44 protein-coding genes (1 of these 44 running past the window's edge) are annotated in these 57,671 nt (G+C 71.4%); 20 read left to right on the forward strand and 24 right to left on the reverse strand.

Annotated features, from left to right (window positions below; translation table 11 throughout):
- Positions 1-387 (forward strand): transposase (locus tag ABZX11_RS24785; protein WP_354916818.1); only part of this gene is annotated, 387 nt, incomplete at its 5' end.
- Here ABZX11_RS24785 and ABZX11_RS24790 read toward each other — a convergent pair.
- Entirely contained in the window at positions 373-693 is a 321-nt protein-coding gene (locus ABZX11_RS24790) for an NlpC/P60 family protein (protein ID WP_354916821.1), read from the reverse strand. The genes ABZX11_RS24785 and ABZX11_RS24790 overlap by 15 nt on opposite strands.
- 332 nt (positions 694-1,025) lie before the next feature.
- Between ABZX11_RS24790 and ABZX11_RS24795 the strand changes: the two genes are divergently transcribed.
- The 3 genes from ABZX11_RS24795 to ABZX11_RS24805 all read left to right on the forward strand — a co-directional run bounded on the left by ABZX11_RS24795 (position 1,026) and on the right by ABZX11_RS24805 (position 5,143).
- Complete coding sequence (locus ABZX11_RS24795) at positions 1,026-2,354, forward strand: DUF5919 domain-containing protein (protein ID WP_354916824.1); 1,329 nt, start codon at positions 1,026-1,028, stop codon at positions 2,352-2,354.
- Positions 2,355-2,510: 156 nt separating this feature from the next.
- Positions 2,511-3,863, forward strand: a complete 1,353-nt coding sequence (locus ABZX11_RS24800; protein ID WP_354916827.1) for a hypothetical protein — start codon at positions 2,511-2,513, stop codon at positions 3,861-3,863.
- 347 nt (positions 3,864-4,210) lie between these two features.
- Positions 4,211-5,143 (forward strand): hypothetical protein, encoded by a 933-nt coding sequence (locus ABZX11_RS24805; RefSeq protein ID WP_354916830.1) that lies wholly within the window; start codon positions 4,211-4,213, stop codon positions 5,141-5,143.
- Between the two features lie 33 nt (positions 5,144-5,176).
- Here the strand turns inward: ABZX11_RS24805 and ABZX11_RS24810 are convergent, their stop codons facing one another.
- On the reverse strand, positions 5,177-5,710 hold the full coding sequence (locus tag ABZX11_RS24810) for a DDE-type integrase/transposase/recombinase (RefSeq protein ID WP_354916833.1): 534 nt from the start codon (positions 5,708-5,710) through the stop codon (positions 5,177-5,179).
- Positions 5,711-5,849: 139 nt separating this feature from the next.
- On the opposite strand from ABZX11_RS24810, the gene ABZX11_RS24815 reads away from it, so the two are divergent.
- The gene (locus tag ABZX11_RS24815; protein ID WP_354916836.1) at positions 5,850-6,281 is read left to right on the forward strand and encodes a hypothetical protein; all 432 of its coding nucleotides are present in this window, start codon (positions 5,850-5,852) and stop codon (positions 6,279-6,281) included.
- On the opposite strand, the gene ABZX11_RS24820 is transcribed toward ABZX11_RS24815, so the two are convergent.
- Positions 6,266-9,097, reverse strand: a complete 2,832-nt coding sequence (locus ABZX11_RS24820; RefSeq protein ID WP_354916839.1) for a CHAT domain-containing protein — start codon at positions 9,095-9,097, stop codon at positions 6,266-6,268. The two genes, ABZX11_RS24815 and ABZX11_RS24820, sit on opposite strands and share 16 nt — an antisense overlap.
- Before the next feature lie 443 nt (positions 9,098-9,540).
- On the opposite strand from ABZX11_RS24820, the gene ABZX11_RS24825 reads away from it, so the two are divergent.
- The 4 genes from ABZX11_RS24825 to ABZX11_RS24840 all read left to right on the forward strand — a co-directional run bounded on the left by ABZX11_RS24825 (position 9,541) and on the right by ABZX11_RS24840 (position 12,394).
- A complete protein-coding gene (locus tag ABZX11_RS24825; protein WP_354916842.1) occupies positions 9,541-9,810 on the forward strand; it encodes a hypothetical protein in 270 nt (89 codons plus the stop codon).
- 387 nt (positions 9,811-10,197) lie between these two features.
- Entirely contained in the window at positions 10,198-10,485 is a 288-nt protein-coding gene (locus tag ABZX11_RS24830; protein WP_354916845.1) for a hypothetical protein, read from the forward strand.
- A complete protein-coding gene (locus tag ABZX11_RS24835) occupies positions 10,482-11,801 on the forward strand; it encodes a WXG100 family type VII secretion target (RefSeq protein ID WP_354916848.1) in 1,320 nt (439 codons plus the stop codon). The genes ABZX11_RS24830 and ABZX11_RS24835 overlap by 4 nt, the downstream gene beginning before the upstream one ends.
- Entirely contained in the window at positions 11,798-12,394 is a 597-nt protein-coding gene (locus ABZX11_RS24840; protein WP_354916851.1) for a hypothetical protein, read from the forward strand. The genes ABZX11_RS24835 and ABZX11_RS24840 overlap by 4 nt, the downstream gene beginning before the upstream one ends.
- A 9-nt stretch (positions 12,395-12,403) precedes the next feature.
- Here the strand turns inward: ABZX11_RS24840 and ABZX11_RS24845 are convergent, their stop codons facing one another.
- A complete protein-coding gene (locus tag ABZX11_RS24845) occupies positions 12,404-16,489 on the reverse strand; it encodes an FtsK/SpoIIIE domain-containing protein (RefSeq protein ID WP_354916854.1) in 4,086 nt (1,361 codons plus the stop codon).
- Positions 16,490-16,662: 173 nt separating this feature from the next.
- Between ABZX11_RS24845 and ABZX11_RS24850 the strand changes: the two genes are divergently transcribed.
- Entirely contained in the window at positions 16,663-18,081 is a 1,419-nt protein-coding gene (locus ABZX11_RS24850) for a protein kinase (RefSeq protein ID WP_354916857.1), read from the forward strand.
- A gap of 40 nt (positions 18,082-18,121) precedes the next feature.
- Here the strand turns inward: ABZX11_RS24850 and ABZX11_RS24855 are convergent, their stop codons facing one another.
- The 4 genes from ABZX11_RS24855 to ABZX11_RS24870 are packed head-to-tail and all read right to left on the reverse strand — an operon-like array spanning position 18,122 to position 25,034.
- Positions 18,122-20,266 (reverse strand): transglutaminase domain-containing protein, encoded by a 2,145-nt coding sequence (locus tag ABZX11_RS24855; RefSeq protein WP_354916860.1) that lies wholly within the window; start codon positions 20,264-20,266, stop codon positions 18,122-18,124.
- Positions 20,263-21,417: a DUF58 domain-containing protein gene (locus tag ABZX11_RS24860; protein WP_354916863.1), complete on the reverse strand. Its 1,155-nt coding sequence runs from the start codon at positions 21,415-21,417 to the stop codon at positions 20,263-20,265. Before ABZX11_RS24860 ends, ABZX11_RS24855 begins: the two co-directional genes overlap by 4 nt.
- 3 nt (positions 21,418-21,420) lie before the next feature.
- Positions 21,421-22,386 (reverse strand): MoxR family ATPase, encoded by a 966-nt coding sequence (locus ABZX11_RS24865; protein WP_354916866.1) that lies wholly within the window; start codon positions 22,384-22,386, stop codon positions 21,421-21,423.
- Positions 22,387-22,415: 29 nt separating this feature from the next.
- Positions 22,416-25,034: a fibronectin type III domain-containing protein gene (locus tag ABZX11_RS24870; protein ID WP_354916869.1), complete on the reverse strand. Its 2,619-nt coding sequence runs from the start codon at positions 25,032-25,034 to the stop codon at positions 22,416-22,418.
- Positions 25,035-25,373: 339 nt separating this feature from the next.
- Between ABZX11_RS24870 and ABZX11_RS24875 the strand changes: the two genes are divergently transcribed.
- Complete coding sequence (locus ABZX11_RS24875; RefSeq protein WP_354916872.1) at positions 25,374-28,160, forward strand: hypothetical protein; 2,787 nt, start codon at positions 25,374-25,376, stop codon at positions 28,158-28,160.
- Positions 28,161-28,432: 272 nt separating this feature from the next.
- On the opposite strand, the gene ABZX11_RS24880 is transcribed toward ABZX11_RS24875, so the two are convergent.
- Positions 28,433-31,837, reverse strand: a complete 3,405-nt coding sequence (locus ABZX11_RS24880; RefSeq protein WP_354916874.1) for a hypothetical protein — start codon at positions 31,835-31,837, stop codon at positions 28,433-28,435.
- Positions 31,838-32,100: 263 nt separating this feature from the next.
- A complete protein-coding gene (locus ABZX11_RS24885; protein WP_354916877.1) occupies positions 32,101-33,027 on the reverse strand; it encodes a hypothetical protein in 927 nt (308 codons plus the stop codon).
- 137 nt (positions 33,028-33,164) lie between these two features.
- Here ABZX11_RS24885 and ABZX11_RS24890 point away from each other — a divergent pair, with 137 nt between their 5' ends.
- The 7 genes from ABZX11_RS24890 to ABZX11_RS24920 all read left to right on the forward strand — a co-directional run bounded on the left by ABZX11_RS24890 (position 33,165) and on the right by ABZX11_RS24920 (position 42,330).
- Positions 33,165-33,896, forward strand: a complete 732-nt coding sequence (locus ABZX11_RS24890) for a hypothetical protein (protein WP_354916880.1) — start codon at positions 33,165-33,167, stop codon at positions 33,894-33,896.
- 99 nt (positions 33,897-33,995) lie between these two features.
- A complete protein-coding gene (locus ABZX11_RS24895; protein WP_354916883.1) occupies positions 33,996-34,454 on the forward strand; it encodes a hypothetical protein in 459 nt (152 codons plus the stop codon).
- Positions 34,451-36,184 (forward strand): hypothetical protein, encoded by a 1,734-nt coding sequence (locus ABZX11_RS24900; RefSeq protein WP_354916886.1) that lies wholly within the window; start codon positions 34,451-34,453, stop codon positions 36,182-36,184. The genes ABZX11_RS24895 and ABZX11_RS24900 overlap by 4 nt, the downstream gene beginning before the upstream one ends.
- A 1-nt stretch (position 36,185) precedes the next feature.
- Complete coding sequence (locus ABZX11_RS24905) at positions 36,186-36,341, forward strand: hypothetical protein (RefSeq protein WP_354916889.1); 156 nt, start codon at positions 36,186-36,188, stop codon at positions 36,339-36,341.
- 37 nt (positions 36,342-36,378) lie between these two features.
- On the forward strand, positions 36,379-36,864 hold the full coding sequence (locus ABZX11_RS24910; RefSeq protein WP_354916891.1) for a hypothetical protein: 486 nt from the start codon (positions 36,379-36,381) through the stop codon (positions 36,862-36,864).
- A gap of 13 nt (positions 36,865-36,877) precedes the next feature.
- Entirely contained in the window at positions 36,878-38,422 is a 1,545-nt protein-coding gene (locus ABZX11_RS24915; RefSeq protein ID WP_354916893.1) for an AAA family ATPase, read from the forward strand.
- Between the two features lie 11 nt (positions 38,423-38,433).
- Positions 38,434-42,330, forward strand: coding sequence for a CHAT domain-containing protein (locus ABZX11_RS24920; RefSeq protein ID WP_354916896.1), 3,897 nt, complete (start codon positions 38,434-38,436; stop codon positions 42,328-42,330).
- Here ABZX11_RS24920 and ABZX11_RS24925 read toward each other — a convergent pair.
- From ABZX11_RS24925 to ABZX11_RS24935, 3 genes are all read right to left on the reverse strand, one after another.
- Positions 42,311-43,468 carry a TIR domain-containing protein gene (locus tag ABZX11_RS24925; RefSeq protein ID WP_354916899.1) on the reverse strand — a complete coding sequence of 386 codons (1,158 nt, stop codon included), beginning with the start codon at positions 43,466-43,468 and terminating at the stop codon, positions 42,311-42,313. The two genes, ABZX11_RS24920 and ABZX11_RS24925, sit on opposite strands and share 20 nt — an antisense overlap.
- 14 nt (positions 43,469-43,482) lie before the next feature.
- Complete coding sequence (locus tag ABZX11_RS24930) at positions 43,483-43,839, reverse strand: hypothetical protein (RefSeq protein ID WP_354916902.1); 357 nt, start codon at positions 43,837-43,839, stop codon at positions 43,483-43,485.
- An 86-nt stretch (positions 43,840-43,925) separates the two neighbouring features.
- The gene (locus ABZX11_RS24935; RefSeq protein ID WP_354916905.1) at positions 43,926-44,063 is read right to left on the reverse strand and encodes a hypothetical protein; all 138 of its coding nucleotides are present in this window, start codon (positions 44,061-44,063) and stop codon (positions 43,926-43,928) included.
- Between the two features lie 693 nt (positions 44,064-44,756).
- On the opposite strand from ABZX11_RS24935, the gene ABZX11_RS24940 reads away from it, so the two are divergent.
- Positions 44,757-45,194 (forward strand): VOC family protein, encoded by a 438-nt coding sequence (locus ABZX11_RS24940; RefSeq protein WP_176175532.1) that lies wholly within the window; start codon positions 44,757-44,759, stop codon positions 45,192-45,194.
- Here ABZX11_RS24940 and ABZX11_RS24945 read toward each other — a convergent pair.
- The 4 genes from ABZX11_RS24945 to ABZX11_RS24960 form a co-directional block, all read right to left on the reverse strand.
- Entirely contained in the window at positions 45,181-45,723 is a 543-nt protein-coding gene (locus ABZX11_RS24945; RefSeq protein ID WP_354916908.1) for a hypothetical protein, read from the reverse strand. The two genes, ABZX11_RS24940 and ABZX11_RS24945, sit on opposite strands and share 14 nt — an antisense overlap.
- Complete coding sequence (locus ABZX11_RS24950; protein WP_354916911.1) at positions 45,720-46,745, reverse strand: TIGR01777 family oxidoreductase; 1,026 nt, start codon at positions 46,743-46,745, stop codon at positions 45,720-45,722. Before ABZX11_RS24950 ends, ABZX11_RS24945 begins: the two co-directional genes overlap by 4 nt.
- 134 nt (positions 46,746-46,879) lie before the next feature.
- On the reverse strand, positions 46,880-49,330 hold the full coding sequence (locus ABZX11_RS24955) for a hypothetical protein (protein ID WP_354916914.1): 2,451 nt from the start codon (positions 49,328-49,330) through the stop codon (positions 46,880-46,882).
- Positions 49,331-49,361: 31 nt separating this feature from the next.
- Positions 49,362-51,053, reverse strand: coding sequence for a hypothetical protein (locus ABZX11_RS24960; protein ID WP_354916917.1), 1,692 nt, complete (start codon positions 51,051-51,053; stop codon positions 49,362-49,364).
- A gap of 209 nt (positions 51,054-51,262) precedes the next feature.
- On the opposite strand from ABZX11_RS24960, the gene ABZX11_RS24965 reads away from it, so the two are divergent.
- A complete protein-coding gene (locus ABZX11_RS24965; protein ID WP_354916920.1) occupies positions 51,263-52,027 on the forward strand; it encodes a DUF1206 domain-containing protein in 765 nt (254 codons plus the stop codon).
- A 4-nt stretch (positions 52,028-52,031) separates the two neighbouring features.
- Here the strand turns inward: ABZX11_RS24965 and ABZX11_RS24970 are convergent, their stop codons facing one another.
- The 7 genes from ABZX11_RS24970 to ABZX11_RS25000 form a co-directional block, all read right to left on the reverse strand.
- Entirely contained in the window at positions 52,032-52,688 is a 657-nt protein-coding gene (locus tag ABZX11_RS24970; protein ID WP_354916923.1) for a response regulator transcription factor, read from the reverse strand.
- Entirely contained in the window at positions 52,685-53,950 is a 1,266-nt protein-coding gene (locus tag ABZX11_RS24975; RefSeq protein ID WP_354916926.1) for a histidine kinase, read from the reverse strand. The genes ABZX11_RS24970 and ABZX11_RS24975 overlap by 4 nt, the downstream gene beginning before the upstream one ends.
- 26 nt (positions 53,951-53,976) lie before the next feature.
- On the reverse strand, positions 53,977-54,792 hold the full coding sequence (locus tag ABZX11_RS24980) for an ABC transporter permease (protein WP_176175525.1): 816 nt from the start codon (positions 54,790-54,792) through the stop codon (positions 53,977-53,979).
- Positions 54,789-55,721 carry an ATP-binding cassette domain-containing protein gene (locus ABZX11_RS24985; RefSeq protein ID WP_176175524.1) on the reverse strand — a complete coding sequence of 311 codons (933 nt, stop codon included), beginning with the start codon at positions 55,719-55,721 and terminating at the stop codon, positions 54,789-54,791. Before ABZX11_RS24985 ends, ABZX11_RS24980 begins: the two co-directional genes overlap by 4 nt.
- A 152-nt stretch (positions 55,722-55,873) precedes the next feature.
- Complete coding sequence (locus tag ABZX11_RS24990) at positions 55,874-56,224, reverse strand: UBP-type zinc finger domain-containing protein (RefSeq protein WP_176175523.1); 351 nt, start codon at positions 56,222-56,224, stop codon at positions 55,874-55,876.
- Between the two features lie 62 nt (positions 56,225-56,286).
- Positions 56,287-57,012, reverse strand: coding sequence for an ABC transporter permease (locus tag ABZX11_RS24995; RefSeq protein ID WP_354916931.1), 726 nt, complete (start codon positions 57,010-57,012; stop codon positions 56,287-56,289).
- A protein-coding gene (locus ABZX11_RS25000; protein ID WP_354916934.1) for an ABC transporter ATP-binding protein crosses the window boundary here: on the reverse strand, positions 57,009-57,671 show its 3' portion. 63 nt of this gene lie beyond the right edge of the window; only the last 663 of its 726 coding nucleotides appear in the window; the start codon falls outside the window, past its right edge; the stop codon is at positions 57,009-57,011. Before ABZX11_RS25000 ends, ABZX11_RS24995 begins: the two co-directional genes overlap by 4 nt.

The raw sequence follows: 57,671 nt of genomic DNA on the forward strand, positions 1-57,671 counted from the left end.
ATGTTCCCGCATCTGATGCGGCATCTGCGCATCCGCCGGGCCGGGCGTGGTCGGGCCCGCACCCGGCCCGATCGGGTTCGCGGCGATAAGGCCTACTCCTCGCGAGCGATCCGCGGGCATCTGCGCGCCCGCGGCATCGTCGCGGTGATACCGGAGCCTGCTGATCAGGCCGGGCACCGCAAACGCCGCGGTTCCTGCGGCGGTCGTCCACCTGCTTTCGATGCGTTGGACTACCGCGGTCGCAATGTTGTCGAGCGGCGGTTCAACCTGCTCAAGCAGTGGCGGGGTTTGGCTACTCGTTATGACAAGTTGGCCATCGTCTACCGATCAGCGGTGGTCCTGCATGCCGTGGCCACCTGGACCAAAGCATTGTCAGACACTCCCTAGGTGCCACCCCGCGGGAGCCTGATCTGGCCTCACGTCGCCAATCCGCACGCCGGTCTGGTCGCAGCGAAATTGCGGCCCGACCGAGTCGACGCGAATGACGACTCCCCTGTATGGGACGTTGATCATGTGCGTGCCGGAGATCGCGATGCCGACGTGCGTGATCGTGCGTCGACTGCTGCCGAAGAACACCAGATCACCCGGACGCAGCGGCATGCCCGATGGGAGCTGCGGGCCTGCGTCGAGCTGCGTTTGAGCAGTCCGCGGAAGGGCGACCCGGCACTCCAGGGGAACGACGTTGTCCGGCATCACTCGACACCGTCCGACACATCAAGATCGCCACTCTTAACCAGCGGGTTCGGCGTTCGAGTCCCTGATGGCGCACCCACTGAATCGAAGCCACCTGCGGGATCTCGTCAATCACGAGGATCCTGCCGGTGGGCTTTGGTCTGTGGTGGGACCTCCGTCTCGGATGACCGTGCCCTCAGCGCCGCACCAGTTCGCCTGGAGCACGTCCGCGGCGAAGCCACCGAATCCTTGGTCGGGATCCACGAACGCGGATACCGTTCTCGGTACGGCCTCAGGTCGGCGGCGCCCCGCCCGTCCTGACCGGTACTCCGGATGAGAACGGCAGGTCGATCGTGGCAGACGAGCAGGGGAAGATCAGGCGGGCCCTGACGAGGCTCATCAACGACGACAACCTCGATCTCTACCTGCTGGGCTTCGTCGCGCTGGCCTTCACCGTCCTCGGCGCGACCGGCATCTCCGACGTGAAGACGCTGTCGTCGGTGGTCCTGGCGCTGTTGGCGCTGCTGGCCTTCTCACAGATACGATCGCGACGTCTCGTCGAGCAGATCAGGAGATCGCACCAAGCCGATCCGACCGCGCTGTTCAAGGCCAGGTTTCCGGCCGATCTCATTCCCCGCCGCGCCGGTGCGTTCGACATCCTGCTCGTCGGCCATTCGATGACCAGGACCGTCCAGGGCATGCGCAGCGACATGCTGGCCATGCTGGAAGCCGGCGGCCGCATCCGGGTGCTGGTGCTGGATCCGACCGATGAGGTCCTGATCGCCACGGCCGATCGCCGGATCTCGCAGTCGATCGGCAGTGGCCGCCTACGCCAGCGGATCATGACGACTCTCGACGACCTGACGACGTTGCGCACGAGGACCACCGGGCGACTGGAAGTCCGGGTCTCATCACGGATCTCGTCCGCGGGATTCAATTGCCTCGACGTTTCCGGGCCACGGGGAATCGTGTGCGTGCAGCACTACGAATATCGCCCGGCCGGCGAGGCCGCTCCGGTGTTCGTCCTGGAGCCGAAAGACGCTCCCTGGTACCAGCATTTCGCGGCCGAGGCGGAACGCCTGTGGGAAGCCGGAACCCCGTGGCCGCTCTCGCCCGACCAGCAACTCGCCCGTACCCGCCGCCCGATCTTCAGCGAGACCTTCGGTCCCGAGCTGGAACAAGCGATCGACGACGCTTCCGATCTCCTCGTCACCGGCATGGCGCGCAATACCTTCGTCAACAACCACTACGCCAAACTCGAGAAAATCCTCAAGGCCGGCAAAGCCATCAGGTTCCTGCTCATCGACCCCGAATCGACAGCGATCGACGCCGCCGCGGCTCGTTACTACGCTGAGCGGTCACCCGCCAGCGCCCGGGAACGGGTGCGGCACACACTGCGGCTCTTGGCCGAACTGAAGACCGCAACCGACGGCGATCTGGACATCCGCCTGGTGTCGCACCCGCTGGCGGTCGGCATCATCGCCACGGACAGCCGCCCGGAGCACCTCGGCCCCCGGTCCGCGGTCTTCGCCGAGTACTACACGTACCAGGCAGCAGGAGAACCGAAGTTCGTGCTGCAGCCCGGGAACTCACCCGGGTACCGGACCTTCCTCGACGAAGCCGAAGCGCTGTGGAACGACGGCGTGCCCCATCCCGTGGTAAACAGGCCCCCGGGCCGCTGACAACGGGACAATTCTGCGCCTCCACGTCGCGCGAACGACATACTCGCCAAAAGATCGCCCGATTGACTATTGACCCCTGGTGTGTAACGGGGTTGGTCCGTTCCGCGACACCGAGGCATGGCTGCCGAGGATGCCCCCGGGACGCAGGACGTTCGTGTGATCAGCGTGTACGCCACCCGGTGGCGGCGGGATTGGCAACGTGGGGACGATGGCCGGGGACATCTGGATCTCGGTCGCCTGGAGGAGTTCTACAACCTGTTCCAGGAGCAGTTGCCCCGGGTGCTGACCCGGGTGGTGCACGAGCCCGACCAGGTGGCGTTTCCGCCGTTGGCGCGGGAAACGCAGGCCACCTCCCAGATGGCCGACCTGCCGGTGACCAGAGCGGAATTGTGGCTTTTCGCCCTTCCCTCCGACCAGGTCGTTGCCGCGCTCGACCTCGACTTCCGGGGTCCCGCTCTGGGTGTCGACGCGACTCGGACGATCAACGTGCTCGAGCACGGCGCGTACGGGAGCGTCTCGATCGCCGGCACCTCCATCGAGGAGCTCATCGCGGACCTGGCCAGGAGCGCTGACGCCGAAGAAATCGACACCAGCACTTTGCTTCCCCCGGAACGGCATCAGATCGTTTTCACCGAAGGGATCGGCGACGTGGTGACGCCCGGCGGGCCAGCGGACCGCGGAGACACCGTCCGGGAAGCGATCGCCCTGGTTCTGTACCGGTCGGACCCGCCGTTTCGGGAGGAGTTCATGCCGGTCCGCTTCCCGACCGGCCTCAACACCGAGCCGGCGATCGGCGCCGTGACCCCGTACGTCAGCCTGCTGTCGGGGCATCCGGAGTACGTCGAGAACAGCGTGTTCCTCACCGTGGTCCAGGCGGTGGGCACGTCGGCGCGCTTTCGGCAGATCTGGCACCGGGCCCACGGCCGGGTGCAGGACTTCCGGGCCATCCAGGCCAAGGACGTCGGCGTGGAAACCAGGGACACCATGGAGTTCCTCGCCGATGAGCTGGGCAACCTGGAGTTGGAACTCAGTTTCAGCGTCGAGGCCTCCGCCGACCTCGGCCTGCTGATCCCGCTGCTGCGGATCGAAAGCTTCCACAAGGATCTCTACGCGGCGATGGAGCTGCGCGAGCGGGCCGAGACCGTGAGCCGGATGTTCACCCGGCTGGACGCCAGCATCCGATCGGAGCTCACCGCGATCGAGATCCGCGAGCGACATGCGGACGAGGAACGCCGGCTGCGCAGGAACGCCGCTGCGAGCGTGCTGAGTTTCATCGCCGTGCCGCTCGGCTTCCTGCTGGCGTTCTTCGGGATCAGCGGCAAGGAGGTTCACGTCGAATGGTCGATCTTCGACCTGGGCCACTACCTGGTCGTCTACCTCGCCGCAGCCGTGCTGGCCATCACCCCGCTGGCCGCATTCGTCTTCCTCAACGGCCGCGCCTGGTTGAAGAACCGCATCGTGAAGCGCACCCGCGATCGCCGGGTAGCCAGAGAGCTTGTTTCTCGGTAGGCGCGCGATCCACTCAACCGCTGAGGGTGGTTGCGCGCCGCGCTGCTCCTGCCCGGTAGCGCCCCCGCCTAGCGCGATGGCAACCAGCCTCCACAGAGGACCACGAACACCCTCGCGCCGGTCGCCGACGCGCTCGGCAAGGACCAGGTCGTCACGCTGCGGTTCAACAGGTACAGACCGGCCGCACCGGGCTCGTTCCGCGACCACCCGAAGCACTCGATTTCCGAGGAACCGGCGTCCTCGTGTTGTCACTCTTCTGTCCATTGAACGACCTTGGTCCGGACGGCGCAAAGAGATATGTTGCCCTCGGACGGCGAAGGACTGCCGTCCGTACCATTGGAGACGCCTTGGAATCTGAGGAACTCTCGACGCGAGCCGTCGGTCTGGTGGCCGAATACCTGGCCAATGCGGTGGCCAGAATTCCCGGCAGCCCACAAGAGCGGCTGTATCTGTTGCTTGCCGAACACATGCATCGGTCTCCCGACGGGTTCGCGATCTTCGGGGAACTGGAAAGCGCACCCGGCGCTGCGGGAAAACGGCGCGTCGCCGCGGCGAAGCTCATCGAGTTGGTCGACCAGGATCGTCGGTTCGCCGCCGAGCTGAGGCGCGCGGTTCGCGAGATCCTGCCTTCGGCGGCGGATCCCCTGGTGCACAACACCATCGGGGGAAACAACACCGGAGCGGCGGTGCAAGCCGCCTCGATCACCGGTTCCACGATCGGCCACGGTATCGACCAAAGTCACCACGTCAACCGGAGTCGTCGGACGCGCGTCAGTTTCGGCGGGATCGTGCTGATCATCGTTCTGGCGCTGGGCCTGGGCGCGACCGCGGTCGTCGTGGCGGTCACCGTGATCAGCAAGGACCTCGGCGCAGCCGGGAACCCGGGGCCGGGCACCGGATCGGGATCCGGGCCGATACCCGGCGAAGGGGTGGCGCCGCCCAGTGGCGATCCGGCGGCAGGCAACGGCTGCGGCCGCGCCGAGCGACCGGTGCTGTCGCTGTCCCCTGACCGGGGTCCGGCCAGCACGAAGATCACCGTCAGCGGGGTCGGTTTCATCCCGAGCGGGCACGTCAACATCGAGTTCCACGCGAGTCAGATGGGCGAGGCGACCACCGACTGCCACGGCGTGTTCAGCGTGACCCTTCCCATTCCGCAGAAGAACTTCTACCGGCATTTCGCCGGCCAGAGTTTCGACGTCCACGCCACCGAGTGGACGTCCGGCGGGCAGTACCAGGGCAACGGTGACTTCAACGGCGCACAGTTCTACTTGACCGGCTAGGTTTTGCTGCTGAGGTCGCCGAGGACGACACCGTCAAGCAGGCGGTAGAACTCCTCGGCGTCGATGCGATGCGAACGCTCGACCCTTGCCGTTGAGCCGCGGTGTGGCGGGCCTGACGTAGACATCCCCGATGCCTTGGTCGAGCAGGTGCCAGTGAAATGCGGACTGGCACTCCGCGCCGTTGTCGGTCTGGATCTTCTCGACCTGGAACGGAAGTCGGGACAGCACGTAGTCGAGGAACTGGACCGCGGTCTTCTGATCAGAGCGGGGATAGATCCGCAAGATCCGCAGGCTGGTGCAGTCGTCGATCGCGGTGTACTGGTAGTACCGCTTTTTCCGGCCGGCGTCGGCGGTGACCGGCTCGACGAACTTGACGTCGATCTGCAGCTGGTAGCCGGGGCGCTGCGAACTGCCGGTCCGAACCGCCGCCGCTGCGGTGTTCACGGGCGGGTACCGGGACATCACGTTCAGCGCGCAACCGGGCGTGACCGCCCTCGTGGGCGGGCTGGCCCTGTTGGCCGGCCGGCCCGCCGGCGCTCCGGCCGTCATCCCGGTCTCCGCGGTCATCGCCGCACTCGTGGCCTTCGCGTGCGTCGGCTGGCGGGCTCAGCACCGCCGCTGACTGCGGATTTCGAAGCAGGCGTAACAACTCCCGTGACCGGCGCGACATTGGTCGTCGATGCCGCCTCGGGAAGGGTTCGATGGGATGATGTGGTTCGGCCGCAAGACCCGGTCGCGGCTGCCCGCCGACATGGTCCGCCGCCTCGGGATGCTGGGCCGGTTCGAGTTCGACGCCCGGGGTTCGGGTGTCGACGCGGGTGAGATCTTCCCGACCTGCATCCAGCCCTTCATCGCGTTCGCCGAACAGGACCTGGACGGGTTCGTCGCCGAGCTTCGGGCCAGTGTCGCCGGGGACGGCAGCGGGTTCGCCACCTACGGTGCGTCCTGCCTCGTCGTCGAGCTGGCCGGGACGGACGTCCGCACGCCGGACGCCCTCGCCCTGCTGGACGCCGCGATCGAGGTCAAGCGGGCCCGGCACCTGCCGCAGGCCATGCTGAAGGGCTACGAACTGTTCCGGTGGAACGAAGTCCACGGAATCGGGACCTGGCCCGGCGGCTCCGCTCAGCCACCGGAGTAGGCGAAGGCGGCCCAGTAAAACGGGTGCGCGAACGGATGAGGTTCCGGGAGGTCGGCGTTCGCCGGCCACAGGTCCGGTGCGAATGCCGCCAGTTCCTCGGCGGTCGCGCCGCGGAGCCATCGCTGCGCCCTCGTCAGCGCGATGGCGGGGTGCACTCCCCCGCGGCGCCACTCGTGGTGGAACCGCACCATCAGATGGGCAGTGGCGAGGTCGCTCACCGGCCACGACGCCGCGATCACGCCGGCGAACCCCAGTTGCAGCAACGCTGACGGCAAGCCGATCGTTTCGTTGGGCAGGTCCTGCCCGATCAGGTGCATGTCGCACGCCGAGACGATGGCCAGTCTCCGCGGCGCGAACGGGAACCGGTCGCGCAGTTCACCGATCGTGACCTGCCGATCGGCGAACGCGAGCCGGCTCCGCAGGATCGCGTGCGGTTCGGCGTGCCCGTGGCACGCGATGTGCCAGACGTCGTGGTCGCGGGCCGCGGGGGCGAACCGCGCCCAGGTGGCGCCGGATTGCCGGGTGCACTGCTGGGGCCAAAGCTCCGCCACGGCGGCCACCTCTTCAGCCGCATGCGGCAGCAACGCCAGTTCCGGAGCCTCGGGGACGTCGGCGGCGAGGAGCTTCGCCGGTTTGCCCGCCATCGCGGCGTGGCGGGTGCCGCACCAACGCAAGGTTCGCGCGTTCGGCGCGTACCTGAGCGGTGACACCGGGATGGAGTGCGGCGGCGTCGCGTGCAGGGGCAGCAGGGTCATCACGCCGACGGGTACCAGGGTGACGATCGAACCGTGCGCGTAGAAGGCGAGCAGCTCGCGCAACCCGGACGCCCACAGCCATTCGAGGTCTTGCCGGAGACGCTTGGCGTGCCTTCGGAAGTTCCCGGACCGGTCGTCGAGCCGGTTCTCGATCACACCCCGGGCCAGGTTGGGCAGCCACACGCACTGCGGGTCGTGGTGAGCCGCGATGACCAGCGCGTAGCCGCTCGCCCGGGCCGCCGCGACGTACACGACCGCGCCGTCGCCGGTGGCGGCGGTGATATCGGCGTACTCGACCGTGGGCTGGGCCGGGTCGGCTCCGATGACGTCGGCGATTTCCCGGGTGACGGCGCGGAAGAGCGTCCATGTGCGGTGGCTGTCCCCTGCTTGCCCACGCTCGCGGGAATCCAGCTCGGCGAGGACCTGCCGGTAACGGCGGAGGAGGTCATCACGACCGGCCTCCTGCAGTGCCTTGGCCACTGCCGGGTCGTCGCGTTCGATCAGCGTGCTGAGGGCCACCGCGCGCCCGGTCTCCAGGGCCACGGCGGCGTCACGGAATCGGCCGGCCAGCGCCAGCCAGTACCCCGCCTCTTCGGTGTGCTCCCGGAGCGCCCCGAGGATCCGCGTCTTCGCTTCCGCGAGGTACCGGATCCGCACGGCCTCGGGGATGAGGGACACCAGGTGGTGGTAAGCCTCCGCGGCGGGTTCGACCTCCTGGGTAACGAGCGCCCAGCGGACCCACGCCGTCGCCAGGCGCATCCGGGCGGCGACCGGTGCCTGCCGGCTTCTCCGCACCGCCGTTCGCCAGGCGTGCGACCGGCTGCCGAGGTCACCTCGCCCGGTCAGAACCGCCAACGCGGACTCGGCCTCCTGCACGACCGGATCGGCGGCCGCGCCGACGTGTCCGCACAACGCACGGGCTTCCCGGAGCAGCGGAACGGCTTCGGCCGCCGGGGTGTCCTGGTGCAACGCCTTCTCCACGAGCAGCCGAGCGAGCGGAAGGTCGGCCGGGGTCCGCTCCGCCCGGGCCGCCAACCGGCCGTTGCGGCAATCCGCGATCCCGGCGTCCAGCCGGGTGGGATCGAGCTGCACCAGTGTCCAGCCACGCAAGGCGTGGAGGTGCGACAAGATCTCGAGACGGGCGCGGCCGGGCGCGGTCAACGCGGCCGAGGCCTCGGTGTGGGCCTCCTCGAAACGGCCCACCATGAGGTGAGCCCTGGCCTTCAGCAGACGTGCGAGCGGCGAGGCGCCCGCCAGACGGTCGGCCGCGGCGAACAGCGGCCCGGGATCGTCGTGGGTTTCGGCCACCGTGAGGGTGGCATCGGCCAGCACGCTCGCCGCCCGGTCCGCATCGCGCGTGCTGCCGCCCGCGGTGACCAGCGCCGCCATGTCGTCGAGCGCCGCAACCAGGTTCTCCGGTCGCACCCCGCTTTTCGCGGCGGCGATGGAATCGGTCGCGACCCGCAGCCGGGCGCGGACCTCGGGCGGTGCTTCCCGATCGATCCCGGCTTCGGTGACCACCGGCGGCGGCACCCACTCGGGCGCCGCAGGACGACTCGCACCGTGCATCGCGGCCCGGAGCCGCATCGCTTCCAGATAACGGTTTTCCAGGTCCACGGTCAGGTAGTCCGAACTGCGCAGCAGGCCGCCGATCTCCGTCATCGCGTCGGTGACGTCGACCTCGCCGGGATGGCCCACCGAGCGTGAGTCACCGAGGAAGATGAGGCAGGTGTGGAAGAACAGCCGCGCGTCGCCTCGTTCCCGGCTGTGCTCCATGTCCTCCTTGGACAAATCCCGGACGTCTTCGAAGAAGGCAAGCACCTCTTCCGCGGCCGCCGTCAGTTCGCCGGCCGCGACGGCCAGCCAGACCAGCTGAAATCGTGTCGAAGCCAGGCTCCAGCCGGCCCCTTCGGCCCGCATCTTGGCCGCCGTGGCACGCAGATCCGCCCGTACCGCCTCGGCACTGGGCAAATCTCCCCTGCGCAAGGCCGACTCGTAACGCCAGGCGATCAGTTCCAGAGTCGCGAGCTCGCGCACGTAGCCGGTTGCGGAGCCTGCCAAGTGGCGCAGCTCGTACCCGCGGGATTCGTGCTCCCAGGGTTCGGCGAAGACCGGGTCGGCCGGACGGCGACAGTTCGGGCATTCGAAAGGCCACCGGCGCGGCACCTCGTCCCCGCTCTGATGACAGTCGTCAGTGTGACAACGCCACCCGACGACGCGCGCTTCGATTGGAGCTTGGTAACCGAATGACGTCCGCAGTGGCTTTCTTGCCCACATCAGACACCTCGGCCAAGGGAATTCACTTCAGGCATTCGCACTTCCTCGAGGAGTCGAAGCGGTGCGGTCGATAGTAGCCCGATGGTTGCCGTTCGGTGCCCGTAAATGCGCTGTTCGGGTGAAGCTGCACGCCGGTTTCTCACGGTCGTAACAACGATCGGACGCCGTCGACTCTAGCGGGCACAACGCTCGCCTGAGTTCACCAGTCCGTCACCGGAAGGGGCAATATGGGAACGGCTTTCGCCTTCGGTTACCTCATCGGAATGCTCGTGTCGGTCGGCGTCGGCCGATCCCGCGCCGGAATCAGTCAGCGAGGACGGTTGTCGCTGTTCACGATATTCGGCAGCCTGCCGTGGTTCATGACGCAGATGGCCTCGATGCTGGCCTGGCCGGCGTTCCTGTGCCTGTGGCTGGCCCGAGGACGCCCCGACAGCCCGTGGCGAGCCGTGACCACGGTCGATGGCAGCGTGCTGGTCCGCCGCCGGGGCAATCAGTAGGAAGTCACCTGGAACCACCTCGGCGCCCGGGGCGGCCGAGCCCGCACGAACTGCCACAAAGCGGAAGAACAAGTCGCAGGCTGTGCCCACCCTGCAAAAGCAACACCACCGGGGATCACGACCGAAAAATCTTGGTGGAGTTACCCCGTCGCCACGCTGCAAACGACACTCATCCTTGCCGGACAAGGTAACCACGGCAACCCCCTGCACCTGACCGGCGACATCCGCCTGCGGCTGAAACGCGGCGGCAGCACCGTCCGGCGTCAGAAAGGTGATCGTCGGCCACCCGGTTCGCGCGAACGCGTAACGAGGGCACCGGCGCGGACGACCTCCTGGCATGTCCTCCAGGTGTGCAGCTCCACGCCCCTCGTGCGCCCGGGTCTCGCGATGACCGGGTTTTCGGTCGATCCCACGGCGGTGGGACGGCTGGCCGCAGCGGTGCGCGAAATCCACGGTGAACTCGAATCGGTCGCCGAAGCGGAACCGCTCGATGCCGCGGAGACCGGACACCCCCGGCTGGCCGATGCGGTGCACGACTTCGTCGGCAAGTGGGGCGACGGCCGTCGTGAGCTGGGCGGGAAGTTCGGCGACTTCGGTGACCGGCTCGACCAGGCGGTCGGTGCGTACACCGGCACGGAAAGCGAAGTTGCGCAGACCCTTGGCGGACCACGGTGAACTTCGAGGCACTCGGGTGGGATCCGGCTCCGGGCGATCCCGCCCACGTGCGCAGCACGGCCAGGGGTTTCCTGGACATCGCCGAGCGCGCCGGCACCGCACGCGACGAACTCCGGGCGATCGAGCAGGGCGGTGACCGCGCTGCCTGGTCGGGAAAAGGGGCGCAGGCGTTCGGACGATCGGTCAACGAACTGTGCTCCGACCTGAGCCGGCTCGCCGAGTCCTACCGTGAGGCCGGCGACGCGCTGGTGACGTACGCGAACGAGCTCGAGGAGAACCAGCTCGACGCCCAGCAAGCCGAGCGCTCGGCCGAGGCCGCGGCCGCCGACGCCCTGCTGTTCAACAAGAAGCTCGCTGACGCCCAGCGGCGGTCGGCCGAGGCCGCCGGGCAGGCGGCCTCGGCACAGGCGCGGCTGGTCTTCACCCGCCAGCGGCTGGTGGTGAGCCAGCTCGCCGCAGACGCCGTCGGGACCGCCGACGCCCAGCACCGCATCCAGCAGGACGAACAGGTCGGCCGCCAGGCCACCGCGGCGAAGTCCCAGGCCGACAGCGAGGCCGGTTACGCCATGACGCAGTCGGGACTGGCCGCCGAGCGCCTGGACGCCGCGCGCCGCACCGCGAGCACCATCTTCGAGCTGCACAAGAACGCGGGCAACGTCGCCGCGGAAGCGATCGACCACGCGAGCGAGATCGCGCACAGCTACCACCGCAACGTGCTCGAGGTGGCGGTACACGGGTTCAAGGCCATCGCCACGTCGACGGAGTTCGACGAGTTCCTCATCGGCATGTCCGACTGGGGGCGGTACCTGACCGCCGCCGCCCCCTTCATCGGGATCCTCTGCCCGGAGGCGGCGGGGATCCTCTACGCGGCCGGACTCGGCATGGAAGCGATCGCGTTCGCCGGGCGCGGGCTCCAGACCCTCGCCGACCCCAGCAAGGCCCAGCAGTTGCTCGACGCCGGCGTGGTTCTCGGCACCGGGGCGCTGGGCGCCGTTGGCAAGGCGGGATTCGTCACGGCCGGCAAGTCCGGCACCCCGATCAGCTGGAGCCACGACGTGGCCGAAGCGCGCAAGGATCTCACCGTCTTCTTCGGCAAGCCCGGTCCGGCCGGGGTCGAACGGGCCCTGAGCGGGGCGTACGGCGCAGTCAACGCCGGCAAACAGATCGGCGACGTCCTCGAGGAGCGGGACGCGGTGCACGAAGACCTGACCGGGAAGTGGTACCGGCCGGAAACCGTCACCCCGCCGACGGAAGACGACGTCGTCGATCTCAAGTGGGAACTGCTCGGCCACACCTTCGACAAGGCGGGGAAATGACCGCGAACCCGACCACCAGCCGGATCGCCACCGGCGTCCGGTTGCGGCTGCCGGAATCCTGGCTGGAAATCGATCCGCGGGTGACCGACCTGAGCGGGGAGATCGTCCGCACTCTCACCGAGCACGGTGCCGGCACCGCCGGCACCGGGGCGGTGGCGCAGGCGCTCGTTCCCCTCGTCACCGAACTGCGCCGGCTGACCGCCCACACCGACGTTCTGCTGGCCGGTTTCCACACGGATTTCGCCGACGACGGCTCGGACGTCGTGCCGGTCTTCACCGCGAACGTGACGATCGCGCTCTCTCCGCCGATCCAGGATGGTGTGCACGCACGCGCCGAGATCGAGCGCGAGGCCTCCGCCGAGGGGCTCGAGAGCGGGGTACACGCCCTTTCCGGTGGCCCTGCCCTCACCACGTGGGGACGCGTGCAGCCCGCCCGCGGCGGCACCGAGGTCTTCGCCCGCCGGTTCCACGTCCCGGTTCCCGGCCTCGACCAGGTGGCCGTCCTCGCTTTCGCCACGCCCAATGTGGACTTCGCCGCCGAGTTCGATGAGTTGTTCCTGTCGATCGCGGACACGTTCCGGTTCGTCGGCTGAGGCGTCACCTCACCGGGTGACGGCCTCCGGCTCGGCGATCCGGCCGAGCGCCGCCTCACCGTGCGAGACGAAGTACCCGCACCCCACCGGCAGGTCGAACGCCGGGCGCGGGAACTCGATCCCGAGCACCTCGCCCCGCCCGGGCCGGAGCACGACGCCCACTTCGGCCGTCGTGAGCGCCTGCGCCAGACTGCGGCCGTACGTGGCGAGCCGATCGGCGCGGCACGTGGCCACGAGGGCCGGCAGTCCCGGGCGGCCGAACGGCAGCGGTTCCGGGGCACCCAGCCGGTCCGCGTCGTCCACGAACAAGGCGTCCAAACCCTGCGCCATGGCGGCGGGCACCGCCTCGTTGTCACCGACGAAGATTCCGGCGCGCTCGAGCGCGGCGTAGGCGGCACCCGGCCGGGCGGCGATCAGGGCGACGCGCAGGCCGTTCGCGGCAGCGCTCAGCGCCGTGGCGCACAACGCCGTCGTCCGACCGGAACGTTGAGGGCCCACGATCGCCACGACGTGGTCGGTGTCGAAGTTCGCCCAGCGTGCGGTCAGCTCGTCACCACCGACGCCGAGCAGAGCCGGCCGGCCGGCGGGTCGCCTGCCGTAGGCGGCCGCCCGTGACAACGGCAGGGCCGCCGGGATGCGGTCCACCCGTAGTGGCGTCCGCCTAGGCGCCGGCCAGCGCTTCGCGGCCCGGGCGACCTCTTCGGCGAGAGCCGTGCGCTGCGCCGTGCCGGACGGATTCCCGGTCAGCAGCGGAACCTGCACCACGGTCGAATCGTTCCGCAGCAGTGCCCGGCCGGGCGGGAGCTTCGTGACATCGGCGCGGTGGGGGAACCCCAGCGTCCCGAGGCAGTCGTTGTCGGCCCGGCGGAAGCTGAGGCGGTGCTCGAAGAGCCCGGCGAACCGGGCTCGCAGCTTCGTGCCGGTGCTCGTCACGCAAACAGTCAGCCCGACGGCCGAACCATCCTCGAGCAGCTGCTGGAGGAGGGGCGCCGAAGTTTCCCGCTCGTTGACGACGTCGACGCCGTCGACCAGCAGCACCAGGTGTGGCGGTGCGCCGGGATCGCGTTCGCGCAGTTCGTCGAGGGTCCCCACCCCGGCCGCGGACAGCGTCTCGCGCCGCGACCGGACCTCGTCTCCGAGCCGGGACAGCAACCGCTCGACACGCCAGGCGTCACCGGCGTCGGCGACCACGCCGCTGTGCGGAAGTTCCGCGAGTTCACCGAGCCCGTGACCGGCCGTGATCACGTGGACCTGCAGCGCATCGGGAGACGTGTCCGCGATCAGCCCGCAGGCGATCGCGCGCAACGCGCTCGTGCGGCCCGACTGGGGTGCGCCGATCAGCAGGAGGTGACCGCCACCGAGCCGGGGAGCGAAGGGAACCTGCCGCTGGTCCGCCGGAACGTCGCGGAGACCCAGGTTCAGTGCGAACGGGACGGGCAGGCACCGCTCCCGAGTGAGCAGCTCGGGGAGCGGGGGCAGCCACGGCTTGTGCGGCACCTCGATCGCGGCGGCCGCCGCGGCTTCCGCGACCGCGTCGATCAAATCGTCGAGCTCGGTGCGGTGTCCCGTCGCCTGCTGCCGGCTCGGTTCGGGCAGGTGGACGTCTCCTTCTTGCAAAGGAAACGCGCGCAGGGCGACCGTTTGCGCGCTGCCGCTCGGCGCACCGCTCCACGCGGTCTGCACCGTGCGCAGCTCGTCCGACTGCCGCAGCACCGCTCGTCCGCGCTGCCGCTTGGTGATTTCCCCCGCGAGCGGGCTGCCGAGGAGCATGTCGCTCACCGAACGGCTGACCCGCAGTGCGACCTTCAGTTCGGAGTTGTGCTTGATGTGCGATGTCACGTCGGCTTCGTCCTGGGTCGCCAGCAGGAGGTGCACGCCGAGGGAGCGACCGACCCGGGCGATCCCGACCAGGTCGTCGACCGCGGTCGGCAGGGACTGCTTGAGCTCGGCGAACTCGTCGACGACGACGACCAGCCGGGCCATCGGCTCCCGGCCTTCCCGATCGGCAAGACGGCCGTATGTTCCGAAATCCGACACACCGGCCTCGTCGAACATCCGCTGGCGGCGCAGCAGTTCGGCTTGCAGGGAGGCGAAGAACCTGCTGAGAGCACCGTCGAGATTCGTCACGGTCCCCACTGCGTGCGGCAGCCGCGCCAGGTTGTGGAACGTCGCGTTCCCCTTGAAGTCGACGAAGAGGAAGTTCAGCCGGGCGGGAGTGCTCGCGGCGGCGAGGGACGCGACGAGAGTGGTGACGAACTCGCTCTTGCCGGCGCCCGTAGTGCCGACGATCACGCCGTGGGGTCCGTCTTTCACGAGGTCGATCGTCGCCGTGCCGGAGAGGTCGGCCCCGATCGGCACATCGGTGCGCTCCGGGGCCGATTCCCACGCCTTGAGCACGGCCGCGGGATGGAACGCCGATACGATCTCACTCAACCGGACCACGTCCGGAATAGCCGCTGCCGCGCTCCCCGAGCCGACGACCCGCAGCGGTGCCAGCACCCGGGCCAGCCGCTCGGCTGCCGCGGCATCGACGCGGTCGGCGGTCACGGCACCCGGATCTCCCTGGGCGACACTCAGCCGATCACCGGAGGACGCCACGGTCAGCACCGCACCGCATTGCCTGGGCAGCAACGAGACGCTCTCGTCGACGCACAGGAATCGCAAGCCGATCGAGGGGCCCTGCTGGAGGAGGTTCGAGACGTCGTTGCGCCGCGCCAGCTTGCCCACCCCCATCAGCACCACCAGCACGTCCGCCGGGACCACACCCGGGCGCCGGCTCTCGAGCCGCGTCTGCAGGAGCTCGGTCAGCGGGTCCAGCGCGGCGTTCAGGCCTTCGGACGTCCAGGCGGCGTGGACCCCGCCTGCCAGGTCTTTGAGATGCGGCAGCCAGCGGGTCCACAACAGAATCCGCGACTCGGGTGAAAGGACCGCGATCCGGAGTTCGTCCGGGCCGTGCAACACTGCCGCCTGGACGAGCAACCAGTCGAGCACCCCCTGGGTGTCGGCGGCGGCGCCGGCAACGCCGATCGCGCCGCATGCGGCGAGTTCCGCGCCGACCGGTGCCGAGACGAGCCGGGGCAGCTGCCACTTCCCGGTGGACTCCGGACGCCGCAACCGGACGGACGCCGGCCGGGTGGATCGGCCGAGTGTGAACCGCAGCCAGTCGTCGTCACCCGCGCGTCGTTGCCAGAGCCCGGGATCGGCGGGATCCGCCCACCGGAGCACGACGGCCGGGTCCGGCCATTGCCGCCGCAGGTACGCGTCCTCGTCGTCGACCGCCGCATGCACCGCGACCTGCGCTTCGGCGAGCCTGCGCTCGTAGTCCCCGAAATTCTCGGCGTCGGCCTGCTTCGCGACACGGCGGGAGTTCCACCACATCCCCACCGCCATCACGGGCGACAGCAAGCCGAACACCAGGTACGAGGGCTGCCGCCAGACCACGGCCGACACCACGCTCAGCACCAGCGGCAGGCCGGCCATCAGCAGAAGCGGGCTGCGCTGCGGGACGTGCGACGACGGCGGGGTCGGGAAGTCGACCGTGGGGGCCTCGAACTTCGCGCGGGTGCGCGGCGCGCGGTTGACCAGGAGGCCACCTTGCCCGTCGGGGCTGGGCGCCACTCCCGCGGTGGCGAAATCGACGGCGAGCCGAGTTCCGCCGATCTGGAACTGCTCCCCGTGCGGGAGATCCACCGATACGTCCGGGGTGAGCCGCGGACGCCCGGAGAATCGGCCTTCGTGACTCATCACCGTGCCGTTCTTCGAATCGCGGTCGGTGACGTGGAGGCGGCCGCCGTCCCACTGGACCTCGCAATGCAGCCGCGAAACATCCGTATCGGACAAGGCGAGGTGCACATCGCCGCTACGGCCGACTCGCAGTTTCCGGCCCCGCTCGAGGAGAAGCGTCCGGCCTGCGTCGGGGCCGGACAGGACACGCAGTGCGGGCCCGCGTCGCGGCCCGCCGGACGGGCGCTCGTCCGCGGCGGAGAAATCGAGGATGACACCGTCGCGCAAGGGAGAAGCGTTGACCGGTACGCCCGGGTCGATCCGGACGCCGTCCACGGAGGCCGGTCCGGTGGCGCCGATCACGGCGCGCACCGCATCGAGCACCTCCCCCGCCGAGTTCTCCGATACGCATTCGAAACCGAAATCGCGTAACACCCCACTGCGGGGATCACGGACTGACAACCGGATGCGCACTTTTTCTCCCACTTGTTCCGCGGCTCTCCCGGAACTATCGCGGGCGGCCTGTCCGGCGCTACGCTTTCACCGTGGGTTTCGAACAAAGCAACGACGATGTTCCGCGGATACCCGGCCTGTTCCGGTTGACGCCGATCGCTCGTGGTGGCTTCGCCACCGTTTACCGCGCGATTCAGGAAGACTTTGGCCGCGAGGTCGCGGTGAAAGTCTTCCACTCCGCGCTGCTCGACCGTCGTTCGCGCGATTCGTTCAAAGCGGAGTGCAAGGCGATCGGCAAGCTCCCCACCTACCTGGACGTCGTGACCGTGTTCCAGAGCGGCGTGGTCCCCGGCAGCGACGGACGGCCGTTCCTCGTCATGGAGCTGTGCCACGAATCGCTGGCCGACCGGATCGCCCGCGGACCTCTCCGGCCCGGCGAAGCGGCGGCGATCGGCGCCCGCACGGCCACGACGCTGCAGGCCGTGCACGACGCCGGCCGGGTGCACGGAGACGTCACCCCCTCGAACATCCTTTTCCGCGCCACCGGTGAAGCGGTGCTCAGCGACTTCGGGCTCACCCTCCACGCGGACGCCGGCAGCGCCCGAGCCGATTACGCGACGTGGGAGCACGCGGGCCCCGAGGTCTACCAGGGCCGCTCGACCTTCCTGTCGGACGTCTACGGTCTCGGGTCCACGCTCTACACCGCGCTCACCGGGCACCCGCCCGTCCCCCGCGAAACCGGTGAGCCCCTGCGGGACTACAAGCTCCGCGCGGTCATGACGGCGGCGCCGAGGCTGCCGGAAACAGTGGCCGGGCCGGGGTTCTCGGCCGTACTGGCCAAGGCCCTCGCGCCTGACCCGGACGCACGCCACGTCAGCGCGAACGACTTCGCAGCCGAGCTGGCCGCGCTCGCCGCACCGGCGCGGGCACGGGAGTGGGTACCCGACACCGCGGGCGAGAGCCCGGCGTCGACCGGCTTGCGGCCGGGTGACCCGGTTCTCGCAGCCGGTGCACCGCCGGGTGCCGAGACCACCGCGCGGCCCGGCATCCCGGTGGGGGAACCACCCAAGCGGATGTCGGCGTCCACCCGTTGGCTCATCGCCGGTGCGGCTGCTCTGGCCGTCGTGGCCGGCGCCGGTGTCACCGTGCTGCTCACCCGGAGTGCGCCGGCACCGGTGGGCGCACCGGTGCCGAGTACCTCGGCGGAAGCCCCTCCGTCGGCCGGGGCGACGCCCGCGCCGGTGTTGGCGCCACCGGAAGATCTCGGGGCGCAGGTCCGGCTTTCCTGGACCGGCGGCGCGGGCTGGGATTACGCGGTCGTGATCGCCGAGGACGGAGCCTCCGCGCCGACCATCAAGCTCGCCGAGCGCCGGACGTCCTTCACCGTGGACGTCGCGCCGGGCAAGCGGTACTGCTTCCAGATCCAGGCCACTTGGGACAGCGGGAGCCGGACGGCGGCCAGCGAAAGCCTGGGGATCCGCCAGGCGCAGTGTGTGCACCCGGGCAGCTGACCGGCCGAAGCCGGAGGGGGCCGCGCCCCCCTCCGGCTGATCAGGCTCGTACCGGCCGCAGACTCCGAAGGGCCAGCACCGACGCCAATCGCTGCCCCGAGGTGCCACTGCTCGCAGCGCGCACGGCGTCGGACGCCGACCACGCGTGGCGCGCCATCTCCGGAGTGGCGTCGCGGCCCGACCACAAGGCCGCATCGAGGAGCTGGGAAAGCCGGCGGAGCCCGTGGCGGACCTCCGGCGGGTGATCGAGGGCGACTGCGGCGGCGAGGTCACGCGGCGTCATGCCCGGAACCACCGTGACACCGCGGTCGCGCAACCGGTCGCGGGCATCGAGCCACGCTCCGACCACCGCCTCCGCCGGTGTGCCGCGACGCCGACGGTGACGCCGCACGGTCTTCACCGCGACGGGCGCCAGCGCGGCGAGCACGAGCAACCCGAACGGGACCGAAACGGCCCACACCCACAACGGCGTCCCTGTTGCCGGGAGTGGCTGGGGCACGTCCGGCGCTTGCCGCGGCGGGGTGTCCGGCTGAGGAGGAAGGTTCTTGCGCGCCTCGTCAGTCGCCTGTGCCACGCTGCTCTGCTGTTTCCCGGCGTCCGCGCCCGCCGTCCCGGTGGGGTCGAGGGGTACCCAGCCGACGCCGCGGACCGCGATCTCCGGCCACGCCAAGACGTCGCCGTTGTGCACCACGACCGCCGCGCCGGGAGCGGCCGGGGGAGGCCGGAAACCGACCGCCACCCGGACGGGCAGCCCCGCGGCCCGCGCCAGGACGGCATAGGCCGTGGCGAACTGCTCGCTCGTGCCGCGTTTGCTGGAACCGAGGAAGAAGCCCAGCTGCGCGTAGCCGTGCCCGGTCGGGATGTCCTCCCCCGACGCCACCTTGTAGTTCGTGCGGAACCACTGCTCCAGGACGAACGCGGTGCGCAGCGACGGCCCGAGCCCGCCGGTCGCCTCGCGCACGAACGGCGCGATCTCCTTCGGCAGCTGTCCCGCAGCTTCGAGCCCGCCCGCGGAACCATCCACATCGGACGAAGTCAACGCCTTCGCGTCGACCGACGGCGGTCGCCAGAACAGCCGGTAGGCCAGGCCGTCCGTGGCCTGCGTCGACAGCAAGGTGCCGGTGGCGGCGTCCACCAGCGGACTGGTCCCCTCGACGTGGTCGGTGCGGGCGACCGTCGGCAACCAGGCACCCGGCGCCGACGCGAGGGTCACGAATGCGTCGGCCATCGGGCCGCGAGCCGCCACGCCGTCCGGAACGGCCAGCGCGCTGCCCAACGGGCGGAACCGCGCGCTGCTCGTCCAGTTCACCCCGTCGAAGCGGTCGAGCACGGAAACGGTCCAGCGGTCCACGGGTGCCGAAACCCGGGCTCGGAAGGCTTCCGCTCCCGGCGTCGCCAGGCGGGAGCCGATCTCGTCGAGCGGGTTGGCCAGCACCGAGGTGACAGCCGGTGGCTGGTGGTGGGCGGGCAACGAGTACGCGGGCCTGCTCAGCGGCGTCCACAGGGTGAAGGCGAGGCAGCCCGTCACGACCGCGACGACCAGCACCGCGGCAGGGATCGCGTAACCGGTCACCGAGCTCCCCAGCGGTTCCGGGCGGCCCCCGCCGGACGCGGTCGTGTCGCGCCCTTCTGACGTCCTCGCCGCGGCGAGGACGATGACCGCCGCAACCGTGTAGGCGGCACCGAAGCCGATCGCGTCCGCGCCCTCGGCCACGGCAAACGCCTGGGACAGCCCGACCAGCACCAGGCTCGGGAGCAAAGCCACCAGCGGACTGCGGTCGCGGCGGAGGCATTCGACACCGAGTACGCCGGACAACAGGACGAGCACGGGCACGAACAGCAGCAGTTGCGGCTCGGGCCGGGCGGGCCAGGTGCTCTCCAGGGTGCGCAGCCAGCCGTGCAGCAGCCCGTCGCCCAACGCGCGGACGGTCGCCGCCGTGGGCACGGGCCCGTCGAGTGTCGGACGGAGCGCGGTGGCGACCAGGGCGAGCACACCGGACAGCAACGCCAACGGCGGCCGCAGGAAGGCCGGTCCGCGGACCGTGGCCAAGTCCGCGACCACCACCGCCACGCACACCGCGGCCACCGGCGGCAGCAACACCGGCAGGGTGAACACCGGTTGGAACAGCAGGCCGCCGACACCCGCGGCGAGGGCGACCGCGGCGCACGCCGCGAACCGGATCACGCCGCCACCGCCCGGTTCCACGCCGCCGCCGCCACGACGGCGTCACGTTCCTTGATGACCGTCACCCCGGGCAGCACCGGTGCCGTGCCTGCCGCACCGAAGTCGAACAAAGTCATCTCCCGGGCACGTCGGCGCAAGGCACCGACGAAAGCGGTTTCGAACCCGCCGCCGAGCAAGACCAGGCTGGTGCCGTGGTCGCACCGGGAAACCAGGACTTCCGGGTTCAGCGCCTCGCCGCCCTGTTCGACCGCACAAAGGGCATCCTGCAGAACGCGGCTGCCCGGCAGACCACCACCGGGGTGGAGGTCGAGGCCGGTGGTGGTGAGCAGCCGGGTCTGGGTGCCGGCCGCAGCGGACGCGTGCGTGAGCGAAGCCGCGATCTCCACGGCCGCCTCGAAGCCGTCCTCGTCGACGGCGTCCATGCGGTCGTCGAGGAGGACCGTGAACCGGGGTTGGGCCGGGTCGACGTACTCGCGGACCATCATCCGGCCGGTCTTGGCCGTGGCCCGCCAGTGCACGTGCCGGAGCTCGTCACCGAGGACGTACTCGCGCACCGCGCGCAGGTCGGTCGACCCGGCCATGGGCCGTGGCGCGATGACGCCCTCGTGGTGGTGACGCGGGTGCGCACCGAGGCTGACGCCGACGCGGTGGCGCCGCGGGTGCACGAGCAGCGTCGACGTGCTGCCGCCTCGGGCCTCCGCCACGACCAGACCGAGCAGGTCGGCACGCCGCACGGTCAGCGGTCCCACGGTGAGCACACCGCGGCGCTGCGTGGGCAGCCGGTAGGAGCGCTCCTTCGAGGCACCGGGGGCGAGCGGCGGCACCGCCAGCCGGGCTTCCTCGGTGGGCGGATCGATGGCGGTGAAACCGCTGCTCCGTCGTTTCGAGCGGTTCGTCAGGGTGAGCGTGGCCGCCGCGGCGTCGCCCCGTTCGACCCGGTCGGGCACGAGTTCGCGGTGCACGTCGATGCTCACCCTGCGCACGCAGCTCAGCACCGCCACGACGACGACAGCGACCGCCGCGCCGGCGACGAGCCGCAAGAGGGGAAAACCGAGCACCAGCCCCGCGACGAGGCAGAGGACGGCGGCGCTGAGCAGGCCACCACCCCGTCGGGTGAGCCGGAGGCCCTGGGCAGCGGGAACGGACGGCACGGTTCAGCCCCGCACCGTCGCCGAGCCACCCGGCGCGGGGACCGCGCGCAGTACCTCGTCGAGCACGTCGGCGGCCTTGCGGCCGTTGAGTTCCGCTTCCGGGGTGAGCACGAGCCGGTGTTCGAGCACCGCCGACGCCACGGCCTTGACGTCGTCCGGGGTCGTGTAGGCGCGGTTGTCGGTGGCGGCCCACGCCCGGGCCGCCCGGACGAGTGCGACGCTGCCACGCGGGCTGGCGCCGAACCGCACCATCGGGTGCTGCCTGGTCGCCTCGGCGAGGCTGACCGCGTACGAGCAGACCGCCGGGTGTGCCTGTATCTGCCGCACCGAAGCGATCACCCCGGAAAGGGCTTCCCGGGTGAGAACCGGTCCCAGCTGGGCGGGCGACGAACCCGCCATGTCACCGAGCACGACCTGGACCTCGGCATCATGGGCGGGGTAGCCGACGGTCAGGCGCACCAGGAACCGGTCGAGCTGCGCCTCCGGCAGCCGGTAGGTGCCTTCGAGCTCGATCGGGTTCTGCGTTGCCAACACGAGGAACGGCCGCGGCACCGCGTGGCGCTGCCCGTCCACGGTCACCGCCGCCTCGGCCATCACCTCCAGGAGGGCCGACTGCGTCTTGGGCGTGCCGCGGTTGATCTCGTCGGCCAGCACGATGTTCGCGAAGATCGCGCCCGGGTGGAACTCCAGCCGTTCGCTGCTCTGGTGGTAGATGGACGCGCCGGTGATGTCGCCGGGCAGCAGGTCCGGTGTGAACTGGATCCGGTTCAGCGTGCCATCGACGCTGGCCGCCAGGCAGCGGGCCAGCGTCGTCTTGCCGAGGCCGGGCACGTCCTCCAGCAGCACGTGGCCCTCGGCGAACATGGCGACGACGGCCATCCGGACGACGTCGGGCTTGCCCTGCATGACGCGTTGCACGTTGGCGGAGATCAGGCCGAAGGCGTCGCCCGGGGTCAGCTGGGGATTCATGGGTTTCTCCTCGTTCACGAAAGCCGGGGTCACCAGGTCAGGTGGTTGGACTCGGCGGAACCGACCACCGCCCACACCTGCCTGCCCCGGTAGCCGAAGAAGCAGACGGAGCTGTCGAATGCGCCGGACCCGTTGGTGCGCGCCGAGTACCGGTAGTACTCACCGTCCACAGTTGACACACAGGCAACGGAGTAGCTCGTGTTGGCGGCGAAGTTGCGCGCCGAGACGACGACGTAGGCACAACTCGGGTCGGTGCACGCGGAACTGGAGTAGCGGCCGCCCTTGGACACCGAAACCGAGGGCGGAGGCGGTGGTGGATCGTTGGTCCGCGCCGAGCCGTGCGCCCCGGTCGGACCGCGCCCGAAGCTGTTTTCACCGGTGACGTAGATGTCGTAGGTCGTCGCGTAGGCCAGCCCGCCGACAGTGATCGAGTTTCCGCTCGCGCAGCCCCCGGTCCAGCGTTCGGCACCGTTGAACACGACGTGGCAGGTCACCGCTCCGCTGCTGTAGTCCGACACGTTGACGGTGAGGGTGATCTGCCGGTCACCACTGCTCGAGGCCCCGGTCACGTCGACCACCGGCGCCCGGCCGGGAGTGGCCGACGCGGTCGCCGGTGCGCCGTCCACCGTGGGGCCGGTGGTGCCGCGCTGACGGGTCGTTGCCCGTACGGTGAAGGTGTACTTGGTGCCGTTCGACAAGGCGCGGAAGGTCGCCGTGGTGCCGGTGACCGTCTGGGGGCTCAGGCCGTCGGCCTCCACCCGGTACCCCGCCAGGTCGCCCCCGTTGAGCTCGGGCGCGGTCCAGGTGAGACTCACGGTGGAATCGTCGGCGGCGGCGCTCAGGCCGCCGACCGCGGCGGCGGGCGAGTACGGCGAGACCGCGCCGCTCGACGGCGAGTCCGCGCTGGACAAACCCAGCTCGTTGGCCGCGGTGACGGTGAAGGTGTAAGCGGTGCCGAGGGTCAGTACGCCGGCCGCGGTGGTGAGGGACGCTTCGGTCGAGGTGCCGGCAGCGGTCGTGCTGCCGTCTGCCCCGTGGGCGGTCACGGTGTAGCCGGTGATCCGGTGGCCCTGCCCGTCGGCAGGCGCCCAGGTGAGCTTGACCGTGCCGTCCTCCCCCGCGGTCGCCGTCGGTGCTCCCGGCGTGCCGGGCACTTCGGAGCTGGGCGTGACGGGCTGGGAGTCGGCAGCGGGTCCGGTGCCCACCGAGTTGACCGCAGTGACGGTGAAGACGTAGGTGGCACCGTTGCGCAGCCCCGGCACGTCGATCTGCAGCCGGTTGCCCCCGGCGCTGGTTGCGCCGTCCGTGCCCCCGCCCGCGGTCGACCGCCAGGCGACCCGGTATTCGGTGATGGCGGCGCCGTTCGCGTCCGCTTCGCTCCAGGACAGTTTCACCGTGGCGTTGCCCGGCTGCGCCTGCACCGCGCCCGGTGCTCCCGGCGCCTTCGGCGGAACCTTCGTCCCCTTGCCCGCGGGCGGGGACGGGGTTTTGCCGTGGGAGGCAACCGGTGGCGGCACCACCTGGGGCTGAGGCGTCTTCGGTGTGTCGGGGGACGGGACTTCCTGCCGGCCGACGCCGACCGTGGTGACCGAGCCGTCGTGGTCGACGACGACCGTGTGGGCGCCGTCCTGGGCGTCCACGTAAACCCGCCCGTCCTGGCCGCGCACCATCCGCGGCTGCCCCGCCCCGTCCGGCAGCGGTGTCGTCGCCTTCTGCTTGCCTTCCGGGGTGAAGGTCAGGACCCGGTGGCCGGCCCGGTCGAGAACCGCCACGGCATCGGTAGAAGTGACAGGTGCGGCGAAGTCGCCCGCACCCAGCCCGACGGTGATCGGTGACGCGGCGGAACGCTGCCCGCCGAGACCGTCGAGCCCGGCCAGGATCAGCCGGTTGGAACCGGGATCGACCAGCGGGAGCTTCCGGGCGACCGCGACGGTCGCGGTGCGCGCGTCCTTGATGTCCCGCACCCCGAGGTTCACCGCGGTGCCGGCCCCCTGCTCCCCGAACGGGGTGACCGTTCCGGCGGCCGGGTCGACGAACACGGCCTGATCGCCGGTGGCCACGACATCGCCTTGCTCCCCCGCGGTGTGCACCGGGCAGAGCACGTCACCGGCGTCGCGCTTCACCCGGCACAACGCCCCGTTGTCGGTGCGCTGGAACCAGATCGTGCCGTCCGCCAGCGGTGCCGGTTCCCCCACCGTTCCCCCGGCCCGCATCGTGACCGGCGGCAGCTGAGCGAACCGCACCACCGTGCCGGCCTGCTTGTAGACGTAGTAAGGCCCACCGGGCACCTCGAGGCTCACCGGGACGTCCCCGCCGGGCGCCGCGAGCGTGGCCGCCACCGCGAGATCGGACTTGCCGAACACGACCGCCTTGCCACCTCCGACGGCGCTCAGCTGCCGGTCGCCCTGCCCCATCGCGACGGCGCCGGTGAGCTGCACCTTCCCGGTGCGGGCGTCGACCTGCTTCGTGCCGCCGTTGACGTGGAAGGCGGCCTGCTCGGTCGCGTTGTAGACCCAGTGGCCTTCCTGCTGGAAGTTCAGGTCCGGACGCGCGTCGCTGCCGGCCGCGATGACCACGAAGGTCGTGGCCGCGAGGAACACCCCCGCCCACACCGCGACCGCCGCGCGCGTTCGCCTCTGCCCTGGCACCCGGCCTCCAGAATCGATGGGGGAACGGCCGCCGCGATTGCTCAATTCCGGCGGCCACGAACCTCTTAAGCGCCCGAGGGCTCGGACTCGTTACACCACGGATCAACGGAACCGCTCGCCAATGAGCAACCCGCTCACCAGCGGAACTGGCTGTTTCCCTCGATTCCGGAGTGTCGATGACCCGGATTGATGAACTCGCATAACAATCCCGTCTCTGCCGTAACAGCGTGCGCCGGGACGCTGATGTTGCCGGAGCACGGCCGCACCGTCGATCCCCGTCCGGGCTGTGACGGTAGAACTGCGGAACCGGTTTCACGGGGAATGTGTCATTCTGTTCCGATGGGGAGAACAGAGCCGCTCGGATTTGTCGGGGCCGATGTGCTTGTCAAGCTCGTCGGCGCACTCTGCCTGCGGCCGCGGCTCGGGGATCGGCCGCGGAAACTCGACGAACAATGCCACTGGGGTGACTACCAGGACGAACGGTCCGAACGGCGGGGCCTGCCCATGGTCTGCCTCGTCCGGCCCTCCGAAAGCGCCGATGTGCTCGCCGCCGTTGCGGAACGGCTCAAGACCGCCAAACCGCAGGGCAGCATCCGGTACGCGCGGCCCGAACTGACCCAGCACGAAGGGCGGGACGAAGCCGGGCCCGCGACCGCCGACTCCGTCACCGTCGTCCGGGATGTGCTGCGGGATGCCCGGAAGCAACTCGGGGACAGCGCCACCGCGCACACCAGCCGGCTGCCCTTTCCGCTGTTCGACCTCGTCTACTGGCTGATGCTGCAGGACTACGACGGCCGCGACGATCCCGATGGGGTGCTGCGGCGGGCCATCCGGCGGATCAGCCTCGCCGAGCGGTTCAGCTCCTCCGCCGAGGACGCCGTCAAGCAGCTGCCCGAAAACCAGGGCATCTGGAAGATCTTCTCGCTGCTCGTGCGCGGGCTCACCCTGCTCACCTTCCGGATCGCCGTCACCGGCCGGGTTCCGCTGCTGTCCGGGCGCTACCGGTGGTTCCTGCGGCAGCCCCACCTGGCCCCCGAGATGTCCGGCAGCTTCGTCCGGTTCGCCCGGCGGCTCACCGAGGGGCAGTGGCAGGAAGAGGCCCCCGAATACGTCTGCCGCCTGCTGCTCAACGCCTTCCTCGAAGACCTGCGGCGAGCCTACCGGCTGCGGCCGTGGCGGGTCTGGCGGCGACGGCGGATGACCTACCCGGTGCTGCTGCTGGACGACGTGAGCGTCGGGAACGGCGGTTACCGGCTGCTCGAGCTCGTCAACTCCGTCCGCAACCAGGTCGGGCGGTTCGACCCGCTGCTGGTGGTCAGCGCCAGCCCCGCGCCGCCGCCCGACGCGGAACCGACGCCGCAACGGCCGCAGTTCCAGGCCGGGCAGGCGCGCGCCGCCTACGTGGCCTGGCAGAACCAGCTGGAGCGCGACCGGCGGGAGCGCCGGCCGACCGCCTGGTACCTGCCCGTCGGCGTCCGGCCGCCGTCCGATGACGACGAGCCGAAGGTCCGGCAGATGCTGCAGACCCTCGGCAGCGACTACCGGTTCCGCAGGCAGGTCCGGCCGCCGTGGTGGGCGAGCCGGTGGACGCGGATCGGCGTGCCCGTCGTGGTCGTCGCGCTCGTCGCCGGGTTCGTCGCCTACCGCAGCCACGACACCTGGACCGAGCACTGTCGTTCCGACAACCCCTGGCTGACCTGGACCGGCACCGAATGCGTCGGCGCCACGGACGGCTCGCAGGACGTCTTCCAGCCGTCGGACGCGACGATCCGGCAGGTCGAAGCGGTCGTGCTGGACCAGAACCACCGCGCCGAGCAACTGCACGAGGCCCACCCCGAGCGGCCGTACATCACGCTCGTCGTGCTGGAGGCGCTGACCTCGTCCAACAACCTCGCGGAAGGACTGACCACCGAACGCGAATCCCTGGAAGGGTTCGCGGTCGCCCAGCTGCGGCAGCTGAACGCGCCGGGCTCGGCCGACCCGATCGTCCGGCTGCTCATCGCGAACGCGGGCCGCAACATGCGCGAAGGCGTGCGGGTGGCCGACCAGCTGCGGCTGCAGGCCCAGCAGGACAGCAGCATCGTCGGGGTGGTCGGGCTGGACCTCAGCAGCGAGCCGACCCAGCGGACCATCGCCGCGCTGACCAACGCCGGGCTGCCGATGGTCGCCTCGACGCTGTCCGCGGACCCGCTGGCCGACCTGAACCCGATGTACTTCCAGGTGACCCCGCAGAACCGGCGCGAGGCCGCGGTGGCCGCCGGGTTCGCCACCCAGCTGCCGGGGCCGCGCGTGGTCCGCGTCTACTACTCCGACGACGACGCCGACGTGTACAGCACCAACCTGCGCGACGACGTCCTGAAGTCCTTCCACGACCGGGGTTTCCAGGTCGACGCCCGCGCCTTCACCCCGGACGGCGGCCTCGGCGGGCCGCCTTCGCACGTGCGGTACCGCGAGCCGCTGCTGGGCAACGCCGGCGCGGCCGGCCGGGACACCTGCTCCTACGACGGCTTGGCGTTCTTCGCCGGCCGGGGCGTACCCGACTTCGGCCAGTTCCTCAGCAGCGCCGCGCAGTGCGGCAGCCGCGCCACCGTGATCGGCGACGACGACGTCACCCGGTTCGTCGCCGACCAGGGCGAACGCCGGCGCAACCGGGCACTGCCGTACTACTACCTCTCGTTCGCCACCGCGCCGGTCTTCCAGGCGAGCGGGACCGCGCTGGACTTCTACACGACGCTGGACGAGACGCTGTTCCCGTTCGAGCGGACGCCGGAGGGCCGCTCGTACGACGGCCACGCGGCGCTGGCCTACGACGCGGCCCAGGTGATGATCGTCGCGGCGGCATACCTGCGCGAGACGGCCGCCGAGATCCCGGTGACGCCGGGCGCGATCTGGCGCGAGATCACCGCGATCCACACCTCGCGCCCGGGGGCCGAGCAGGTCAACAAGTACCTCGAAGGCGTCACCGGCACCATCGACTACGGCGGCGACATCAGCCGGAACGTGCCGCAGAACAAGCCGGTCGCGGTGATGGGCGTGTCCGGCGGCGAGGTCGACAAGTCGGTGCACGGCTTCTGCGGGGCGGCCGACGGGCCCACGTCCGACACCTGGTGCCCACCTGATCCCTGATCGGCGGGTTCGGTCGGGCGCCGGTGGGTGCGGCCGTCGGTCAGCGGCGTCGAAGTGGTGGTGCGGTACGGCCTCGTCGCCTACAGCGCGGGCAAGACGGCGATGGGCGCGTCCGGCAGGCCGGGTCGGTGGTCGCGAGCGTGCTGGGCAGGCCGCGGGGCGCGGGCGCGGTGATCCGGCGTCCTGGTCATCGCGATCGCGGCCTGGCTCGCCTACCTGGGCGCGCGGAGGAAGTTCCTCCGCAGCCTCGGGCCGGCCATCGGGCCGCCGCCCTAGCCGATTTCGAGCCTGCGGTCGTGACGGCCCGGCTCTTCGAAGACCCACGGATCCGGGTGCTTCGGCGTCTCGATCACCGGGTGCAGCACGAACCGCAGCAGTGCCTCGGGGTCATTGCCGTGCCGCAGCGCGTCCCGGGCGTTCCGGTAGGCGTCGTGCTCGGCCAAGCGGCGGGGCGGCGTGCCTTCGGGCAGGTTCGCGAGCCTCCTCAGGATGGCGCGCAGACACGTCTTGCGGACCTCCACCTCGTAGGCCAGGTCCGGCTCGCCCGGCGTGATGTCGTGGGCTTCGTCCAGCACCTGCAGCGCCTTCTCCGCTGCCTGCGTGGTCCGGAAGACGGACGCGGACAGGTGACAGAGGGCAGCCAGGGCGCGGGCGGGCTCGTCCGCCTTGCGGAATTTGGCCACCGCGTCCGTCAGCGCCGCGACCGCTTCGGGCTCCGCCGAAACCCCGGCTTCGTTCTCCTTCGCGATGGCGGCGTTCATCCATTCGTTCTCCGCGACGTACAACTCGGCGGACCGGGCCCAGGCTGCGGCCGCCTCGGCGGAGCGGCCCAGCCTGCTCAACGCGGCGGCGAACTCGAAGTGGGCCGCCGCCCGGTCGTCGATGCTGCCGGCCAGATCGGCCAGGTCGACGGCGCGGCGCAGGGTGCCCGCCGCTTCTTCCCGATCACCGGCGTCGGCAAGCAGCTTCCCCAGGTTGACCAGGGGCCGGATGGCGCCGGCCACCGTGCCCTCGCTCAGCTCGACCGCCATCCGGGAGTACTCGGTGGCTTTTTCCTTGTCTTCGAGCTCGAAGGCGATGCCCGCACACAACAGGCAGCACCCGACCTGCTCCCCGGCGACGTCGTGGACCCGGGCCAGCTCCACGCTCTTCTGTGCCCAGCTCAGCGCCGAGGACCGGTGCTGGGCGCTCGACCGCAGGTCCACCGCCGCACCCTTGGCCGCTCGCACGGCCTTCTTCGGCTCGCCCATGGCCAGGTGGGCCTTCACCAGCTCCGTGGTCGTGGCGTCCACGCCGTCGAGATCGAATTCGGACTCGTGGATCGCCCGCAGGTTCTCGCCGACGTCCAGCACGGTGCTCCACCACCCGCCGGCCACCGCCGCCGTGAGCGCCGCATGGGCCCTGGTCGGGTCGACCTCGAGCTCCGGGTCGCCGCCCGTCCGCCCGACGATCGCGACGAGCTGGTCCGCCAGGTACCGGGCCACGCGCTGCTGGTAGTCGGCGATGTCGCTGCTCCGGTCTTCTTTCGCCGACCGTTCGCGCATGGCCAGCCGGATCAGCGGTGTCATCCGGAACCGCATCGGGCCGTTCGGGCCGCGTGCGCACCGCGCCAGGTTGGCGTCCACGACCCGGTGCAGCGCCAGGGAAGTACGGTCCTCGAAGTCGGCGAGCCCGGCCGCCATCTCCCCGGCGTCACTCACCGAGCCGAATCCGATTGACAGGTACCTTGCGGCACGCCGGGCGAGCGGCTTGAGGTCCCGGTAGGTGAAGACGATCGCGGCGCGGACCGCCCGGTCACCGGCTTGCAGCAGGTCGAGCCGGGTGCGTTCGGCGGCCAGCAGCCGCGCGATCTCGTCGGGTGGCAGGTCGGGATCCCCCAGGCGGGCCGCGATGAGGCGCAACGCGAGCGGCAGGTCATCGCACAACTCCGCCAGCCGGTCGAGCAGGTCTTCCGCGATACCGGCGGCGTAGCTGTCCAGCAGCTCGATCGACGCCTTCCGGTCCAGGGCGGGAACCTGGACGGTGTGTTCGGTGAAGCTCTGCACTCGCAGCCGCGACGTGATCAGGGTGGTCTCCGCGCCGCCGGCCCGGACGATCGGGGCGACGTGGTCGGCGTCCCTGGCGTTGTCGAGGACGAGCAGGGTCTTCCTCCGGCGGAGGGAGGCGGCCAGCCGTTCGTACAACGCCGCGTCTTCGCGGAGGTCAGCGACCATCCGCTCGCCCAGCGCGTCCAGCAGGATCCGGGCCGCGGTCCGCGCACTGCGGCGGCTCTCCGGGGTCATGCCGTGGAGATCGAGGTAAAGAACCGTTTCGAACTCGTCCGCGACCTGGTGGGCCCGGTGCACGGCAACCGCCGACGTCCCCGTCCCCGGCGCACCCGAGAGCCAGACGACGGAGGCGGCCGGCACGGCGTCGAGCAGCCGGTCCCGTCCGCGGAAGCGCTGATCGACCGCGGGCAGCACGCACATCTGCCGCGCGGCGGGAGTCAACCGGCGACCGCGCTCGTCGAGCGTCGTGTGGAAGCTTTCCAGCTGCGCCTTCTCCGCCACGACGACTTCGTCGGAGGTGGACCGGACCGGCGGGGTGAAGCCCGGGAGCAGGTGCTGCCCGGGCGCCTCGCCGCGCACCGTGGCCGCGACCTGCTCGGCGAGCGCGGAGGGCAGGGGAAAGTGCCCGGCCGCGATCGCCTCGGCCAGGTGGTCGCGGAACCGGTCGAGCGCCAGGGCGGCGGTCCCGTCGTCGTCGCGGGTCCAGTGGCGCACGGCGTCGCCGTGGTTCTCGGCTTCGCGGAGGATCAGCGCGGCCTGCAGCCCGTACCGGCGCGCCCGCTCGTCGAAAGCAGGGTCGCCGAAGTCCGCGAGCAACGCCTCGACCACCGGGCCGTGGCGGGATGCCCGGCCTAGCAGGTGGTCGTCGATGGCGCTCAGCAGCCCGACCGTCGTGGCCGCCAGCTCCGCCGATCCGGCCGCGGGACGGCGCTGCCGGACGGCGAGCAGCTTCAGCAGGCGTTCGGCGACGACGGGTAGCGCGTCGTCGAGAACTTCCGTCCCGGCGAGTTCCTCGGGGAGCGTCGGCGCGCCGTCGAGCGGGACGGAAACCACGACGTGGCTGTCCGGATCCCGCCGGACGAGGTCCGCGGCGACTTCGACGGAGGACCGTATTTCCCCAAGGCCGGCTTCGGGGACAAGCACGACCGTCACGGCGGAGGCGCGGTGCTGCTGCTCGAATTCCTGCCGCGGGGTGTCCGGAGCCAGGGCGACGCTGCCGCACACACGGGCGCGCGGCTGCAGCAGTTCCGTCAGACGCTGGGCAGCGGGCGCGTCAGGCCGGCGGCAGACGATGAAGAAGTCCCATCCGGCCGGCGCGGGAACCCGGGCGGGCTTGCCGGTCACCTTGTCCCAGCGGCCGACCCAGTACGCCGTGTCGCGCGCTTCGGCCGGCAGTTCGCGGAACAGTGCGGACGTCCGTGCCCGCGGGCTGTGGGTCAGGCACGACTCGACGAAGATCAGCACCGTGCGCCGGCGAGGCTCGGTCTTGCCGGAGAGCAGGTTGCTGATCGTGCCTTTGCTCAGCACCGTGCCCTTGCGGTCGGCGGCGTCGACCAGGTCCTGGTAGCCCGGTGATCCGACGGCCTCGTACAGGAGCCGCAACACGTCGTGGCCGTTTTCCGCCCGCACCGGCGCTCCCCCGCAGTTCGTTCAATTCGTTCAGTTCGGGACAGCTGCCGCAGGGTGAACACCGCGGGGGTGACGCTGCTGTGACCGCAACCCGCCCGGAGGAGGAACGATGCTGATCACCCTGCTCAACCTCGTGGCCACGTGGCCGTGGCTGGAACCGATCACGGTGCTGGCTCGCGCCGGATCGGCCGTGCTCGGTCTCGGTGTGGCGGTTCACCGGACCATTCGCTGCGTTCGCCGGTGCCGTTACGAGCCGCCGCCGGTCAACGCGGGGTCGCCGTCTGCACCAAGACGTCGAGCGTCGGCTGGAAGTCCTCCCAGCGGGATTCGTCGACCGAGCCGTAGACCGCGTAGTCGTGGTCGTTCGCGCGCCAGTAGCGGCCGAGCGCGTGGCGCTGAACGCCCGCCTTCGTCGTGAACCGGAACTCCCACACGACCTCGCCGGAGGCGAGCTCGTCGAGGCGGAGGCGCTCGTAGTCCCGCCGGATGGTGGGCGTGTCGCGCTCCAGCGCCGCCACCGCGTCCAGCAGGGACAGCACCGGCGTCGGGCTTCCGCTGTACCGGATGATCGAGCCGGACCCGTCCGGCGCGTCGGCCTCGTCCGTCGTCGCGAACGCGCCGCGCTGCACCGACCAGCCGGCCGGGATGCTGACCGACACGCCCGCCGGGCCGGTCACCCGCTGGTAGCCGTCGGGAACCGCGCCCGGGGAGTACGACGTCGATGCCGCCGACGAGGTTTCCGTCGTGGACGTCGTCGTCGACGTCGGTGTCGGCGTCTCGGTCCAGGCGTAGGTGGGCGCGTAGGTCGCTACGTAGCTCGAGTAGGCGCCCGCGCCGCTCCCGGCCCCCAGGACCTGGCTGTTCGCGTCGGAACGCGGCGCGGGCCGGTAAGTCACCGCGGAGACCACGATGACCGCCGTCACCGCGGCGAAGGCCGCCACCGCGGCACCGATCACGACCTTCACCCGGCCGGCGCTCGCCGCCCCGCCGGCCGCGGGCGGCGGCTCCTCGACCGCACCGGGCGGCTCGGGCGGGACCACCGCGATCGGTTCCGTCGGCGGGCCGTCGGTCCGGAAACCCGTGGATTCCGCACGTTCCGGCGAATCGGCGGGCGCCCGCGCCGGGCCCCACAACGAACCCCGCGGGGGCGGCTCGTTCCCGGGCGCGTCGAAAACCGGAGATCCGTTCACTTCGGGCACCTTTCAAGTCGGCGGCCGCGCCGGGTGAGCGTTTCCCAATCGAGACTTCCCGGGCGCGCCATCACCCGACACAATCGCATCCGGTTCGCGTTCTGTTTCGGATTCCGCGAACACCGTGATGGTGAGGAATGACGATCATGCCCGTTTCCTGCCTTTCCTGTGGTGCCCCGCTGAGCACGACGGACACCGATTGCCCCGCGTGCGGCGGCCGCCCGGTCGCGCCCGCGGGACGAGTCGCGGCCGCGACGGAACCACCGTCCCGCGTCCCCGGCCGCCTCGCGACCGGGACGGTGCTCCGGTCCGGCCCGGTGCGGCAGGACCCGGTCCTGGGCCGGAGCCCCGTGTGGGCGAGCCGGATCGGGGCGGCACTCACCGCCGCGGCGCTGGCCGTCGCCGTGCTCGCGCACGCGTCGCTCGGTCCGCTGCTGGTGGCCTGCGGCGCCGCCGCGGTGGTGCTCGCCCTCCTCGGCGCCGGCCTGCGAACGACGCTGCCCGCGGACGCACGGGAGACCGGAAAACCCTGGTGGCCCTGGGTTCTGCCCCTGCGGGAGCGAGCGCGGTCACGCACCGTGGACGTCTCCGACCTCGTGCTGAAGGACGTGACGGGGACGGAACACGTCTGCGTCGTGACCGGGAAACTGATCCCCGGCGCACCGGCGACGGGCACGGTCGTCGAGGCCTACGGGCGGCGCGACCGGTCGGGCCGGGTGGTCGTCCGGCAGCTGGTGGACACGGGCACCGGGCGGGTCCTGCGGCCCCGGCTGCCCGCGTCCGGCCGGCTCACGAGAATCCTCGCCGTGGCCACCGCCGTGGTCTGGACGGCGGCCGCGACGGCCGTGTTCGTCCTGGCCGCCGGCTGATCCGTTGCGCCATCCGGGTGACGCTGGCGGTATCCGTAATAGCCGCCGCGCGTGCGACGACTAGGGACAGGAAATGTCTCACCCCAGGGAGCCGGCACGGTGCCGAAACCAATGATCACCCGCCAGAACGGGATGCTTTCCCGATCTTCGCGCGCCACGAACAGCGCGGCGACGAGCGGCAGCAGGCTGAAATCCGGACACCGGTCCGAGAACTACATCCGGGCCCTTCGCGCGCTCGACGCGGCCGGGAGTCTCAGCGCGGTGGAGACCGACGAGTTCGTCGACGGAGTACGCCGCGAATTCGCCGACAAGTACCACACGATTCCGTTCGGCATCGTGGCCGAATGCTTTCTCGGCGAACCGTTCGAGGTGCACACCCTGGCGTTGGACGGGTCGATCATCGAGCACTACCACCGCGGGCAGGCGCTGCCCGCGGCTCTCGAACGCGCCCGCGCCCTCGCCGTGTCACCGGCCTACCTGGCCGTCGAGGTCTACCCGGACCGGCTCGTCTGCGTGCGCGCGGACGGCTCGGTCGTGCTACTGGAAGGTGAGTCGTGACCGACCCCGTCGCCAACGCGTTCCGGCAGATCAGCCGGGCGGTCGAGCAGCTCGCCGACTCGCAGGCCACGCTGAACCAGCAACAAGTCGTGCTCCACCAGTCGATCGGCCAGGTCGCCGTCGCGCAGGACCACACCAAGAACGAGCTGCTCGGCCTGCGCGCGGAGTTCACCGAATACCGGCGCCGGGACGAACTCCGCCACAACCTGCAGGTCGCCCACACCGAGATCATCCAGGTTCGCCAAGAGCTGGAAACGAACTTCGGGCACTTCGCCGAGGTGCGCCGGCTCGCCACCGGCGCACTGCAGGCGCTGGACGTCGGGATCGTCACGCACGGCACGATGCGCCAGCTGTCCGAAGAGCTGATGCTGGTCACCCCGCGGTACTGGCTCGCCCCGGCGCTCGTGGCCGTCGCCGCCTGGATCCGCGACGATCCCGACCTGGCGCAGAAGGCCCTGGTGGAGACGACCCGCCGGGACAATGACAAGGCGGCCCTCTTCTTCGCGCTGGTGCTGCGCCGGCACCAGCGCAACGAGGCCACCGCGCGGTGGCTGCGCCAGTACACCGCGCGCCAGGACCCCACCGGGCTGTCCCGCGAATTCACCGTGATCCTCGACGCGGTCAGCACCGGCGCGTTCGGGCACGAGTCGAAGCACCTGGTGATGCACCAGCTCGGCGAGTGGTACGAGCGCCTCGCCGACGACCGCGACATCGTCGACAAGCAGGTCGACCGGTGGGCCCGGCTGCTCGACGCCGACCGGCGGCCGGTCGACCCGCGGTACACCGTGCTGCCGGCCATCAGCCCCACCTGGCCGGAGCTCAAGGAGCTCTACGAAGGGGCGACCGTGCACCGCACGGCGGAGGAGCGGTTCCGGACCCTGTTCACCGGCGAGCTGCCGCAGAGCGAGGACCTGCGCCGGCGGGTCGACGACATCCTCGACGGGCTCGTCACCGGCTATGACGTCGAGGAAGCTCCCCTGCGCCGCAAGGAACACGAGCTGCAGGAAATCGTCAAGGCCGACGGTGACAAGACCCAGGCGGCGAAGGCGGTCCAGACGGCCGCCCCGCTGCACGAGGAGACCGTCGACTTCCTCACCCTGCTCAGCAACGCGGCGGTGGGTGACCCGCGCACCGGTACGTCGCCGGGCACCCAGCGGTTCGCGGTGGCGCTGGCGAAGGACTGGATCGTCGAGGGCGCCGGGCGGCTGGAGGCGGCCAACGTCGCCGCACAGCCCGCGGCCGTCGAGTTCCGGCTCGAGGGGTGGGCAGCGCGGATCGACCAGACGACCGGCGAAGCCGACCTCGTCGCCGGCCTGGCCGCGCACATCGACGCCGAAACCGAAGCCGCGGTCGCCAAGGTGAAGTTCACCGGTCCGCCACTGGCGTCCGCGATCACCGCCGGAGTGGTGCTGTTGCTGGCGCTGTGGGCGGGCTTGGCGCACAACCCCGGGCTCGCGGTGTTCTTCCTCCTCGGCACGGCCGGCCTCGCCGGTTGGTCCGCCTACCAGGCCCGCGCGCTACCCGCACGCCGCCGGGAACTGCGGCGCCAGGGCGAGCAACGCCGGGCCGTCGCGGTCGCGCAGCTGCGGGGTGGCATCGCCGAGCTGGTGGACCTGCGGGCCGAGTGGGAGCGCGAACTCGCACTGGCCGCGGTCTTGCGCTCGTACCTCAACCGGTTGAACAGCACGGCGTTCGCCGCCCCGGCACCCGGCGCGAAGCGAGGAGCGTGACATGCCCAGAGCGATCACCGGTCGCCCGGAAGTTCCCGAACGCCCCGAAGAACCCCGGCCCCGGCCGGTCCTCCAGGATGACGAGGTCGCGCTGGACCTGCCCGGCTGGGACCTGCTGCCGCCCGCCGAGTTCCTTCGACGACGCCCTCGGAAGTGACGGCGTGCACCGGACACCCGGCCCGTACGCCGCATGGGTGAGCTGGCTGACGGCCTTCGGCCGGGGCGAGGACCTGCCGGCAGGGCACCTGCAGCCGATCGACGCCGAACTCGGGCCGCAGATGGCCGAACGGCTGGCCCGGCACGTCGCCGAGGCGTTCCACGACCGGGTCCGCCGCTGGCAGGAGGCCTTCTCCCGTGACCAGCAGCTGCTGCTCGCCCAGCCCGAGCGGGCGATGACCGTGCTCCCGGTCGTCCTCGCGGACGCGCGGAAGCGGCTGGGCCCGCTGGTGGCCTTCACCGTCCACTCCGGACTCCCGAGCGAGCTGCGCACCAGCGTGGCCGACGCGCTCCGGGAGACGATCTCGTCGGCACAGCGGAGTCTCGAAGACTCCGTGCGCGAGGCGCCGGTCGCGCTGCGCAACGCCGTCCGGCAGAACAGCCTCGAGCCCGCGCTGACCCGGCCGGCGGCGGCCCCCTCGCCCGCCGGACCGGCGCGCGGCCGCCGGGTCATCCTCGACTAGGGAGAACAGGGACATGCCCAACGGGGCGGAGACGAAAGCCCGCATCGAATCATACCTGCTGGCCCGCATTCCGTTCGTGTCCGTCCGCACGGTCGAACGCGGGCGCGCGCTGGAGATGCTCGGCGAACTGGCCAGGGAGAAGCAGCTCGATATCGTCGTGCACACGCTCAGCCAGGGCCTGCGGGACCTCCGGAACCGGCAGGTGCTCTCGGACGACAAGTCGCTGCTCGGCGCGCTCGACCTGGCCGGTGAGTGGTTCCAGGCCCGGGCGAACCAGACCGTCGTGTTCACCGACGTCCAGCACCTCGGCGACGACAACGAGATCTCGCGGCGGTTCGTCGACCTCGCCCAGCTGGCCGAGGAACACGGCGGGTGCATCATGGTGATCACCGCCGATCCGACCTGGAACACCCTGCAGCGCATGGGGATGGCAGTCGCGCTCGACCTGCCCGACGTGGACGAGATGCGCGCGGAGATCGAGAGTTTCCTGCACCAGTACGCCGGCGAGATCCGCATCGAATGGGGTCCCGCCGAGTGCGAGGAGGCCGCGTCGATCCTCACCGGGGTGACGAAGATCGAGGCGCTGAACATCCTCGCCACGTTCGTGGTGCGGAAGTCCATCACCAAGGCCGAACTGGTCGAGCTGGGCCGGGCAAAGGACTCCATCTTCAGCGAGCTGGCCGGCATCGAGCGGGTCCCGGTGCGCGCCGGCGACCACCTCGTCGGCGGCCTGGCCGGGCTGCGGCGATGGCTGGACCGCAAGCGCCCGCTGCTCACCATGGACCTGCGCGACCGTGGGATGCGGCCACCCCGCGGGGTGCTCCTCGTCGGCGTCCCGGGGTGCGGGAAGTCGCTGTCGGCGAAGGCGATCGCGAGCGACTGGCAGTTGCCGCTGTACCGGCTGGACATCGCGTCGGTGCTGGGCATGTACGTCGGCCAGTCGGAGGGCCGGCTCCGCGAGGCGCTCGCCACGGCCGACGCTGTCGCGCCGTGCGTGCTCTGGATCGACGAGATCGAGAAGGGGCTGGCCGGCTCGGGCACCGACAGCACCGGCATCACCACCCGGCTGGTCGGGCAGTTCCTGTACTGGCTGCAGGAATCCCCCGCCCGGGTCTTCGTGGTGGCGACCGCCAACGACGTCCGGGCGCTCCCGCAGGAGCTGCTGCGCAGCGGGCGGTTCGACGACATGTTCTTCGTCGACCTGCCCGACGCGGAAGAGCGGCGGGAGATCATCCAGATCTACCTGGGCAAATACCTGCGCGCGCCGGTGGCGGACGACGTCGTCGACGAGCTCGTCCGGCTCAGCGACGGGTTCGCCGGCTCGGACGTCGAGGCGGCCGTGAAGGAGATCGGTTACGAGGCGATCGCCGCCGACGACGACCGGAACGTGCCGATCGAGTTCTACCGCGACGCCTTCCGCAACATCGTGCCGCTGGTGCGTTCGGCGCCGGAGCGGATCGACGAGGTCCGCCAGCTGCGCGACCGGGCCATCCCGGCGTCGGGGAAGGTGCGGGACTCGGCCGAAAAGACGGGCTCGCGCCGCGTGGTGCTCGGCTGAGGTTTCCGCCGATGACGACCGGGCACCTGAGCGAAGCCGAGCTCCGCCGCCGGGCCGGCGAGCTGGCCGCGCAGGTCGAGCGGGAGCCGGCGGCCGTGGACGCGAGCTGGACCGGAGCCGTCGGCTACCTCTTGGTGGATTCGCTCGACGACTCGGCCCCCGGCTTCGCGGCCGACCTCGACACGGCGGTTCTCCTGCTCGAGCACGGACTCGCCTTCACCGTCGACGATCCGCTGTCGTGCTCCTGGCGGACCGCGCTCGCGGTGGGGCGCGCCTACCGGGCCATTGCCGGGGACGGTACACAGTGGACTGTGGCGCTGCACTGGGGCGAGCAGGCGGTCGCGACCGCGCTGACCGCCGAAGAGCTCGCCGAAGCGGTGCTCACGGTGGCCGACATCCGCGCGGACCGGCTGGGAGCGATCTGGAGCGACGACTACCTGTCCGCTGAAACGCGCCGGTACGAACTCGACGACACACTGGCGGCGCTGTCCGTGCTGGGCGAGCAGCTGGCGGATCCCGCGGATCGCGCGCTGCTGGACTTGCACCGCGGCCGGCTGCTCAGCGTCCGGTACGACCTCCTGGCCGGCGACACCGACCTGCGGCACGCGATCACGCTGGTGGACGCCGCGCTGGGCGGCCTGCCGGCCGGGCACCCGGCGCTGCCGGAGGGCATGTGGTTGCTGGCCGGCCTCCACCGCGACCGTTACCGGAAAGACGAGAACCCGGACGATCTGCACACCGCCCTCGCCTTGGCGACGGCGGCCGTCGAGACCACCCCGCACGACGACCCCGCACGGCCGGTGCGTCACCTGCTGGTGGCCATGCTGCTACAGACGCGCCGGGCGCAGGCCGAGAACCCGGATCCCGACGACCTCGACCGGATCATCGACAGCCTCGCCGTCGTCGCCGACCCGGCCGAACCGGAAACCGCGGTGTGGTACGGCGAAGCGCTGCTCGATCGCGGAGAGGAAACCGGCAGCCTCGCCGACCTCACCGCGGCCGCCGAGTGGCTGGCCCGCGGCGCCACCGGCCAGGACGCGGAAGCCGTGGACGACTGGCTCGTCTGGAGCCGGCTCGCCGAGACGCACAGTGAGCTGTTCGAACGGACCGGAGACCAGCGCCACGCGGACGCGGTCCTGGAAGCAGTCGGCCACGGCATCGGGCTCCCGGTCCCCGATCCGAACTTGACGTACGAGTTCCACGCTCGGCGGCTCCAAGCGGTCTTCCAGGACGGCAACCGGCCGGAGCTGCGCGAGCTGCTGGCCCGGCAGCCGGTCGTGGAGTGGGTGCGGCAGGCACACGCGGCCGTCGACGAGGCGGCAGCTGCGAGCGCCCTTTCCGAAGAAGCGGCTTTGCTCTCGTACACGGTCGGGATGTCCTGGTACTACCTCGTCACCAAGGGCGGCCACGGCGTGACCACCGACCTCGGCGCGTTCCGCACCTTGCTGAACTCCATGGGCCCGCTGTTCCAGAACGCCGTCGACGTCCTGGACCTGGGTCCGGAACTCCGGCCGCTGCTGGAAGCGATGACAGAATTCTTCGGCAACACCGCCCGGATCGTCGCCGGGGACGGCGACGCGGATTTCTCCGCCCTGCGCCGCGTGCTCACCGGAGCGGAGTTGCCGGAGGGCCTCGACGACCTCCCGTCGCTGGCGACCAACTTGATCGCCACGGTCGGATCGGCCACCGGATCCTTGAGCGCCTTGGACACCGGGTTGACGCACATAGCCGGCATCCGCGACGACGAAGCTGAAGATCCGGCCAAGCGCGCCGAAGCCGCGGCGATGCACGGGTTCTTCGAGGTGAGCCGAGCCGTCCACGCGGGGAAGGAGATGCGGGAGATCTTCGAGCTCGCTCGGCGTGCCTGGGACCTGCTGGACGCACTGCCGCCCGACCCGACCAGCGAACCGCTCTACGACCTGCTCGAAGGTGTCCTCCGTGCCGGGGCAGCCGCCTTGGGGACCGACCTGCCGCCCGTCCGCGACCGCGTGCGCACCGAATCGTGGCTCTGGAAGTTTCTGGCACCGGTAATGGCCAGCGACGAAGCGCTCGTCGCCATCAGGAACAAAGATGTCGCTGCGTTGCGGGAAATCTGCGCGCGCTGGTCGGAGGTGGAGGTACCGGCCGACGCCGAGGAGGCGTTGGGGCTCCACGTGCCGCGAGCCGTCGCGTACGACAACCTCTCGCTGCTGGACCCGAGCGACATTGAAGCGCTGGAACGGGCCATCGAAGCCTACCGGGGGTGTCTCACCGGGATCCGCAGGGACGGCACCCCGCTGCTCACCGAGCAGACGACCTCACTCGCCGCCGCGCTGCGGCGGCGCGGCCGTCCCGGGGACTTCGCCGAAAGCCGCAAACTCGCCCGGCAGGTCGTCGAGAACGCCGCCTGGCGGGTGCTGATCCAGTCCGAAAGCGAGCACGCGATGGAAATCGCGCGCACGGCGATGGACGCCGCCGACCGGCTCGCCGCCTGGTGCGTCGAGGACGACGCGGTGGCCGAGCTCGTCCAGATCGTCGACGCACGGCGCAGCCTGGTGCTGCGGTCGGCCAACACCACCCGGTCGGTCTCGGCCCAGCTCGGCGCCCTGGGCCAGGACGAGCTGGCGCGCGAATGGGAGTCCACCGGTGGCGTCGACGAGCCACTGGCCCCCGGGCACGGTGGCCCGGCCACCGGCTGGGGTGCCCTGCGGCGCAAGGTGCTCCGGGTGCTGGCGAAGGACTCGGAAGACCTGCTCAGCCCGCCCACCGTCGAGGAGCTCCGGAACGCCCTGCGCGCGCAGGGTTCCGACGTGCTCGCCTACCTCCTGCCGGCGAACGACCACCACGGCGCGCTCGCCGTCCTCGTCCCGGTGGAGGGTGACCCGGTGGTGCGGCCCCTGCCGAAGCTGAGCGAAGCCGAGGCGGTCAAGCGCTACCAGGAGGCCTACGCCGCATGGGACGCCGCGCCGGATCCGAGCGGCCCGGAGTACCGGCAGTGGCGCACCGAGCTGAGCGAAGTCTGCGGCTGGGCCTGGGACGCCGCGGCCGGCGCGCTCCTCGCCCACGCCACCGAGGTCGCGGGGTGCGATCCGCGGCTCGTGCTGGTCCCGCTGGGCGTCCTGGGCCTGGTGCCGTGGCACGCCGCGTACCGGCGGGTCGACGGCCACGACCGGCACCTCGTGCAGGACGCGACCGTCTCGTACGTCCCCTCGGGGCGGCTGCTCTGCGAAGCCATGGCGCGCCCCGACGTGCGCGGCGACGCCGCCTTGCTCGTCGGGAACCCCGTCGGCGACCTGCCCGACGGCGCAGCCGAAGCGCTGGCCATCCGCGACTCCTGCTACCCCGGCGGCCGCTTCCTGGGCGGCACCGGACAGGCCCACTGGTGGATCCCGGCCCCGGCCGGTCCGGGCACCCCCGGCGAGGTGCGGGAGCACCTGCGCGACCCGCTCGGCGTGCTGCACCTCGCCTGCCACGCCCTCGCGGACGTGCGCAGCCCCCTGCGGTCCCGGATCGAACTGTCCGGTGGTGCGCTGTCGGCGCGGGACCTCCTGGAGTTGAGTCCCGCCCGGCCCCTCGAACTCGCGCTGGTCGTGCTGGCCGGGTGCACGACCCAGGTGTCCGGAGTGGACTACGACGAGGCGCTGTCCCTCTCCGCGACCTTCCTGGCGATCGGCGCCCGGACCGTCGTCGGCTCCCTGTGGCGGGTGCCCGCCGGCTGGTCCACGGCCGCGCTGATGTGGCTGTTTCACGAGAACCTGCGCCGCCACGGTCTCCCGCCGGCCGAGGCGTTGCGGCGGGCGCAGATCGCTCTGCTCGAGGATTCGCCGTCGCTCGACGGGCTGCCGGAGGCACTGCTGGACATGCGGCCGCCCGGCTCCCGCGCGATCGGCATCGAGAGCTGGGCGGGGTTCACGCCGCAGGGTCGGTGAACAGCACCTTCAGCAGGTCGGCGGCCGCGTCCGCGGTGATGGCGGAAAGGATGTAGTGGTCGGAGATCGCGGGGAGGAAGGTCAGCGGGATCTCGTCGGGTGACCGGCCCGGCAGGACGACCGGCAGCACCTTCCTCGTCCACAGCTCCCGCTCGCGGTGCATGAGGTCGGCCAGCCTGTCGTACTCCGACCGGACGCCGCGGTGGCGTGTCCCGTCGGTCAGTTCGCCGTCGCCGACCGCTTTGTACACCGGTGACGCCACGACGATCACGTAGTCGCTACGCAGGAGCTGGGTCGTCGTCCACGCGTCCCAGTTGCGGCGGCGTTCCAGGCCGTCCTGGTCGACGCGCACGTCGACGCCAGTCCGGCGCAGCAGCCGGCACAGCTTCATGACGGCCTTCTTGTGCGCCGGGGACTCCTGCGCGTACGAGACGAAGACGCGGGGCCTGCCGTCTCCGGCCGGCATGGCCGGGACGTCCGGTTCCGGCGCTCCGGGGAGCCGCACGGTGAAGGCGTCCGGCTGGCCGCTCGCGCGGAGGACGAGCCCGCCGTCCTCCGTCAAGTTGTAGGCACCGCCGGCCAGCACCGGCAGCTCGGTGCAGTCGGCTGGGGCCAGCAGGACCAGCCACGCGGTGTGCGTGCCGGCGTGGACACCGCCGGAATGCCGCCACCGCGCCCTGGCGCCGCCCAGGCCGGAGCAGGTCACCTCCGGCCCGACCGCGGGCAGCGCGATGTTGGCCTCGCTGGCGTCGGCCGCCCAGCAGGAGCCGCCGTCGGTGCGGCGGACGAAGTTGAGCTGCCCGGTCAGCTCGTAGGTGCGTGGGGGCTCGGCGGCCGAGACGGTGCGCGGGATCGCGTCGACCACCATCACATCGGCGGCGTCGAACTCGAACTGCACCTCGGCCCAAGCCGGCGGCATCTCCCCGGGCGGCACGTCGAACTCGTAGTTCACCCGGACCAGATAGGCCGCGTGCCCGGCGAAGCCGGCCGGCAGCGGATCGATCCGGTGCAGCTGCCAGCCGGAGAACCGGATCAGGCCGATCGCGATGCCGTCGGGCGCCATCTCGACGGATCTCACGAAGACGTCCAGGAACAGCGGGACACTGCCCGCCATCGGCTTTTCCGTCGACGAAAGCACGGATCCTCCCTGGGTCATGCGGTGGTGACTTCTTCGACAAGGCATCGGAACGAGATCCGCCCCGCCCGCAGCGTGGTCCGGACGTCCGGCCGTCCGGCACCGAACTTTTCGTGGCTCAGCAGCGTCGTCCGGTACAGCCCGGCGCAGCCGGCCGCCCCACTCCGGAGCGCGGCGTCGGCGGCGTTGACGATGTTCGTGGTGAAGCGGGCGCCGGGCACGGGTGCGGGCGGGGCCGGCACGGCGGGCGTCACGGCGGCACCCGGCGGCGACTCGAAGAATGTGATATCAAGGCCGCTGTTCACCACACCGTCGTCATGGGTGGCGAAAGTCCACCTGCGCGACAGCAACTCGGGCGCGGCGATTTCGCGCAAAGCCCGCAGGATCGCGCTCCGGTCGTCGGCGGGTGTCCTGGCCGGGCGGTCCGGCCAGTTCGCGGTGGACAGTGCGAACTCCGCCGTCACGGTGTTTTTCTCGCCCAGCGACGCGTGCGTTCCGACGACGCCGGGCCACTGCGGCTGCACGAGACCGCGCCGCCGGCGTTGACCTGGAACAGTGCCTGCGCCGCCGCGGTCGCGACCGTTTCGGTGCTCGTCATCAGTGTCCTCCGGACCCGTTCGGGCGATTTCGCGACCAGCCGGGCCGACGCACGGCGGGCAACGCCTCCGTTCATTCGTTCCGGCCGGTATTGCCGTTACCCGTCCGGCCGCGAAAGCATGAATTCGTTGCTCATGAGCAATTCTGACGGACAGCCAATGGGTCAGCGGCTGGGATATCGGACAGAAAGATGACACCCGCCGCGAGGAGACCGCGAGCGCAGCCCACGCACCCGGCGCGAGGCCCGCCCGCATGCTCTTGCGTGGTCTGGACGGCGCGCCGGCGCATTCCCGACCGAGCTGGCCGCCCGGCTCGGCGGCTTCGAGCCGCTGCCCGGGTCCGGCGGCGAGGCGAAGGTGGCTGACTCCACGCACCCCGGGACGGACCTGGTGCTCAAGGCGTACTACTTCCTGGCCAGCGTCCGGGCGGCCCACAGTCGTGCGGGCGCGTGGGCGGAAACCCGACAGGCTCAACGCGGCAGCGCCGGACCGGCTGCGCACCGCCACGGCGCGGCAGCGTCGCCCCACCAACCACACCCCCCCGCCGACCCGATACGCAGCCGCTTCAGCGGGTGGGAGGTTGTGTCAAGGCACGCTTTCCCGCCTTGACACAACCTCCCACCCGTTGAACAATCCGGCGTTCGGGCCGGTGGAGGCCACCCAGGCACTGCAAATCAAGACCCAAGACAGGCACCATGACCATCAAACTCGAGAACGTCGGCATCGCGGTCCGAGACATCGAGGCAGCAATAGCCTTCTTCACCGACCTCGGCCTGACGCTGCTCGGCCGCGATACGATCAGCGGCGATTGGGCTGACACGGCCGTCGACCTCGACGGCAACCACGCCAAGATCGCCATGCTCCAAACCCCGGACGGCCAAGGCCGCCTGGAGCTGTTCGAGTACATCCACCCCCAAGCGATCGAATCGAACCCCACTCGTCCCAACGAAATCGGCATGCACCGAGTCGCCTTCTCCGTCGATGACATCGATGCAGCCCTCGAAACAGCCGCAAAACACGGCTGTCACCCGCTTCGGGGTGTTGCCACCTACGAAGACATCTACAAACTCACCTACGTCCGGGGCCCCAGCGGCATCATCGTCATGCTGGCCCAGGAACTCAAGAAGAACTGACCGACGCGGCAACCGGATCACGGCGGACGCGGGCGCGGGCAGGGACCGGCCGGTGCCACGGTGTCCGGCCCCACGGCTTGGCTATCGATACCCACGTCATGAACAAGAACGCCACCAGGTTCACCGCCGCACCGTAAGCCAGCCGGCCGCTTACCGGGCTTGGGCGGCCTCCCGCGGCCATGCTCTCCTCCACCCAGACACCCAAGCCGTACGTGCTGTACAGGATCACCGCCACCGTCAGCACCAGTTTCACCAGCACCCACCAGTGCCGCGCTATCCCCCACTTCGTGACCACGCACAGCACCACACCGCCGACGAGGCTGGTGAACGCCGCCGGGATCACCACGAACACGTCGATCCGGTCGACCATCAGGTAGCACACGCCGCGCACGTCCGGCCGGTCCGTGTAGTGGGCCGTCATCGCCAGCACGACGTTGGCCGCGCCGGCGCCCATCCAGCCGACCGACACCACCACGTGCACGAACACCAGCAGCTGCCGCAGGCGTTTGCCCGCCGTCCAGCGCTTCACGCCGGCTCACCGACCGTGACGGCGCCGAGCAGGTGGCCGAGCGCGTCGGCCAGGCGGGGGTGGCGGAACTCGTGCCCCAACTCGAGCAGCCGTCGCGGCGCCACGTGCTGGTCGGCGACCGCCAGTTCGCTCCGGCCGTCCTCCCCCAGCAGCAGGTGCGGGCCGAACGGCGGCAGCTCGGGCCGCGCCGGCCGGCCGAGCACGCTCGCGAGCGTGCTCGCGTACTCGGCATTGCGCACCGGCTCCGGGCTCACCGCGTTGACCGGTCCACTGAGGACGGTGTCGGTCACGGCCCGCAGGTAGACGTCGGCCAGGTCGTCGACGCCGATCCACGGCATCCACTGCCGTCCCGACCCCATCGGGCCGCCCAGCCCGGCGGCGAACAGCGGGTACTGCGCCCGCAGCAGGCCGCCGCGTGGGCTCAGCACCAGGCCTGTGCGCACCAACACCACACGCAACTCCGAAGCCGCGGCCGCTTCCCAGCCGGCGACGACTTCGGCCAGGAACCCTTGTCCCCGCCCACTTTCCTCGTCGAACAGCTCGTCACCCCGGCCGGGGCCGTAGTAGGCGACCGCGGACGCCGAGACGAACACCTTCGGCCCGTCCGGCGTGCGGGCGGCCAGCTCCGCCAAGGCCCGCGTCGGCCCGATCCGGCTGTCGCGCACCGCTTCCCGGCTCCGGCCGGTGAGCGGGGCGGCGGCCAGGTGCACCACAGCGTCGACGCCGGCGAGCAGATCGGCGGCAGGTTCCTCCGGCTGCCACGTCCGCTCGCCCGGCGCCTCCGCCGCCCGGCGCACCAGGCGGACGACCTGGTGCCCGCCGGTGGTCAGCAACGCCGTCAGCGCCGTGCCGACCAGCCCGCCCGCCCCGGTCACGGCAACCGTCAGCGGGTCGTGCCGGTACCGGCGGTGCGCGACCGTGGCGGCGGCCAGCTGCCCGTGCCGATAGGCGGACATCGAACGCCGGAACGCCTCCGGGGTGGTGTCCGCCGTCCGGATGCCCCGGCGAGAGCTCCTGCCCACGACCACCCCTCGATGCACGGACGATGCATTGCTGGGCAGAGCGTAAGAGCAAGATCGCGGGGTCGCACCTCGAACGACCGGTATTTCGTTGCAGACCCGATGCAAATCACCCGGCCAGGCGACGTCAGCGCCGCTTAGACCGGATCGGCGGAGTACTCGACGCCCACCACGACGTCCTGCAGGCTGGAAAGGTCGCCGGCCAGGGTGAAGCGCCACGGCTGCTCGACCGGCTCGCCGATCGCGGCGTTGAGCGGCTGGTCGGGCGACGGGCTGCCCGGCAGGCGGAGCGGTTCGCCGTTGGAGAGCGCGATCCCCGCTTCGCACGTGAACGCCGTCGCCGCGCCCGCGAGGTCGAGGGTGGCCGAGACCGCCGGGTCCGCGCTGCCCGGCAGGGCGACGAACACGTTGGTGACGCGGCGGTTCTGCTCCGCCACCGGGTACGGCACCTTGCCGAAGTCGAGCTCCAGCGCGCCGCCGCCACCGGCCTTGATGGCGCCCAGCGCCTCCGGGGCGAACCGGGCCGCCGAGACCAGCAGGAGCCGGCCCGCCGCCGGGGTCGCCGGGGCCTGGCGGAGCGCCTCCGAGAACCGGGTGAGCCCGTCGATCCGGATGACGACGTCGGTGATCGTGTCCCACGCTTCCGCGTCGCGGTCCAGGTGCAGGGTCCAGCCGGTGTCCAGGCCGATGCCTTCGAACGGGCCGAGGACGTCGTGGCCGTCGGGGGCCGGGGTGCCGCTTTCGGAGACCGCGACCGCGTCGGCGAACCGCAGCAGCGGGCGCGTCGCCAGGGTTTCGTCCGTGCTGGCCTGCGAAACGCCGTGGTTGACCAGGGTGCCGCGGACGCGCCGGCCCGCGGTGAGCATCCGGACCTCGACGGCGAGACTGCGGACGCGGTGGCCGAACGTGCCGGGGAAGAACGCGCGCGCGGCACCTTCCGAGGTGGCGAATGAGCACCGGCCACGCGCCTTCAGCGCCCCGAAGGCGAGCGGGAACTCCTCGGCCAGCGACAGCACGTAGCGGTACGGGACCAGCGCGCGTTCCCCCGCGATCCGGGCGGCCTCGAGCTCGGCGAGGTCGCCTTGGAGCTGGTCGGCGCCGGTCACGCCGGAGAGGTCGCGGGCCAGGTAGTCCATCCGGACGATGCGCAGGTGCCGGTCCTGCTCGAAGGCGAGGGCGCGTTCGGCGAGCCAGCCGGCCCACGCCCCGAGGTCGAGGTAGCGGCGCAGGACGCGGCGCAGCACCTGGGTGACGGCGGTCCAGAACTCGGCGTTGAGCAGGCGCAGGGTGGTGAACGCGAGCAGGTCGTTCGCGAGCCGGATGTCGGCGTCGGCGATGGTGGCCTGCAGCTTGGCGATGGTCACCTCGCGCTGCTTGGCGTCGACGTTGCCCTTGGCCAGCGGCAGGGCGACGTCCTGCAGGCGCTTCAGCTCGCCCGCGCGGCCGCTGTAGGCGGCGGCCATCCCGGACATGCTCGTGTAGCCGGCGTAGTAGAACGCGCCGAAGCCGGCGAGCACGGACGCGCCCGCGCCGAGGCCGAGCAGTCCGGACGCCGAGGCGTCGCCCAGCCCGAGTTCGGCGGCGAAGCCTTCGCCGATGCCCTTGGTGGCGAAGCCGGGCAGCCCGGTGAACGTCTTGACCAGGCCCGACGCGAAGTCCGACAGCTGCCCGAAGAAGCTGTCGTGGTCGGCGATCTCGGCCTTCTTCGCCGCGATCTGCGCCTCGACGTCGGTGACCTGCTTCTGCGCGAGGACGACCTGGTAGGCGGCGATCTGCGCCTGCTCGCCGGCGATCGCCTTCTGCGCGGTGGCCTTGGCGAGCAGGTTGGACGTGCGCAGCCGCTCGATCGCCAGGTCTTCGAGGTGCGCGGTGGCGGCGAGGAAGTCGCGCTCGGCGGCCTTCGCCAGCGCGGCGAACCGGTCGGCGGCGTCCTTGAGGGTGCGGTAGCGCTGCACCGGGACGGTCGCTTCGGTGCCGCCGAAGTAGTTCAGCCCGGCTTCGATCCGGGTGAAGCCGAGCCGGGCGCGGGCGACCTGCGCGACCACGGCCGGGTTCGCCGACGCGCCGACGTAACCGCCGGGAACACCACCCTGCCAGGACGGCCCCACCTGCGGGTCGTCGCCGTGCAGCCACAGCACGGCTTTGTAGAGTTCCCGTGCGCGCGCCGCGCTCGCCGGTTCGTCGGCGCGGAAGAGCGTGTCCGCCCATTCGAGCAGCACCGCGCCCAGGCGCAGCTGCAGGAACTGGCGGTCGACGCGGTGCAGCAGGCCGGCCACCTTCGGCGGCCGGAGCTGGCTGTAGTCGTCGAACGTGCTGCCGTACGGGATGGCATCGGGCGCGCTGAGATCCGGTTGCACCACCTGGGCCTTGTCCGAGCGGTCCATTGTGGATGGCAGGGGGCCGTCGGTGTACAGCTCGGGTACGCCGGCGTTCCAGATCGTCTTGTACCCGGCCGGATCGTCCTGCGCCGCCGCGCCGATGGCCACGCCGAGCAGGCCTTCGAGGCACTTCGCGGCCTCGGTGAAGCGGCCGGTGGCGAGCAGCACGTCCGACCGCCACACCCAGGCGAAGTACGTCGCGTACAGCACCAGCCCGGCGGTCAGGCGCTTGCCGTTCCAGTCACCCGGGAACGGGAAGTCGTACGTCGGCTCGCTGAAGAACGCCGAGCCGAACCCGAGGAACCGCTCGAACGCGGCCGTGCGCTTTCGTGGTGACCGGCAGCCGCCTGCGGGCCAGCATGGGCGGCTCCAGCGGGTAACCGGCCTTCTGTTGCTCCTTGATCAGTTCCAGTGCGGCGGACGTCGTCGTGTCGATCAGGGACAGCGCCTGCGGGTATTCGCCCTGCAGCAGCAGCTTGTCGATCTTCGCGACGTCGGCGAACACCGCGACCGCCTTCACCTGCCAGGGCGGCCCGGGCTTGGTGCCGGCGAGGTCGCCGGCGCGCAGGGAGCGGGCGATGGACAGGACGTTCTCGGGGTAGAAGGGCGCGGTCGCGGCCAGCCATTCCTCGTACTCCAGGAAGAACGGCGCCCGGCCGCGCTGGACGTCCGGGATGATGGTGCGGTTGCGGACGTCCGGCGGGGTGTGGAAGGGATCCGGCGCCGACTGGAAGCTGTCGCGGAAGAAACCCAGCAGCGTGGCGGTGTTTTCGGCGACGAGAGTGCTGGTCGCCGGACCGGACCGGGTCAGGTCGATCCGGAACCGCAGGCCGAGCTCTCTGGCTGTCACTCCGGAAAGGACGATCAGACTGTCCAGATAGGACCTCGCATCCATGTCTCCGCGGTCGGGGAGCGAGGCGGCGGGCAGGCCGTAGCCGGTCGGGGCGGGGTCGGTGAGGATGCGCGTGACCGTGCCGATGGCCAGTTCGTTCGCGGGCCGCGGGCTGGTGTCGCGGGTGGTGAAGTCCTGGCGGAAGCGGGCAGTCAGCTGGGCGCGGGCTTCGGTGGCGGTGAGGGGCTTTTCGCCGCCTTGCTGGAGCCAGTAGTCGTCGTAGGCGCAGAGCTTGGCCCAGACGCCGAGGAGGTAGTCGCGGTAGCCGATGGCCGGGTTGAGCGCGCCGATCAACGGGCCGTCGAGGATGTTTCCTGCGGTGAATCGGTCGGCGTACTTGTTGAGCAGGCCCGAAAGCCCGGTCTGGCCGAGCGCGCCGAAGTCGATCGGCCAGTCCACTTGGGACAGGTCGGCGAAGCTGTCGAGCCGGGTGCGCAGCTCCTGCAGCGCCGGTCCGGTTTCCGGGTGGTCGCCGAGGCCGGCTGCGTAGGCGGCGAAGTCGTGGGCGAGGGTGGCCCACGGCGGGAGCGGGCCGAAGCCGCTCAGGACGCCGGAGGGATCGAGGAAGGCGGCCTCGAGCTCGGCGACGGCCCGCACGCGGACGGCCTGGTCCGGGACGACGGCGGGGTCGCGGACCAGGGCGAGCAGCTCGTCGATCCGGCCTTCACCGGGCCGGTTGAAGACGGCCCAGTCGACTTGGGCGGGCGGGACGTCGATGGTCAGCCGGAGGAAGTCACCCGGCCGGGTGGTGACGAGGTCCTGCGGCGGCCGGTCTCCGAGGGTGCCGGTGATGGTGACGGGTTCGCCTTCCCCTTCGCCTTGGCCGCAGGTGACGACCCGGACGAGCCAGGCGGGAACGTTGTCGCCCGGGGTGAGGGAGAACCGGCCGTCGGCGTCGGTGCTCCCGGCGGCGAGGTCGTGGGAGCAGTTGCCGAGCCGGACCTGGACGGCAAGCCGCACGCCGGCGACGGGTTCACCCCGCTCCCGGTCGACGAGGGAGCCGGCCACGAGGGCAGGTCGGGACTCGCGTTGCTCCGGCATGGCGCCCTCCGTCGATCTCCGGCATCCGGCCAGAACTCAAGAGCGCGAAGGCGGGCGAGAGATACACGGTGGGGACTTCGCCGATCAGGTGCAGACCGCGGCCTTCGCCTGGTATTACGCCGACCTACGACGCGGCGCAGGTGGTGCCCGCCCGATCCGTGACCCCGCACGCTGGCCAAACCCCATCGATGTGAGCAAAACTCACCTTCATGCCCGAACTGAGAGTTTTCCGCCTGCTCGCCCGGATCGGGCTGACCTGCTACGCGGCCGTCCACCTGATCGTCGCCTGGCTGGCCGCGCAGGTGGCGCTCGGCGACCACGAACGGGCCGACAAGGCCGGGGCGCTGCAGCTCGTCGCCGCCGAGGGGGGTGCGTGGCTGTTGTGGCTGGTTGCGGGCGGCACCGGCGTGCTCGCGCTGTGGCAGCTCAGCGAGGCGCTCACCGGCCACCGGCACGCCGCACCCCGGCGCCGCTGGGTGCGGCGGTCGGTCAGCGGGGTCGAAGTCGTTCTTTACGGCCTGGTCGCCTACAGCGCCGCCAAGACGGCGACGGGTACTTCCGGCAAGGCCGGCTCGGTGGTCGCGGCCGTGCTGGGATGGCCGTGGGGTGCGGCCGCGGTGATCGCCGCGGGTGTGCTCGTCATCGCCGTCGCCGGGTGGCTCGCCTACCGGGGCGCGCGGAAGAAGTTCCTCCGCGACCTCGACTTCGGCGGTGCCTCCCCCACCGTGCGGTTGTCGGCCACCCGACTCGGCCAGGTCGGCTGGTGCGCGGTGGGTGTCCTGTACGCCACGGTGGGAGCGATGTTGGTGCTCGCGGCCGTCCGGTACGACCCGGCCAAGGCCGGCGGGCTGGACCCGGCGCTGAAGACGCTGGCCGTGCAGCCGTACGGGCCGGCCTTGTTGCTCGCGCTGGCGCTCGGGATCGCGGTGTTCGGCGTGTTCGCGCTGCTGGAGGCCCGGTTCCGGCGGCTGTGACGGCTCAGCGCGTCAGGCCGAGGTCGTAGGCGGTGATCACCGCCTGGATGCGGTCGCGGGCGCCGATCTTCGCCAGGACCCGGCCCACGTGCGTCTTCACCGTCGACTCCGAGAGCACCAGCCGCGACGCGATCTCGCCGTTCGTCCACCCCCGGCCGATGGCGACCAGGATCTCGCGCTCGCGCTCGGTCAGCGCCGCCCAGCGCGGGTCGTCCGGGGCGCCGCCGGACACCGGCGGCAGGTGGTGGGCGTACGCGTCGAGGAGACGCCGGGTCAGCGCCGGCGCGACGACCGCGTCTCCCCTGGCCACCGCGCGGATCCCGGCGAGCAGCTCCTCCGGGTGGGCGTCCTTGAGCAGGAATCCGCTCGCACCCGCCCGCAGCGCCGCGTGCGCGTACTCGTCGAGGTCGAACGTCGTCAGCACCAGCACCCTCGACCGGCCGCCGCCCGCGACGATGCGGCGGGTCGCTTCGATGCCGTCCATGCCCGGCATGCGGATGTCCATCAGGACCACGTCGGGACGCAGCTCGGCCGTGCGGCGCACCGCTTCCGCGCCGTGGGCCGCTTCGCCCACCACCTCCGTGCCGGGTGCCGCCTCCAGCAGCATGCGGAAGCCGAACCGCTGCAGGGCCTGGTCGTCCACGATGAGCACGCTGGTCACGCCGGGCTCCCCGGGAGCGGGGTGACGTCGAGGACCGCCTGCACGGCCCAGCCGCCGCCCGGGACCGGGCCGGCGACGAGCGTGCCGCCGTAGAGGGCCGCGCGCTCCCTCATGCCGGTGAGCCCGTGCCCTTCGCCGTGGGACGGCCGGCGGCCGTCCGGCGGGCCGGTGTCCTGGACGCGGATGCGCAGCCGCGCGCCGTCGGCGGACAGCGTGACGTCGACGCGCATGCCGGGACCGGCGTGCTTCAACGTGTTCGTGAGCGCCTCCTGGACGATCCGGTAGGCCATCAGCTGCACCCCGCGGTCCAGGGCTTCCAGCTCGCCGCCGGACCGGAGGACGACCTCCGGCCCGGCCGCGCGCAGCCGCCCGCACAGCGCGTCGATGTCGGCGATGCGGGGCTGCGGGTGCAGCTCCGGCGCAGCCGCCTGCTCGCGCAGGACACCCAGCATGCGCCGGAGCTCGCCCAGTGCCTGGCGTCCGGACTCCCCGACGAGCCGGAGCGCTTCCCGGCTCCGCTCGGGCGCCGCTTCGGCCGCGTACGCGCCGCCGTCGGCCAGGCTGATGATGACGGACAGGTTGTGGCCGATGATGTCGTGCATCTCCCGGGCCACCCGGGTGCGTTCGGTGGCGGTGGCCAGCCTGCTGCGCTGGTCGCGCTCGACCTCCAGCCGGGCCGCGCGCTCGCGCAGGGCGGCCAGCTGGGCCCGGCGGATCCGCACCGCCAGCCCCAGCGCGGCGGCCGCGACCGCCGTGCTGATCAGGAAGAACAGCGCGCCCCACACGGACACCACCGCGGAGACGCGCACCGCGACCGGGACGATGAGCCCGGCCACGGCCGCGCCCACCCACGCCAGGTGCCGGACGCGGCCGTGCAGCGCCACGCTGTAGAGCGCGACGAGCAGGGCCACGTCGGCCCGCAGGAACGAGCCCAGCGACCACTGCCGCACGAACACCGCTGCGATCACGGCGAACGCCGCCGTCGGTGCCCGCCGCCGCGCCAGCAGGGGCAGCACCAGGCCGGCCTGCAGAGCCAGCGTCGCGGGCACCGGCAGCTGCGTGAACGTGATCGGCAGCGGGCCGTCGTCGCCGTCGTCGAACCGCACGAACTCCGGCACGCAGAACAGCAGGACGACCCCGGCCACCACGGCCGCGTCGAGGAGCCACGGGTGGGCCCGGTCCGTCCGCCGCAGCCGCTGCCTGATCCGGATCGCCTGGGTGAGCAGCGGGTGCCCCAGTGCGTCGCCGTTCACCTCGGTCACCTGTCCATGGTGGACGAAAACGCGGCTCAGCCGTCGGTCCGGACGAGCCGGTAGGCCGCGCCGGCGAGTGCGAGGGCCGTCCAGCCCAGGAACACGGCCAACCCCGCGGCCGGCGACAAGGACGTGCTGTCGTGGGTCAGGGCGTACATGGCCTGGCCCGCGTTGCTGGGCAGGTACGGCCCGATCTCGTCGTGCCAGCTCGCGGGCAGCAGCGACAGCAGGCCGGGGATCAGCATCAGGACCGCCACCAGCACCGAGATGCCGCCGGCGACCGACCGCAGCAGGGCACCGAGCGCGGCCCCGAGCACCCCGACCAGGCCGAGGTAGAGGCCCGCGCCCAGCAGGCTGCGCACCACGCCCGGCGACGACAGCGTGAGCGCCGCCGGTGTCCCGGCCACCACGCCGGAGACGATCACGAAGGTGACGAACACGCTTACGACGCCGACGACGAGGGCGACCACGCCGAACACCGCCGACTTCGCCCACAGCACCGGCAGGCGGCGCGGGACCGCGGCCAGCGTCGAGCGGATCATGCCGGTGGAGTACTCGCCCGCGGTCACCAGCACGCCGAGGACGCCCAGCGCCAGCTGAGCGAACGTCAGGCCGAACAGGGACAGGCTGACCGCGGTGGCGTTGGCGAAGTCGTCGTCGAGGTTCCCGCCGGTGGGCTGGGGCGAGTACTGCGCCGCGGCGATCAGGCCGACGGCCACCAGGAACACGCACCCGAGGCCGAGGGTGATCCACGTCGAGCGCAGCGACCACAGCTTCGACCACTCCGAACGCAGCACGCGGCGTCCGGTCACCCGGTAGGCGGGCCGTTCGACGAGTGTCACCGCGTTCATGCCGCCCTCCCGAGGGTTTCGACGCCGGTGCCGTGGTACTCGACGGCGTCCCTGGTCAGGTCCATGAAGGCCTGCTCGAGGGAGACGGCCCGGGCGGTGAGCTCGAACAGCGCGACGCCGTGCTCGGCGGCCTTCAGGCCGATCGCCCGCGCGGACAGGCCGGTCACCTGCAGCTGCTCGGAGCCCGCCTGGCCGGTGATCTCGACACCGGGACCGGCCAGGACCTCCCGCAGCCGCGCGGGGTCGGCGGTGGCCACCTGCACGGTGCCGCCGCCGGCTTCGCGGACCAGGTCGGCCACCGTGGTGTCGGCGAGCAGCCGGCCGCGGCCGACGATCACCAGGTGCTCGGCGACCAGCGCCATCTCGGACATCAGGTGCGAGGACACGAAGACCGTGCGCCCCTCGGCGGCGAGCTCGCCGAGCAGGGTGCGGATCCACAGGACGCCCTCGGGATCGAGGCCGTTGACCGGCTCGTCGAGCAGCACCGTCGCCGGGTCGCCGAGCAGGGCGGCGGCGATGCCGAGGCGCTGGCCCATGCCGAGGGAGAACCCGCCGGCGCGCTTCTTCGCCACCGGCTGCAGCCCGGCCAGCTCGATCACCTCGTCGACCCGCCGCCGCGGGATGCCGTGCGTGTGAGCCTGCGCGAGCAGGTGGTCGAAGGCGGACCGGCCGGGGTGGATCGACTTCGCTTCCAGCAGCGCCCCGACCTCCTGCAGCGGGGCGCGGTGCCGGGCGTAGGGGCGGCCGTTGACGCGCACCGAGCCGCCGGTCGGGGCATCCAGCCCGAGGATCAGCCGCATGGTGGTGGACTTGCCGGCGCCGTTCGGGCCGAGGAAGCCGGTGACGGCGCCGGGCCGGACGGTGAAGTCCAGGTGGTCGACCGCGGTTTTCTCCCCGTACCGCTTGGTGAGCTGCAGTGCCTCGATCATCGTCGTTCCCCTGTGGTCGCGTGGGTCGTCTCCTCCTCACGCTAGGAGCGGGACCGGCGCGATCCGTGGTACCGGCGGGGGAATTCCGGCGGGCGGGTGGTACCGCGGTACCACCCGCTCCGGAGTGGACGGTGCCGACGGGACGAGAGCGGTTACTGGTGCAGGTGCCGGGCCCAGTCGGCGGGCACGCGGCCGGCCGGCCCGGGAGCGGGCTGGTCGACCGGCCGGTGTTCGGGCGCGGCGAGTGCGGGCCCGGATTCGTAGAGCACTTCTTCGCCGTAGTCCCAGAACCACTCTTCGCCGGGCTCGAAGCTGCGCGCCAGCCGGTGCCCGCTGGCGGCGGCGTGGCCACTGGCGTGCCGGCCGGGCGAGGAATCGCAACAGCCGATGTGGCCGCACTCCGCACAGCGCCGGAGGTGGAACCACCAGCCTTGCGGATCGGCGGCGTCGCAGTCCGCACAACCCGTGCCACTGGGCGGCACGGAGGGATCTACGCCTTGCATGCGAACTCCTCTGCTCGGGTCCCGCCCACTTTAGGCGCGATGACGGAGGAGCCGCAGCGGCCTCAGGGGGTGCGTCGGCGCAGTGTCGCCGCACCCAGCAGCAAAGCCAGGACCACGCAGCCCGCGATGATGCCGATGTCGCGGACCAGCGTGCCGTCGACCTCGCCCGAGCGGGTCACCTGGGTGAGGGCGTCCACCGCGTAGGACAGCGGCAGGACGTCCGACACCGCGCTCAGCACCCAGCCCATCTCGCCCCGCGGCACGAACAGGCCGCACAGCAGGAACTGCGGCAGCACGAACACCGGCAGGAACTGGATGGCCTGGAACTCCGTACGGGCGAACGCGCTGACGAACAGGCCCAGCGCCGTGCCGAGCAGGGCGTCCAGGACCACGATGAGCAGCAGCACCCAGATCGAACCGGCGATGTCCAGCCCGAGCCACATGAGCGAGATGCCGGCCGCCACCACCACCTGCAGCACCGCCAGCAGGCCGAACGCCAGCGCGTAGCCGAGGATCAGGTCGAGCTTGCCGATCGGCAGCGTCATCAGGCGCTCGAGCGTGCCCGTCGTGCGCTCGCGCAACGTCGTCACCGACGTCAGCAGGAACATGATCGTGAACGGGAAGATGCCGAGCAACGCCGGGGCGACCGCGCTGAACCGCTGCTCCGAGTTCAGCACGAACCGCAGCAGGACCATCAGCACGCTGGGCACCGCGACCAGCAGCACCACCGTGCGCGGGTCGTGCCGCAGCTGGGTCAGGATCCGGCGGGTGGTGGCCGGCGCGCTCACCGCGCCGCCTCCGCGCGTCCCCTGATCAGGCGCAGGAACGCCTGCTCGAGGTCGGGGGCGCCGGTGCGCGCCCGCAGGGCCTCCGGCGTGCTGCGGGCGAGGAGCCTGCCGCGGTGCAGCAGCAGGAGGTCGTCGCACCGGGCCGCCTCGTCCATGACGTGGCTGGAGATCAGCAGGGTGACGCCGGTGGCCGCCAGGTCGTGGAACAGCCGCCACAGCTCGTCGCGCAGTTCGGGGTCGGAGCCCACCGTCGGCTCGTCCAGCACCAGCAGCTCGGGGGTGCCCAGCAGCGCCACCGCCAGGTTGGCCCGGCCGCGCTGGCCGCCGGACAGGCGGCCGACCAGGACGCGGGCCGAGGTGGTGAGTCCCGTCCGGGTGATCACCCGGTCCACATCCGACGGTGGCGCGCCGAGCACCGCGGCGAAGTACCGCAGGGCCTCGGTCACCGTCAGGTCCGCGTAGATCGCCGGGTCCTGGGTCGCGTAGCCGATCCGCCGCCGCAGCCCGGGGCTGCCCGCGGGACGGCCGAGCACGTCCACCCGGCCCGACGCCACCAGCTGAACGCCCACGATCGAGCGCATCAGCGTGCTCTTGCCGCAGCCGTTGGGGCCCAGCAGGCCGGTCACCGTCCCGCGCCGCAAGGTGAACCCGATGTCGCG

It is taken from the genome of Amycolatopsis sp. NPDC004169, from assembly GCF_040610315.1.
Lineage (GTDB): Bacteria > Actinomycetota > Actinomycetes > Mycobacteriales > Pseudonocardiaceae > Amycolatopsis.

Bases quoted from the DNA above. Each gene is read 5' to 3' on its own strand.
- ABZX11_RS24830 (WP_354916845.1), top strand. From the start codon at position 10,198: ATGACCGGGTTTTCGGTCGATCCCACGGCGGTGGGACGGCTGGCCGCA.
- ABZX11_RS24890 (WP_354916880.1), top strand. From the start codon at position 33,165: ATGACGATCATGCCCGTTTCCTGCCTTTCCTGTGGTGCCCCGCTGAGC.
- ABZX11_RS24905 (WP_354916889.1), top strand. From the start codon at position 36,186: ATGCCCAGAGCGATCACCGGTCGCCCGGAAGTTCCCGAACGCCCCGAA.
- ABZX11_RS24985 (WP_176175524.1), bottom strand. From the start codon at position 55,721: ATGATCGAGGCACTGCAGCTCACCAAGCGGTACGGGGAGAAAACCGCG.
- ABZX11_RS24935 (WP_354916905.1), bottom strand. From the start codon at position 44,063: ATGACGAGCACCGAAACGGTCGCGACCGCGGCGGCGCAGGCACTGTTC.
- ABZX11_RS24825 (WP_354916842.1), top strand. From the start codon at position 9,541: ATGGGAACGGCTTTCGCCTTCGGTTACCTCATCGGAATGCTCGTGTCG.
- ABZX11_RS24915 (WP_354916893.1), top strand. From the start codon at position 36,878: ATGCCCAACGGGGCGGAGACGAAAGCCCGCATCGAATCATACCTGCTG.
- ABZX11_RS24810 (WP_354916833.1), bottom strand. From the start codon at position 5,710: ATGACCGCGGAGACCGGGATGACGGCCGGAGCGCCGGCGGGCCGGCCG.
- ABZX11_RS24980 (WP_176175525.1), bottom strand. From the start codon at position 54,792: ATGAACGCGGTGACACTCGTCGAACGGCCCGCCTACCGGGTGACCGGA.
- ABZX11_RS24815 (WP_354916836.1), top strand. From the start codon at position 5,850: ATGATGTGGTTCGGCCGCAAGACCCGGTCGCGGCTGCCCGCCGACATG.
- ABZX11_RS24865 (WP_354916866.1), bottom strand. From the start codon at position 22,386: ATGAATCCCCAGCTGACCCCGGGCGACGCCTTCGGCCTGATCTCCGCC.
- ABZX11_RS24790 (WP_354916821.1), bottom strand. From the start codon at position 693: ATGCCGGACAACGTCGTTCCCCTGGAGTGCCGGGTCGCCCTTCCGCGG.
- ABZX11_RS24990 (WP_176175523.1), bottom strand. From the start codon at position 56,224: ATGCAAGGCGTAGATCCCTCCGTGCCGCCCAGTGGCACGGGTTGTGCG.
- ABZX11_RS24965 (WP_354916920.1), top strand. From the start codon at position 51,263: ATGCCCGAACTGAGAGTTTTCCGCCTGCTCGCCCGGATCGGGCTGACC.
- ABZX11_RS24920 (WP_354916896.1), top strand. From the start codon at position 38,434: ATGACGACCGGGCACCTGAGCGAAGCCGAGCTCCGCCGCCGGGCCGGC.
- ABZX11_RS24875 (WP_354916872.1), top strand. From the start codon at position 25,374: ATGGGGAGAACAGAGCCGCTCGGATTTGTCGGGGCCGATGTGCTTGTC.
- ABZX11_RS24960 (WP_354916917.1), bottom strand. From the start codon at position 51,053: ATGCCGGAGCAACGCGAGTCCCGACCTGCCCTCGTGGCCGGCTCCCTC.
- ABZX11_RS24840 (WP_354916851.1), top strand. From the start codon at position 11,798: ATGACCGCGAACCCGACCACCAGCCGGATCGCCACCGGCGTCCGGTTG.
- ABZX11_RS24940 (WP_176175532.1), top strand. From the start codon at position 44,757: ATGACCATCAAACTCGAGAACGTCGGCATCGCGGTCCGAGACATCGAG.